This is a genomic window from Campylobacter concisus (genome assembly GCF_002914005.1).
GTDB lineage: Bacteria > Campylobacterota > Campylobacteria > Campylobacterales > Campylobacteraceae > Campylobacter_A > Campylobacter_A concisus_N.
The window spans coordinates 1-57,671 of the sequence record NZ_POZU01000010.1 but is presented as its reverse complement, the minus strand read 5'-3'; the positions used below and the strand labels follow the sequence as shown (position 1 = coordinate 57,671).

Annotated in this window: 54 protein-coding genes, 3 tRNA genes and 6 pseudogenes (1 of these 63 running past the window's edge); 25 read left to right on the top strand and 38 right to left on the bottom strand. The window is 37.4% G+C overall.

Going from position 1 to position 57,671, the window contains the following annotated elements; all coding sequences use genetic code 11:
- The 3 genes in view from rfaE1 to gmhB are tightly spaced (each overlapping or abutting the next) and all read right to left on the bottom strand, a layout consistent with a single transcriptional unit that may run on beyond the window.
- Positions 1–256, bottom strand: the 5' end (the start) of a protein-coding gene (rfaE1, locus tag CYP54_RS01235) for a D-glycero-beta-D-manno-heptose-7-phosphate kinase (protein WP_103603876.1). 1,163 nt of this gene lie to the left of the window's left edge; only the first 256 of its 1,419 coding nucleotides appear in the window; the start codon lies at positions 254–256; its stop codon lies beyond the left edge, outside the window.
- The gene (rfaD, locus tag CYP54_RS01230; RefSeq protein ID WP_103603875.1) at positions 249–1,238 is read right to left on the bottom strand and encodes an ADP-glyceromanno-heptose 6-epimerase; all 990 of its coding nucleotides are present in this window, start codon (positions 1,236–1,238) and stop codon (positions 249–251) included. Before rfaD ends, rfaE1 begins: the two co-directional genes overlap by 8 nt.
- Positions 1,235–1,750 (bottom strand): D-glycero-beta-D-manno-heptose 1,7-bisphosphate 7-phosphatase, encoded by a 516-nt coding sequence (gene gmhB, locus CYP54_RS01225; protein WP_103603874.1) that lies wholly within the window; start codon positions 1,748–1,750, stop codon positions 1,235–1,237. Before gmhB ends, rfaD begins: the two co-directional genes overlap by 4 nt.
- A 91-nt stretch (positions 1,751–1,841) precedes the next feature.
- Here gmhB and CYP54_RS01220 point away from each other — a divergent pair, with 91 nt between their 5' ends.
- Both CYP54_RS01220 and CYP54_RS10255 read left to right on the top strand, forming a co-directional pair.
- Positions 1,842–2,144 carry a c-type cytochrome gene (locus CYP54_RS01220; protein WP_103603873.1) on the top strand — a complete coding sequence of 101 codons (303 nt, stop codon included), beginning with the start codon at positions 1,842–1,844 and terminating at the stop codon, positions 2,142–2,144.
- A gap of 294 nt (positions 2,145–2,438) precedes the next feature.
- Entirely contained in the window at positions 2,439–2,723 is a 285-nt protein-coding gene (locus CYP54_RS10255; protein WP_430732699.1) for a tyrosine-type recombinase/integrase, read from the top strand.
- Between the two features lie 28 nt (positions 2,724–2,751).
- Here CYP54_RS10255 and CYP54_RS01210 read toward each other — a convergent pair.
- The 5 genes and pseudogenes from CYP54_RS01210 to CYP54_RS01195 form a co-directional block, all read right to left on the bottom strand.
- Positions 2,752–2,826, bottom strand: a tRNA-Met gene (locus tag CYP54_RS01210).
- A gap of 26 nt (positions 2,827–2,852) precedes the next feature.
- Positions 2,853–2,927 (bottom strand) — tRNA-Gln (locus CYP54_RS01205).
- A 107-nt stretch (positions 2,928–3,034) separates the two neighbouring features.
- Positions 3,035–4,495, bottom strand: a pseudogene (locus tag CYP54_RS01200) (DNA translocase FtsK); the annotation flags it as partial.
- Positions 4,496–4,756: 261 nt separating this feature from the next.
- Positions 4,757–5,113 (bottom strand): annotated as a pseudogene (locus CYP54_RS10250) (DNA translocase FtsK 4TM domain-containing protein); the annotation flags it as partial.
- 142 nt (positions 5,114–5,255) lie between these two features.
- Complete coding sequence (locus CYP54_RS01195; RefSeq protein ID WP_103603870.1) at positions 5,256–7,571, bottom strand: flagellin N-terminal helical domain-containing protein; 2,316 nt, start codon at positions 7,569–7,571, stop codon at positions 5,256–5,258.
- A gap of 140 nt (positions 7,572–7,711) precedes the next feature.
- Between CYP54_RS01195 and CYP54_RS01190 the strand changes: the two genes are divergently transcribed.
- From CYP54_RS01190 to CYP54_RS01140, 11 genes are all read left to right on the top strand, one after another.
- Positions 7,712–8,458: a YaaA family protein gene (locus tag CYP54_RS01190; protein WP_103603869.1), complete on the top strand. Its 747-nt coding sequence runs from the start codon at positions 7,712–7,714 to the stop codon at positions 8,456–8,458.
- Between the two features lie 124 nt (positions 8,459–8,582).
- A complete protein-coding gene (locus CYP54_RS01185) occupies positions 8,583–8,885 on the top strand; it encodes an HU family DNA-binding protein (protein WP_012001719.1) in 303 nt (100 codons plus the stop codon).
- 73 nt (positions 8,886–8,958) lie between these two features.
- Positions 8,959–9,045, top strand: a tRNA-Leu gene (locus CYP54_RS01180).
- Positions 9,046–9,111: 66 nt separating this feature from the next.
- Positions 9,112–10,881, top strand: coding sequence for a response regulator (locus CYP54_RS01175; protein ID WP_103603868.1), 1,770 nt, complete (start codon positions 9,112–9,114; stop codon positions 10,879–10,881).
- A gap of 96 nt (positions 10,882–10,977) precedes the next feature.
- Positions 10,978–11,883, top strand: a complete 906-nt coding sequence (locus tag CYP54_RS01170; RefSeq protein WP_103603867.1) for an AEC family transporter — start codon at positions 10,978–10,980, stop codon at positions 11,881–11,883.
- A gap of 62 nt (positions 11,884–11,945) precedes the next feature.
- Complete coding sequence (locus tag CYP54_RS01165; protein WP_054196512.1) at positions 11,946–12,200, top strand: pyruvate kinase; 255 nt, start codon at positions 11,946–11,948, stop codon at positions 12,198–12,200.
- A gap of 9 nt (positions 12,201–12,209) precedes the next feature.
- Entirely contained in the window at positions 12,210–12,872 is a 663-nt protein-coding gene (locus CYP54_RS01160; protein ID WP_084108128.1) for a response regulator transcription factor, read from the top strand.
- On the top strand, positions 12,865–14,034 hold the full coding sequence (locus CYP54_RS01155; RefSeq protein ID WP_103603866.1) for a sensor histidine kinase: 1,170 nt from the start codon (positions 12,865–12,867) through the stop codon (positions 14,032–14,034). The genes CYP54_RS01160 and CYP54_RS01155 overlap by 8 nt, the downstream gene beginning before the upstream one ends.
- Positions 14,035–14,161: 127 nt before the next feature.
- Positions 14,162–15,637, top strand: coding sequence for an aldehyde dehydrogenase family protein (locus CYP54_RS01150; protein WP_103603865.1), 1,476 nt, complete (start codon positions 14,162–14,164; stop codon positions 15,635–15,637).
- 178 nt (positions 15,638–15,815) lie between these two features.
- The gene (locus CYP54_RS01145; RefSeq protein WP_103603864.1) at positions 15,816–16,532 is read left to right on the top strand and encodes a metallophosphoesterase; all 717 of its coding nucleotides are present in this window, start codon (positions 15,816–15,818) and stop codon (positions 16,530–16,532) included.
- Positions 16,519–17,544: a hypothetical protein gene (locus CYP54_RS01140; protein ID WP_103603863.1), complete on the top strand. Its 1,026-nt coding sequence runs from the start codon at positions 16,519–16,521 to the stop codon at positions 17,542–17,544. The genes CYP54_RS01145 and CYP54_RS01140 overlap by 14 nt, the downstream gene beginning before the upstream one ends.
- A 90-nt stretch (positions 17,545–17,634) precedes the next feature.
- On the opposite strand, the gene CYP54_RS01135 is transcribed toward CYP54_RS01140, so the two are convergent.
- Together CYP54_RS01135 and CYP54_RS01130 are read right to left on the bottom strand one after the other, a co-directional pair.
- Positions 17,635–18,456 (bottom strand): YihY family inner membrane protein, encoded by an 822-nt coding sequence (locus tag CYP54_RS01135; RefSeq protein WP_103603862.1) that lies wholly within the window; start codon positions 18,454–18,456, stop codon positions 17,635–17,637.
- Positions 18,457–18,459: 3 nt separating this feature from the next.
- Entirely contained in the window at positions 18,460–19,182 is a 723-nt protein-coding gene (locus CYP54_RS01130; RefSeq protein ID WP_021090557.1) for a plasminogen-binding N-terminal domain-containing protein, read from the bottom strand.
- A gap of 113 nt (positions 19,183–19,295) precedes the next feature.
- Here CYP54_RS01130 and CYP54_RS01125 point away from each other — a divergent pair, with 113 nt between their 5' ends.
- The 4 genes and pseudogenes from CYP54_RS01125 to CYP54_RS01110 all read left to right on the top strand — a co-directional run.
- Positions 19,296–20,465, top strand: coding sequence for a peptidoglycan DD-metalloendopeptidase family protein (locus CYP54_RS01125; RefSeq protein WP_103603861.1), 1,170 nt, complete (start codon positions 19,296–19,298; stop codon positions 20,463–20,465).
- 9 nt (positions 20,466–20,474) lie between these two features.
- On the top strand, positions 20,475–21,842 hold the full coding sequence (gene mgtE / locus CYP54_RS01120) for a magnesium transporter (RefSeq protein ID WP_103603860.1): 1,368 nt from the start codon (positions 20,475–20,477) through the stop codon (positions 21,840–21,842).
- Positions 21,827–22,411 (top strand): NUDIX domain-containing protein, encoded by a 585-nt coding sequence (locus CYP54_RS01115; RefSeq protein ID WP_103603859.1) that lies wholly within the window; start codon positions 21,827–21,829, stop codon positions 22,409–22,411. Before mgtE ends, CYP54_RS01115 begins: the two co-directional genes overlap by 16 nt.
- Positions 22,412–22,589: 178 nt before the next feature.
- A pseudogene (locus tag CYP54_RS01110) lies at positions 22,590–24,695 on the top strand (RNA degradosome polyphosphate kinase); the annotation flags it as partial.
- Positions 24,696–24,839: 144 nt separating this feature from the next.
- Here the strand turns inward: CYP54_RS01110 and CYP54_RS01105 are convergent.
- Positions 24,840–26,648 carry a menaquinone biosynthesis decarboxylase gene (locus tag CYP54_RS01105; protein ID WP_103603857.1) on the bottom strand — a complete coding sequence of 603 codons (1,809 nt, stop codon included), beginning with the start codon at positions 26,646–26,648 and terminating at the stop codon, positions 24,840–24,842.
- A 49-nt stretch (positions 26,649–26,697) separates the two neighbouring features.
- Here CYP54_RS01105 and CYP54_RS10045 point away from each other — a divergent pair, with 49 nt between their 5' ends.
- Positions 26,698–26,820 carry a hypothetical protein gene (locus CYP54_RS10045; protein ID WP_258033576.1) on the top strand — a complete coding sequence of 41 codons (123 nt, stop codon included), beginning with the start codon at positions 26,698–26,700 and terminating at the stop codon, positions 26,818–26,820.
- Positions 26,821–26,979: 159 nt separating this feature from the next.
- Here CYP54_RS10045 and CYP54_RS01100 read toward each other — a convergent pair whose 3' ends face one another.
- Genes CYP54_RS01100 through CYP54_RS01055 form a run of 10 tightly spaced genes read right to left on the bottom strand, consistent with a single transcriptional unit; the run spans position 26,980 to position 34,270 of the window.
- Positions 26,980–27,345 carry an Imm10 family immunity protein gene (locus CYP54_RS01100; RefSeq protein ID WP_103603856.1) on the bottom strand — a complete coding sequence of 122 codons (366 nt, stop codon included), beginning with the start codon at positions 27,343–27,345 and terminating at the stop codon, positions 26,980–26,982.
- A 2-nt stretch (positions 27,346–27,347) separates the two neighbouring features.
- Positions 27,348–28,277 carry a hydroxymethylbilane synthase gene (gene hemC / locus CYP54_RS01095; RefSeq protein ID WP_103603855.1) on the bottom strand — a complete coding sequence of 310 codons (930 nt, stop codon included), beginning with the start codon at positions 28,275–28,277 and terminating at the stop codon, positions 27,348–27,350.
- Positions 28,278–28,285: 8 nt separating this feature from the next.
- The gene (locus tag CYP54_RS01090; RefSeq protein WP_103603854.1) at positions 28,286–28,717 is read right to left on the bottom strand and encodes an FxsA family protein; all 432 of its coding nucleotides are present in this window, start codon (positions 28,715–28,717) and stop codon (positions 28,286–28,288) included.
- The gene (locus CYP54_RS01085) at positions 28,714–30,414 is read right to left on the bottom strand and encodes a proline--tRNA ligase (protein ID WP_103603853.1); all 1,701 of its coding nucleotides are present in this window, start codon (positions 30,412–30,414) and stop codon (positions 28,714–28,716) included. Before CYP54_RS01085 ends, CYP54_RS01090 begins: the two co-directional genes overlap by 4 nt.
- On the bottom strand, positions 30,404–31,687 hold the full coding sequence (gene hemA / locus CYP54_RS01080) for a glutamyl-tRNA reductase (protein WP_021090656.1): 1,284 nt from the start codon (positions 31,685–31,687) through the stop codon (positions 30,404–30,406). The genes CYP54_RS01085 and hemA overlap by 11 nt, the downstream gene beginning before the upstream one ends.
- On the bottom strand, positions 31,687–32,580 hold the full coding sequence (locus CYP54_RS01075) for a polyprenyl synthetase family protein (protein WP_103603852.1): 894 nt from the start codon (positions 32,578–32,580) through the stop codon (positions 31,687–31,689). The genes hemA and CYP54_RS01075 overlap by 1 nt, the downstream gene beginning before the upstream one ends.
- 10 nt (positions 32,581–32,590) lie before the next feature.
- Positions 32,591–33,022 (bottom strand): hypothetical protein, encoded by a 432-nt coding sequence (locus CYP54_RS01070; RefSeq protein ID WP_087584352.1) that lies wholly within the window; start codon positions 33,020–33,022, stop codon positions 32,591–32,593.
- Positions 33,015–33,269 carry a DUF2018 family protein gene (locus CYP54_RS01065; protein ID WP_103603851.1) on the bottom strand — a complete coding sequence of 85 codons (255 nt, stop codon included), beginning with the start codon at positions 33,267–33,269 and terminating at the stop codon, positions 33,015–33,017. The genes CYP54_RS01070 and CYP54_RS01065 overlap by 8 nt, the downstream gene beginning before the upstream one ends.
- 48 nt (positions 33,270–33,317) lie before the next feature.
- On the bottom strand, positions 33,318–33,941 hold the full coding sequence (locus CYP54_RS01060; RefSeq protein WP_103603850.1) for an HAD family hydrolase: 624 nt from the start codon (positions 33,939–33,941) through the stop codon (positions 33,318–33,320).
- Entirely contained in the window at positions 33,938–34,270 is a 333-nt protein-coding gene (locus CYP54_RS01055; RefSeq protein WP_103603849.1) for a hypothetical protein, read from the bottom strand. Before CYP54_RS01055 ends, CYP54_RS01060 begins: the two co-directional genes overlap by 4 nt.
- 106 nt (positions 34,271–34,376) lie before the next feature.
- On the opposite strand from CYP54_RS01055, the gene CYP54_RS01050 reads away from it, so the two are divergent.
- Positions 34,377–35,648: an O-acetylhomoserine aminocarboxypropyltransferase/cysteine synthase family protein gene (locus CYP54_RS01050; RefSeq protein WP_103603848.1), complete on the top strand. Its 1,272-nt coding sequence runs from the start codon at positions 34,377–34,379 to the stop codon at positions 35,646–35,648.
- Between the two features lie 38 nt (positions 35,649–35,686).
- On the opposite strand, the gene CYP54_RS01045 is transcribed toward CYP54_RS01050, so the two are convergent.
- The 6 genes and pseudogenes from CYP54_RS01045 to CYP54_RS01020 form a co-directional block, all read right to left on the bottom strand.
- Positions 35,687–35,866, bottom strand: coding sequence for a transformation system protein (locus CYP54_RS01045; protein ID WP_103603847.1), 180 nt, complete (start codon positions 35,864–35,866; stop codon positions 35,687–35,689).
- 589 nt (positions 35,867–36,455) lie between these two features.
- A pseudogene (locus CYP54_RS01040) lies at positions 36,456–37,897 on the bottom strand (potassium/proton antiporter).
- A 20-nt stretch (positions 37,898–37,917) separates the two neighbouring features.
- The gene (locus CYP54_RS01035) at positions 37,918–38,355 is read right to left on the bottom strand and encodes a hypothetical protein (protein WP_021090991.1); all 438 of its coding nucleotides are present in this window, start codon (positions 38,353–38,355) and stop codon (positions 37,918–37,920) included.
- A 31-nt stretch (positions 38,356–38,386) separates the two neighbouring features.
- On the bottom strand, positions 38,387–39,628 hold the full coding sequence (locus tag CYP54_RS01030) for an ArsS family sensor histidine kinase (RefSeq protein ID WP_103603846.1): 1,242 nt from the start codon (positions 39,626–39,628) through the stop codon (positions 38,387–38,389).
- Positions 39,628–40,305 (bottom strand): response regulator transcription factor, encoded by a 678-nt coding sequence (locus CYP54_RS01025; protein WP_021090796.1) that lies wholly within the window; start codon positions 40,303–40,305, stop codon positions 39,628–39,630. Before CYP54_RS01025 ends, CYP54_RS01030 begins: the two co-directional genes overlap by 1 nt.
- A 97-nt stretch (positions 40,306–40,402) precedes the next feature.
- Positions 40,403–41,806 carry a Do family serine endopeptidase gene (locus CYP54_RS01020; protein WP_103603845.1) on the bottom strand — a complete coding sequence of 468 codons (1,404 nt, stop codon included), beginning with the start codon at positions 41,804–41,806 and terminating at the stop codon, positions 40,403–40,405.
- Between the two features lie 155 nt (positions 41,807–41,961).
- Between CYP54_RS01020 and CYP54_RS01015 the strand changes: the two genes are divergently transcribed.
- Genes CYP54_RS01015 through CYP54_RS01005 form a run of 3 tightly spaced genes read left to right on the top strand, consistent with a single transcriptional unit; the run spans position 41,962 to position 44,865 of the window.
- The gene (locus CYP54_RS01015) at positions 41,962–42,858 is read left to right on the top strand and encodes a DnaJ C-terminal domain-containing protein (RefSeq protein WP_103603844.1); all 897 of its coding nucleotides are present in this window, start codon (positions 41,962–41,964) and stop codon (positions 42,856–42,858) included.
- A 3-nt stretch (positions 42,859–42,861) separates the two neighbouring features.
- Entirely contained in the window at positions 42,862–43,236 is a 375-nt protein-coding gene (locus tag CYP54_RS01010; protein WP_072594938.1) for a heat shock protein transcriptional repressor HspR, read from the top strand.
- A gap of 3 nt (positions 43,237–43,239) precedes the next feature.
- A complete protein-coding gene (locus CYP54_RS01005; RefSeq protein WP_103603843.1) occupies positions 43,240–44,865 on the top strand; it encodes a cation:proton antiporter in 1,626 nt (541 codons plus the stop codon).
- A 102-nt stretch (positions 44,866–44,967) separates the two neighbouring features.
- Here CYP54_RS01005 and CYP54_RS01000 read toward each other — a convergent pair whose 3' ends face one another.
- From CYP54_RS01000 to secA, 3 genes and pseudogenes are all read right to left on the bottom strand, one after another.
- The gene (locus CYP54_RS01000; protein WP_103603842.1) at positions 44,968–46,167 is read right to left on the bottom strand and encodes an ABC transporter permease; all 1,200 of its coding nucleotides are present in this window, start codon (positions 46,165–46,167) and stop codon (positions 44,968–44,970) included.
- A gap of 52 nt (positions 46,168–46,219) precedes the next feature.
- A pseudogene (locus tag CYP54_RS10245) lies at positions 46,220–46,321 on the bottom strand (SEC-C metal-binding domain-containing protein); the annotation flags it as partial.
- Between the two features lie 108 nt (positions 46,322–46,429).
- Positions 46,430–48,826 (bottom strand): annotated as a pseudogene (gene secA, locus CYP54_RS00995) (preprotein translocase subunit SecA); the annotation flags it as partial.
- A 97-nt stretch (positions 48,827–48,923) separates the two neighbouring features.
- Here secA and lolA point away from each other — a divergent pair.
- Positions 48,924–49,436, top strand: a complete 513-nt coding sequence (lolA, locus tag CYP54_RS00990; RefSeq protein ID WP_054196481.1) for a LolA-like outer membrane lipoprotein chaperone — start codon at positions 48,924–48,926, stop codon at positions 49,434–49,436.
- A 26-nt stretch (positions 49,437–49,462) separates the two neighbouring features.
- On the opposite strand, the gene CYP54_RS00985 is transcribed toward lolA, so the two are convergent.
- The 6 genes from CYP54_RS00985 to CYP54_RS00960 are packed head-to-tail and all read right to left on the bottom strand — an operon-like array spanning position 49,463 to position 55,121.
- The gene (locus CYP54_RS00985) at positions 49,463–50,002 is read right to left on the bottom strand and encodes a hypothetical protein (protein WP_054196480.1); all 540 of its coding nucleotides are present in this window, start codon (positions 50,000–50,002) and stop codon (positions 49,463–49,465) included.
- Positions 49,999–51,318: an ATP-dependent DNA helicase gene (locus tag CYP54_RS00980; RefSeq protein WP_103603840.1), complete on the bottom strand. Its 1,320-nt coding sequence runs from the start codon at positions 51,316–51,318 to the stop codon at positions 49,999–50,001. Before CYP54_RS00980 ends, CYP54_RS00985 begins: the two co-directional genes overlap by 4 nt.
- Positions 51,319–53,328 (bottom strand): bifunctional C40 family peptidase/M15 family metallopeptidase, encoded by a 2,010-nt coding sequence (locus CYP54_RS00975; protein ID WP_103603839.1) that lies wholly within the window; start codon positions 53,326–53,328, stop codon positions 51,319–51,321.
- Entirely contained in the window at positions 53,325–53,819 is a 495-nt protein-coding gene (locus tag CYP54_RS00970; RefSeq protein ID WP_103603838.1) for a chemotaxis protein, read from the bottom strand. Before CYP54_RS00970 ends, CYP54_RS00975 begins: the two co-directional genes overlap by 4 nt.
- Complete coding sequence (locus tag CYP54_RS00965; RefSeq protein ID WP_103603837.1) at positions 53,812–54,258, bottom strand: 2-thiouracil desulfurase family protein; 447 nt, start codon at positions 54,256–54,258, stop codon at positions 53,812–53,814. The genes CYP54_RS00970 and CYP54_RS00965 overlap by 8 nt, the downstream gene beginning before the upstream one ends.
- Positions 54,255–55,121 (bottom strand): D-amino acid aminotransferase, encoded by an 867-nt coding sequence (locus CYP54_RS00960; RefSeq protein WP_103603836.1) that lies wholly within the window; start codon positions 55,119–55,121, stop codon positions 54,255–54,257. The genes CYP54_RS00965 and CYP54_RS00960 overlap by 4 nt, the downstream gene beginning before the upstream one ends.
- A 104-nt stretch (positions 55,122–55,225) precedes the next feature.
- Here CYP54_RS00960 and CYP54_RS00955 point away from each other — a divergent pair, with 104 nt between their 5' ends.
- Entirely contained in the window at positions 55,226–55,729 is a 504-nt protein-coding gene (locus CYP54_RS00955; RefSeq protein ID WP_021090515.1) for a hypothetical protein, read from the top strand.
- Positions 55,730–55,863: 134 nt separating this feature from the next.
- Here the strand turns inward: CYP54_RS00955 and CYP54_RS00950 are convergent, their stop codons facing one another.
- Together CYP54_RS00950 and rsmH are read right to left on the bottom strand one after the other, a co-directional pair.
- Positions 55,864–56,157 (bottom strand): hypothetical protein, encoded by a 294-nt coding sequence (locus CYP54_RS00950; protein ID WP_021090986.1) that lies wholly within the window; start codon positions 56,155–56,157, stop codon positions 55,864–55,866.
- A gap of 2 nt (positions 56,158–56,159) precedes the next feature.
- Positions 56,160–57,083 carry a 16S rRNA (cytosine(1402)-N(4))-methyltransferase RsmH gene (gene rsmH / locus CYP54_RS00945; RefSeq protein ID WP_103603835.1) on the bottom strand — a complete coding sequence of 308 codons (924 nt, stop codon included), beginning with the start codon at positions 57,081–57,083 and terminating at the stop codon, positions 56,160–56,162.
- Positions 57,084–57,210: 127 nt separating this feature from the next.
- Here rsmH and CYP54_RS00940 point away from each other — a divergent pair.
- The coding region (locus tag CYP54_RS00940; protein WP_103603897.1) for a class II aldolase and adducin N-terminal domain-containing protein at positions 57,211–57,671 on the top strand (461 nt) is incomplete at its 3' end.

Sequence of the window (57,671 nt, the reverse complement as noted above, 5' to 3'; positions counted from 1 at the left end):
TTACGTTTAGCTCAGCAAGTCTTTCTTTTATCTTTTTACCAGCCTCATCATCGCCTAAAACGCTAGCCACACTCACATTTGCGCCAAGGGAAAGCAAATTTCTCACCACATTGCCAGCACCACCAAGCGTGTAGGTTTCGTCATTTATCTTTACTACTTGCACTGGCGCTTCGGGCGAGATGCGCTCGCAGCTGCCCCATATGTAGTGATCTAACATGAGATCGCCGACGACTAAAATTTTAACTATCTTAGCCATTTATCTCTTCCTTATAAATTCTCTTTATCTCTGGCAAGTAGTCTTTTATCGCCTCTTCTAAGCTCCACGTAGCACTAAAGCCAAATGCCTCTCTAGCTGGGGCCACGTCAGCCTCGGTGTGAAACTGATATGAGCCGATAAATGGGTTTTTTATGTATTCGTTGCCTAAATTTACGCCGATCTCACGCTGCAAGATGTCAGCGATATCTTGAAAACTTCTAGCCTTGCCAGTAGCTGCGTTATAGACGCCACTTGGCGCATCAAGTGCTTTTATGTTTGCGTCAATGATATCTTTTATATAGACGAAATCTCTTTTGATCTGGTCGCTGCCTTCAAAGAGTCTTGGAGTCTTGCCAGCTAAAATTTGTAAGCCAAACTGAAGTACCATTGAGGCGGTTTTGTTTTTGAAAAACTCGCCCTTACCAAAGACGTTAAAATACCTCAGTCCAACCACGCTCACACCGCGCTTTGCGTAAATTTTATTGATATTATCCATGCTTAGCTTACTAAAGCCATAGACGTTATTTGGTGCTTCGCACTCGCCAACGGTTTGTGGGCTCTTTGCGTTGCCGTAAGTGGCACCTGAGCTTGCGTAGATCATCTTTGCGCCCAAACTTTCGCAGATATCGAGCAAATTTACAAAAGCGTTTACATTTGTTTTTATTAGCTCGTCTTGCTCTTTTACGGTCGTATCTGAGATCGCTGCCTCGTGGTAGATAACGCCTGGACGAAAGCTCTTTATCTTTTCAAGTGTGCTAGGATCGTTGATGTCGCCGGCGTAAATTTCACCCTTAAAGCCTAGTAAATTTTTAAAATGTCCAAAGCTTTTTAAGTTGCCATTGCTAAATGTCTCATCGTTTCTAAATTTATCCACGACAAGCACGTGAGCATCTTTGTAATTTTCATCAAAATAATGCGCCAAGGCTGAGCCTATAAAGCCAGCGCCGCCAGTTATAACTATATTTTTTCCATTTAAATTCATAGTGATTTTTCCTTTTTTAGCTTATTTAAAACATCTCTTACATTTTTAAAATTTATACCATCAAGCAAGAAATTTCTACCAACACCTGCTCTTTTGCCAGCCTCAACGTCGCTTGGCTTATCGCCTATCATGAGCGAGTTTCCAAGGTCTATGTCAAACTCTTTGCAGGCATCAAGTATCATCTTTGGATTTGGTTTTCTACAAGCGCAATCCGCCTCTGGGGCATGTGGGCAAAAATAGACTTTGGTGATAAAAATTTGCTCTTTTTTGAAAATTTCAAGCATAAATTTAGTTAGAGCGTCAAACTGCTCCTGCGTGTAGTAGCCTCTGCCGATACCTGATTGATTTGTTACGATAAAGAGCTTGTAGCCAGCCCCAGCAAATTCCCTTAACGCATCAAAAATGCCATCGATAAATTTAAAATCTTTTATCTCGTAAACATATCCAGCATCTTCGTTTATTACGCCGTCTCTATCCAGAAAAAGTGCTTTAATAGGCTCATTTTTATTCATTTTGTGATTATAGCCAAAATATTTTAACTAGCTTCTTGCGAATTTACCTTTTTGTACTATAATGCATAAACTTTTTTACAAAGGATGAAAAATGAAAAAATTACTAATTGTTTCTAGCGTTGCGGCTCTACTTTCAACTGCTGCCTTTGCTACAGATGGTGCTGCTATCTACAAAAAATGCATCGCCTGTCATGGTGCAAAAGCTGAAAAAATGTTCAATAATAAAGTTCCAGCTTTAACATCTCTTGATGCAGCAGCTATCGAAGAGGCACTAAAGGGTTATAAAACAGGAGCAAATAAATTTGGTCTTGGCGCTATGATGAAACCGATCGCTACTCCAATGAGCGACGAAGATGCAAAAGCAGTAGCTGAATACATCCAAACTTTAAAATAATAATTAGGGGCATTCGCCCCTTCTGCATTTTTAAATTTATACTAATAATCCATAAAACAATACTAGGTGGGAATTTCTCTTTTTATATTTAAAAGTTATGAAACCTATTTTTACTAATCTTTCTTTTTACATATTAAAACAAAACTATTCTAGTCTTCAAAGCCATAAAACAACGCTTAGAAATAGCTAAGAGCGTAAGTAAAATAGAGGCTCTCGCAAACTCTTTACTGAAACAAGAGACGACCAAGTGCTTCGTATGGCTTACTACTGGATATCTCAAGGGGCTTATGATAACTGCAAAGATCTACCTTAAATAAATGCCCTATAACTCATCTAAACCACGATACAGCAAATCGTATGTGGTGGGCCGTAAGAAACCATTTAGGATATGCAGGGAGTAACACTACTCACGGATTATACGTATTACGCCATACAGTGGCTTCTAGGTTAGTGAGTTTGAAGGGATTTAATGCTCATAAACTGATAAAATTTATGGGTCATACTGATATTAAGAGTAGCCTACACTATGTCCATCTAGGTGTAGAGGATATACGTGATGGTGTGGGGGTTGGTGCTTAGTTTTTAGATGATAAAGATATGGGGCATTTGGTTGCGGAGGACGGATTTGAACCGCCGACCTTCGGGTTATGAGCCCGACGAGCTACCACTGCTCTACTCCGCGATAAGTGTTATTTTGGATTTAAAAAGTGGATGGGGTAAGAGGATTCGAACCTCTGAATGACTGGACCAAAACCAGTTGCCTTACCGCTTGGCGATACCCCAATGTTTTTAAGAGTTGTAATTATATAGATTTTAATGTGCTTTGTCAAGACTTTTTAGAATTTTAATAAAAATTAAAATTCTAAAATTAAAATAATTTATGACTTTAGCTATAAAATTTCTCTTTGTCCTTTTGCATTCACTGGACTTAAAACACCCATTTTCTCCATTTGCTCTATTATATTTGCAGCTTTGTTGTAACCTATTTTTAGACGTCTTTGCAGATAACTTATCGACGTTTTTTGCTCACTTAAAATGATCTCTTTGGCCTCTTCATAAAGCTCATCAAGTTCATCTTCTCCTAGAGTACCAGCAGCTACACTTCCGCTTGTGCCTTCTTCTATTAAAAATTTTTCATCATAAACTACATCTTGTTGCTCTTTTAAGAAATTTACAACCGTTTCTATCTCTTTTTCGCTGGCAAATGGTGCATGTAATCTTATCACACCAGGGCTTCCTGGAGGTGTAAATAACATATCTCCGCGTCCGAGCAAGCTCTCAGCTCCCATTTGATCTAAGATGACCTTGCTATCGATCCTCTGCCCTACCCTATAGCTTATCCTGCTTGGTAAATTTGCCTTTATAAGACCAGTCACGACATCGACACTTGGGCGCTGGGTTGCCACTATCAAGTGTATACCGCTAGCTCTTGCCATCTGTGCTAGGCGGCCGATATAAAGCTCCACATCCTTCCCGCTAGTCATCATGAGATCAGCAAGCTCGTCTATGATCACAACGATGTACGGGAACTGCTCGCCGCCTTCCTCTTTCATCTTTTCGTTGTAGCTCTCTATATTTTTCGTACGAGTTTGGCTCATTATCTTATATCTTCGCTCCATTTCAGCGACCATATTGGCAAGTGCAGTGATCGCCTTTTTAGCCTCTGTGATAACTGGAGTTAGAAGATGTGGGATATCGTTATATATGCTAAATTCAAGCATTTTTGGATCGATCATCATTAGACGCAAAGTTTGCGGGCTATTTCTATAAAGCAAGCTCAAAAGCATCGCGTTTATACCCACACTTTTGCCAGATCCTGTAGTTCCAGCGATTAGCAAATGAGGTAGTTTTTTAAGGTCTGTCACAAAAGGCGCACCAACAATATCTTTGCCAAGAGCCATAGTTAGCGGGCTACTTGCATTTTTAAAGACTTCGCTCTCTAAAATTTCTTTTAGATAGATTGTTTCCAAATTTTGATTTGGCACCTCGATACCTACCACATCTTTACCAGGGATCGGCGCTTGGATACGGATCGTTTGAGCCTTTAGTGCCATCGCTAGGTCATCTTGAAGTGTTAAAATTTTACTTACCTTGATATGTGGGGCTGGACGAAACTCAAATGTCGTGACTATAGGTCCAGTATAAGTTCTAACCACATCGCCGTCTATTTTAAACTTACGGAGTTTATCAAGTAAATTAGAAATTTGCTGGTCGATTTCAGTTTCATTGACACTGTGCGAGCGTTTTGGCGGATCGTTTAAAAATTTAAGCGGTGGTAAGACAAAATTCTTTGGTTTTTCTACATTTCCTCGCTCTATTTGATCAAGCAACTTCTTGTTCTCAGCCACTTCGTTTAAAATTTCAACTCCGTTTATAGTTGAGGCTATGCTCTCTTTTTCTAGCTCAGGCTCTAGCTCTTCATCTAAATTCTGTTCACCATCATTTAGCACCTGAGCTTCTATAAGCTCTTCTTCTTTTATATCATTATTCTTTTGTCTTTTGCGTTCGATTTTTGGAAGTTGTTTTTGTTTTATCTCTTTTAAATTTCTCTCTTCATGGACTTTTATCTCTTTATCCACAAACGCCTTTCTTAAAACAATGATAAAATTTTCCCTAAAAGCAAGCCCAAGTGAGATAATAAACATCATAAGTATAGCAACCACAGTACCGATAGAGCCGATTACCTCTTTTAAGGAACTAACTATAAAATTTCCAATTATACCGCCATTTACACTTGAAGCACTCAAGGCTTGAAACATCAAAAAAGCTACAAAAAAGAGAAAAATTCCTACTAAAAACTGAGCAAAATCAAAGTCAAATTTCTTAAAATTTTTATAGACAAAATAGCCTAAAATGATCAATAAAAATGGATAAACATACGCTATAAGTCCAAAATATTTGATATTTAAAACACCAAGGCTTTGTCCAAGCGAACCAACAAAATCAGCAGTTGGAGCAGCTGTGGCTATACCAAAATATATAAAAATGCAAACAAAAATTGTAAATAAGATATGTCGTAAAATTTTAGATCCTTTATAAAAAGGCTTATTATAGCACGCTAGAGTTTAATTTTAAAAAATCAGCAAGCTCGGCGGCCTGCTGATTTAAATTTTAATTTAAATAATTTAGCAAGCTTAGTTGATTTATCTTCGCACTTGCTTGTAGGGTTGCTTGATAAGATAGTGAAAGTTGCGTAAATTTCAAATATGACTCCGCATAGTCTGCGTCAATTACATCATTTTTAACAGTTTGCACATTCACTTTCATTACTTCGGCTCGCTCTTTTGTAGCGGTTAAAAGTCTTGATTGGGAACCGATCTTTGTAAGCTCTTTATTTGCATGATCTATTAGGTGATCTAGCCTCTTCAAAGCACCTTGCATGCCGGTATTTCGTGGATCATTGCTATTTGCATCAGCTCTATAATATCCCTTTCTAACAGCTTCGATCATATTATCAAGGTCTTGAAAAACGCTCGTACTTGGCTCATCAATAGTTAAAGCATTATTTTCGTTAAAGCTAAAGACAGAACCCTTTCCTTGAGGGTGGCCAGCATTACCAGCCGTATCTCTACCAGTGCTATCGCCATCAAATTTATCGCTATTTTTTGCATCATGCATAGTTACTTCTATGTTTGTTACTGATTTTGTCTTATCGGTTAAAACCATTCTGCCTTTATCATCTAAAGTTGTCTCTACTGCACCCTTAGTTTTTGATAAAGCCTCTTTATAGGCATTATAGTTTTGATCTCTTTTTACCTTTTCAATATCTGTATCAAAATTTGCGTTTTCTGCATGTGGAGGGTTTGGGATATTATCACTTGCTGCCATAGCAACGATATCCATGAGCTGCCTATAAGTAAAATCACTAGCATAAGTTCTGTAACTTCCAAACTCATCTGAGTTATAAACAGTTAAAGTCCTAGGTGCAGAAGGCGTGCCACCTGGTGGTGTAGATGTTATGTCAAATTGCACTGGAGTATTTGTACCCCCTGCTGTGCCCATTTTTACCTTTATGTCATATTTTGTACCAGTAATTGACTTTACTTGTAAATTTATCTCTTGGTTGTCGATATTAAAAAGCTCTCTCTTTCTAGCGTCAACATCTTTTGGATATAAATTTCTATCATAGCTCTCTTTTGTACCAGAGACTTCGCTTAGCTTTGTCTGATCTGTTGCATATTCGCCCGTTCTTCTGGCTACTTGAGGTAAATTTGCGATTAGCTCATTATCCTTTCTTTCAAATCTAACCTTATCATAGTCAAATGCATTTGTCGCATTTCCATCTTTATCGGTATATTTGCTCTTTATAAACTCGGTGATATGAACTGTTTTTGGAACGTTATTTGCCATTGTTTCAAGATCTTCAAGAGAATTTACCGCATCAAGCGCATTGTTTTGAGTAATTGCACCGCGATTTGGTGCTACTGATGTGGCTGCAACCATATGAAAGTCAATAGTTTGATTACCTTTAGTAAGATCTTTTATATTAAATTGTCCATCATTATTTATGCTTACATCAACAACTTTTGTTGTTTTTGTATTGCCAAATTCCATGCCGATTTTTTCCATAAGTCCAGCCATTGTTGTATTTGCACTCATCTTAAATTTGCTAGTAAATGTCGTGCCGTCTGGCTTTTTGCCTTGCATAAAAAAATACGTGTCCGGAAAATTTACATTTGAATTATCTAAAAAATCATAATCTGGATTTATTGTGCCATTGTAAGAGCCATCACTTCTAACCACTGAATCACTAGCGTAATTTAGCCCGATCATATTTTTTATCTTGCTGTTATCGTTTAGAAATTTTGGCGCATAAGAGATGTCGGTTCTAGTTTGATCAGCTAAACGAACATTTGTTGTCAAAATTTTACTGTAATCGCCATCTTTTCCTAAAAATAGATCATATCCTGGGATATTGTAAGGAAGCTCAACCTGAGCACCGGCTGATGTTTTCATATAATCACGGTTACCTTGATACTTTCCTGCACCATCTATTGGCTTTGTATCAACAGCGCTTCCAGAAAACAAAAACTGCCCATTGACCGAAGTGTTTGCAATATTTACAAGGTGATTTTTTATACCTTGAAGGTCATTTGCCAAAGCCTCTAGCGATGTCTTACTATGCACACTGCTAGCTGCCTGGACTACTTTTGTCTTAAAATTTTCAAGCTGTTTTTCAAACTCTTGCAACGCATTATCTGTATTTTTTGAGAAATTTACAGATTTACCAGTGGCATCAACTACTTGAGTGAGAGTAGTCGCTTCATAATCAAGCCTCATTGCATCATTATAAGTCGCAGCACCATCGTATGGATCTTGAATTTTCAAACCATTTGAGAGCTGCTTATAGCTTTTATTTACACCAGTCATATTTTTTTGGTAGTCATGCAAAGTCTGACTAAAACGTAGTTGGTTTGTTATTCTCATAATTTTTTCCTAAATTTTTATTCACTCTAAGCAAAAATGATTCCGCTTGTTTTTATATCGGTAAAAATTTGATTTTTTTTAGCACAAAAAGTTTATTGTATAATCCAACAAAAATTTACACATAAAAATAGGTAAGAACAATGGCATTAAAAATTCTCTTTTCTCCAAGCGAAAGTAAAATTTCTCTAAATACGAATAATAAATTTAATGGTAAGGATTTGATATTTCCAGAACTTTTTGACAAAAGAGTTGAAATTTTAAATAGATACGATGAGTTTTTAAAAAATGCAAATTTAAACGAGATAAAAAAGCTTTTTGGGCTAAAAGAGCTTGAAGAGAGTAAGCAGCTGCGAGAAAGCCTATCTCAAAAAGGCAGCATAAAAGCTATCTTAAGGTATGATGGCGTGGCTTATAAACATCTAAACTATCGTGGTTTAGACAATGAGGCACAAAAATATATAGATAATAATGTTTTAATATTTTCAAATTTATTTGGGCCTATCTTAGCAAAAAATGAGATACCAGAATACAAACTAAAGCAAGGTGAAAAGCTAGGTGGCTTTGAAATTTCAAAATTTTATGAAAAAAATTTTAGTAAAGCGGTTGATGATTTTTTGCAAAATGATGAAATTTTAGACCTTAGAGCTAAGTTTTATGAAAAATTTTACACTATAAAAAAAGAATACATAGCTTTTTGCTTTATAAAAAATAAAAAAATAGTGAGTCATCACGCAAAAGCATATAGAGGCGAAGTCTTGCGCCAGATAGCAAATAAGCTTGTAAAAAATAAAGATGAACTAATGAGCTTAAATTTTAAAAATTTAAGGCTTATTGATATGAAAAAGATTGGTCTAAAGACCGAGCTTATGTTTGAAATTTGCGAGTAAATTTTTAAAAAAATTGCATTTTTTGTTAAAAAAACGTAAAAAAGAGCTAAATTTAGGGAAAAAGTATTGTATTTTTTTTTAAAAGAGTGTAATATAGCCACATAACTTCTTAAAAGGATGGTTCATGAAAAAAGCTGAATTTATTCAAGCTGTTGCCGATAAGGCTGGTCTTTCAAAAAAAGATACTCTAAAAGTTGTTGATGCTACTTTGGAGACAATCCAAGCAGTTCTTGAAAAAGGCGATACAATTAGCTTTATAGGCTTTGGTACTTTCGGTACTGCTGACAGAGCTGCAAGAAAAGCTAGAGTTCCTGGAACTAAAAAAGTTATCGACGTTCCTGCTAGCAAAGCAGTTAAATTCAAAGTTGGCAAAAAACTTAAAGAAGCAGTTGCTGCTGGTGCTGCTAAAAAAGGTAAAAAGAAATAATTTTCTTTTTAGGGGAGCAAGTCTCCCCTTTTTTCTTTTTTTCTCACAAATCTAAAATTTCAATCTTAACTTAGCCCGAGTGGTGAAACTGGTAGACGCGCCAGACTCAAAATCTGGTAAGGGCAACCTTGTGTCGGTTCGAGTCCGACCTCGGGCACCATTATACGCCTAAATACTTTCTAAATTTATCCGATATTATCTGCAACATCTTTAAAAAGGATTTTAGATGAATATCACATCATTAAAATATAACTTTATAAATTTAAAAGATTTAAAAAATCCTACAGATATGCTCCATGCCTTTAAGGATAAACAAGGTTTAGAGATAAATAACGAACAAATTTCAAATTTAAAAGAAAGTATCAAAGTAAGCAAAGTTATAAATATCACTGATGCTGAGATAAAAGAGCAAAATAGACACAAAATCCTACAAAAAGTAGAAGAAATTTTAAACAACTACTCAAAAAATCTCATCTACAGCAACAATAAAATTCACTCCGATGAACTTTCTAGAGGCTATCATTTTAGTGAAAATGCCTACTTTAAAAATATAAAAGCTTCAGATAGTAGCAGCATGCTATCTACACTAAAAAGTGGATACTTAGAAAATACAAAATTTAAAAATTTAAACGATTACGCTTATTCAAACACTCTAAAAACAAAATATGGAGAAGTAGAAGTATTTTTAGATATTTACGGCGATAACGATAAACTTGGCACTACAAAATTAGAAAATAATAGCTATCTTTTTAGCTTTGATAGCAACAATGACGGCGTGCTAGATCAAAAAGATATACTCTTTGATAAGCTAAAAGTAAAGGGTTACGACAAAGATGGAAATGAAAAAATAGCAAATTTAAGCGATGTGATGCCAAGGGTTGACCTTAGGCAGTTTATCAGCACAAATGTCATAAATCACAACCAAATAAAAAGAGAAGAGCTAAATCGTAAAGCAACAATCACAAATAATCCCGATCTTTACGTGGATACAAAAGATATTGATTATAGGCACTCTTACTACGCCTCAGATCCAAATACTTTGTTCGCTGCAGAAAACAGATATGAAAAGATAGAGAAAAATGATATAAATAATTTCTTTAAAAAATATGCCCAAAAAGATGGCTGGGTCGACCTAAGACACAATAATATCTTTGGCAAAGATAGCTCTTTTAAAAATTTTGCCTATCTTAAAGTGGGTTTTGATGATACTGCAAGGCTAAGCGAGTTTAATCCGATCATTGAGCCAGACAAAGATTATAAAAAAGATGAAAATTTCTCATATACAAAATTTCAAAAAGATAGTTTTATGAAATTTTACAAAGATTATAACGCTGAGTTTGACGCATACAACAAGATGATAGAAAATCTTGGCGATAGTTTAAAGGAATTTGATGAAAATGCGGACGCTTATATATCAAAGTTTGAGAAGACAAAATCAGCCAAAATGATCTTGATGGAAAATGAATTTAAACAAGCAACTGGACTTGAGTTTAGTATCTCGAATTTAAAAAAGGTAAAAAAGGCTTTTATAACAAATGAAGCCACAGCTGCCGCATCTTTGCAAGATAGCGATAGCGTCATATCTATGAAGCTAAACAAAGATGGCACCATAAGGCTAAAATTTGATAGTGGTAGAGAGATAGACGTAAAAGAGCTTTATAACGATACTGGCAAGCTAAATACATCAAGCGAGCTAAAAACTAGCATAAATTTAGAGGCAAAAGAGATGAATAATGTGCAGCTAAATAGCTTGGATTTTAAAGATATTGGCTTCATGCAAGGTGATAAAATCGTAAGCCTAAAAGATGCTGGAGCGATCGCTATTGCCAATCTATCTAATAAATTTGAGAGTAAATTTTTAATCAGTCTAAATAATGGCAAAAGCATATCTACAAGAGAAATTTATAATATCAGCTATCTTGAGAATGATTTAAAGAGCAAAGAAAAGATAGATGAGAGAGATAAATTTTATAAAAAGGTTGATATTAAGGCATAAATTTTGAGAGCAAATTTTAAAAAAGGTTTATTGTAATTTAATCTTATGGGTCCTATAATCAATCTTCCGTAAAATTTAGATTTAAAAGAGAATGCTATGAATTTCACTCCACTTTTTGCAATATTTTTCATAATCGCAACTGGTTTTTTTGCTAAAAAAGTCGGCATTGTTGAGCAAAAGCACTCGATCCCTTTTGTGGATTTTGTCCTTTGTTTTGCAATGCCTGCGCTAATCTTTGACAAAATTTATCACGTAAACGTCGATGTTTCGCTTATAAATACAATTTTAATTGGCTTTGGCTCAACAGCTATCAGTGCTGTCATGGCATTGGTGCTTGGTAAGATCTTTAAATTTACTAAAGTAACAACTGTTAGTATGGTCATGCTAAGCCTTTTTGGTAATACCCTATTTGTCGGTATGCCTGTCATTCAAGGCTTCTTTGGCGATGCGATGGTAAATGAAGTCATCTTTTACGATCAAATAGCCACTGGTATCCCACTTTCGATCCTTGGGCCACTTATCCTCTCTTTTGCTGCACCAGAAAAGGTTTCGCTATTTCAAAATACGATGAAAATTTTAAAATTTCCGCCATTTATCGCTCTTATTATGGCTCTTATCTTAAAAGAAGTCCCTTTGTCTGAGTTTATCTTTGCTCCACTTAGGATGTTTGAAGGTAGCGTTACTCCGGTGGCACTTTTTGCGATTGGTGTTGGTCTTAACTTTAGCAGTATCACAAGCACATACAAAGGTGTTAGCGTCGTGCTTTTATGTAAGATGATCTTGCCAGCTATCATATTTTTCATCATATTAAAATTTTCAGGTATCCAAATGGATAGAACATGGGTAGTTGGTCTTTTTCAATGTGCAATGCCAACATCAGCCCTTGCAAGCGCAATGATCATAAAAGCTGGCCTTGATAGCTCTCTAGCCATATCCTCAGTGGCTATCGGCGTGCTGTTTTCATTTATCACGCTTCCAGTTATCTATTTTGTATTTGCGTAAATTCACACTTACTTAACACTAAAGAGATAGTATTTCATCATATTTCATTTAAAGGAGACGTTATGAAGAAATTACTACTAGTTGCACTTGGTGCTATGTTTATGCTTGGTGGTCTTGCAAATGCTACTGAAATGATGAAAAAAGACGACATGGGCAAAGACGAGATGATGAAGAAAGAGCAGATGATGAAAGATGACATGGGCAAAAAACCCATGATAAAAAAAGATGAAATGAAAAAAGATGACATGGGCATGAAAGACGAAATGAAAAAAGACGACATGGGTATGAAAAAAGACGAAATGAAAAAAGGCATGTAAAGGTGCTTAATGGTTAGAATTTTGCTCGTTGAAGATGATGAAATTTTACTTGATCTCATCAGTGAATATCTAGTTGAAAATGGCTATGAAGTAACCACTTCAGATAACGCCAAAGAAGCGCTTGATCTCGCCTACGAGCAAAATTTCGACCTGCTTATACTTGATGTCAAACTCCCACAAGGAGATGGCTTTTCACTTCTTTCTTCCTTAAGAGAGCTAGGTGTTAGCGCACCTAGCATCTTTACCACCTCACTAAATACCATAGACGATCTTGAAAAAGGCTACAAAAGTGGCTGCGACGACTATCTAAAAAAGCCATTTGAGCTAAAAGAACTACTCATACGTATACAAGCACTTCTAAAGAGAAATTTCTCTCATCACAGTGGCGATGCGATCAAAATTTCAAGCGAATTTAGCTTTCATCCGCAGAGCAAGACACTAAGCAAAGATGGCAAAAATGTAAATATCTCAAGTAAAGAGAGCGACCTACTCGCGCTATTTTTGCAAAACAAAGGCAAAATTTTAACCAAAGATGAAATTTTTAATAAAATTTGGAAATTTGACGAGGAGCCAAGCGAGCTTAGCCTTCGTGTCTATATCAAAAATTTACGCCAAATTTTAGGCAAAGATGCCATTTTAAACAGGCGTGGAGACGGCTATGTCTATGTCTGAAAAGACGCAAATTTTATTTAAAATTTTATCCCTTTATCTTGTTAGCTCTGTGATATTTTTAGGATATTTTTTCATACACGACTATAAAAACAAAAAAGAAACGCTCATTTTAAACGAGGTAAAGTCTTTAAAAGAGATAAAAATGGGCATTTACATGAAAGCTAGAATGAATGGACTTGACTCAATTTCAAGTCTAACAAAAGAAAAAGGCGTGCATGCTTGCATCGTGTTAAAAAATGGCGAGAAAATTTATAAAGACTTTGACTGCCAAAAGATCGATAAAAGCAAAAATGTAAATTTGATCGGCGGTAAGGTCGCGATATTTGAAAAGATCCAGTACATGGACGACAACACCACAGATGAGCTCTCACACGCAGATATTTTTCTAGTTGGCAAAGATATCAAGGCTGAAATTTTATCTTTACAAATCTCAACCACGCTAAAGGCACTCTTTTTCTTTTTTGCCCTGCTCTTTGTCGCCTTTTACCTAGCAAAACTAAGCCTAAGACCGCTTTATGAGAAGATAGATACGCTAAACCGCTTTATAAAAGACTCAACACACGAGATAAACACACCCCTAAGCGTCATCTCGATGAGTATAGAAACGGCCGATCTTGACAACCTAAATGAGCGAAATTTAAAGCGTTTTAAAAATATCAGCCTTGCTGCAAAGAGCCTAAATAACATCTATGACGCGCTCGTTCATTTAAGCTTTAACCTAGATAAGCCTGGCAAAAAAGAGCTCATAGACCTAAATTTGCTAACCACACAAAGACTGAACTATTTCTCGCCATTTTTTGCCAAACGCGGGCTTGAGATAGATACTAGCCTAAAGCCAAGCTTTATAAATGCAGATCTTGGGGATGTGAGCAAAATTTTAGACAACCTTCTTAGCAACGCCTCCAAATATGCAGCGCCAAATTCAAAAGTACGCATTACTTTAGAGCCAAATTTCTTTAGCATAAGTAACACCGGTCGAGGCATCAGCAAAGAGGATCAGATGAAAATTTTTGATCGTTACACGAGATTTAACGACGATCAAGGCGGCTTTGGCATAGGGCTAAATTTAGTTAAAGAGTGCTGCAAGAAAAATGATATCGTCGTAAAATGCCAAAGCGAACTTGATGGCGAGACTACGTTTTTACTCTCTTGGCAGAGTTAAATTTTAAAACAATCCTACTCTAAACAATAAAATTTATTAAAAAAGATAATTTATGTCCAAAATTTATTTTTGATAAATTTTATTAATATTATAATCCTTTTACAAAATCTTAATCAAGGAGAAAAGTATGAAACTACTAGAAAAATATGGGCTTTTCATAAATGGTGAGTGGCGCGACGCAAAAGACGGCGCTACACTTGATGCAAAAAATCCAGCAAACGGCGAGCACCTTGCAAAGATCGCAGATGCGACTGAAGAAGATGTAAATGACGCAGTTCGTGCTGCACGTGAGGCTTTTAAGAAATTTAAACACACCACAGTTAGCGAGCGTGCAAAGCTTTTAAACAAGATCGCTGACATCATCGATGAAAACAAAGAGCACTTGGCAAAAGTTGAGAGCATGGATAACGGCAAGCCAATCCGCGAAACGCTAAATGTTGATATCCCTTTTGCAGCCGAGCATTTTAGGTACTTTGCTGGCGTCATCATGGGTGAAGAAGGCAGTGCAAACGTACTTGATGAGAAACAGCTCTCTATCGTTTTACGCGAGCCAATAGGCGTTGTGGGTCAGATCGTGCCTTGGAATTTCCCATTTTTAATGGCAGCTTGGAAGCTAGCTCCAGTGATCGCAGCAGGCGATGCAAGCGTGTTTAAGCCTTCAAGCGAGACAAGCCTAAGCGTGCTTGAGCTATTTAGGCTGATAGATAAAATTTTGCCAAAAGGTTTAATAAACATCATAACTGGTAAAGGCAGCAAGAGTGGTGAGTGGATCAAAAACCATCCAGGCCTTGATAAGCTAGCATTTACTGGCTCAACCGAGATCGGCCGTGATATCGCCATAGCAGCGGCTCGCCGTATCATCCCAGCCACACTTGAGCTTGGTGGCAAGAGCGCAAATATCTTCTTTAGCGACGCAAATTTAGATAAAGCGCTTGATGGCCTTCAGCTTGGCATTTTGTTTAACCAAGGTCAAGTTTGCTGCGCAGGTTCAAGAATTTTCGTAGAAGAGAGCTTTTACGACAAATTTATAGAGGCTGCAGTTAAGAAATTTAGCACCATAAAAGTTGGCGATCCGCTAGATCCTAGTACTCAAATGGGCTCACAAATCAATAAAAAACAAGCTGAGCAAATTCTAAACTACGTCGAGATCGGCAAAAAAGAAGGCGCAAAAGTGGCAGTCGGTGGCAAAGCCTACACAGCAAATGGTTGCGACAAGGGCGCATTTGTCGAGCCAACGTTGCTAGTTGATGTGACAAATGATATGAGAGTAGCTCAAGAAGAAATTTTTGGACCAGTTGGCGTTGTCATCAAATTTAAAGATGAAGCTGAGCTTATCAAAATGGTAAATGATAGCGAATACGGCCTTGGTGGCGGAATTTTCACGCAAGACATCACAAAAGCACTTAGCGTTGCAAGGTCTATGGAGACTGGCAGAGTTTGGATCAACACTTACAACCAAATCCCAGCAGGAAGCCCATTTGGCGGATATAAAAACTCAGGTATCGGCCGCGAGACACATAAGATCATACTTGAGCACTACACTCAGATGAAAAACATCATGATCGACCTAACCGGTAAGGTTAGCGGCTTTTACGCACAATGATTTTAGGGAGCTTAGGCTCCCTTCTGCTTTAAATTCCTTAAATTTTAAATATCTTTTACTAGGTTTTAACTTTATATACCGCTAGCATTACGCCAATATAGTACAGCTATACAAAAGTGTTTTCTTAACACTACATTTTTAAGCTTAATAGACTAAAATTTGGCACAAAGGAGAAAGATTGAGCGAGCAAATTTATATAATAGGCGATGTGCACGGCTGTTTTAACACACTTTTAGAGCTTATCAAGCAGTTTCCAGACAAAGAAAAATCACAAATTTGCTTTGTCGGAGATGTGATAGATCGGGGGCTTTTTAGTTGCGATGTGGTCGAGCTTATCATGCAAAATAACTATAAAATGGTAATGGGAAATCACGAAAGAAGGTTACTAAGCAATAAATATGAATTTTTAAACAACCAAGCACCATTTGACACGAGTTGGTTTTTCAACAATGGTGGCGTGGCGACATATGGATCATACCTTGGCCAAAGCGTGGGGTTCAAGCAAAGGCACATAGAATTTTTAGAAAGCATTCCAGTATATTTAGAGTTTAAAGACCACAAAAACCAAAATGGCGAGCATTTGGTCGTTTCGCACTCGGCTGTTGGTAAATTTTGGGGCTTAAGAGATGATAACAGCTCAAGAGATGAGTTTAGAAGGCATGTACTATCAGGCAGAGGCGATATGATACAAGTTGAAGGCATATTTAATGTCTACGGACATACGCCAGTTCGTGAGGCTAAGCTCTATACAAATAGCGCCAATATAGATACGGGATGTGTTTTTAACGAAGAAGGATATGACAAACTAAGCGCCTTAGAATTTCCATCGATGAAAATTTATACGCAAAAAAATATTGAAAATTTTAACAAAAAGGATAAAAATGTGGTTTTCTAAAAAGAGCTCTAGCTTTGCAAGCAGAGTTGATAAATTTTGGAGCGAGTTTGGCAAAAATTTAGACGCCATCAAACAAAATTTAGAAGATAAAAACTTTGAAGCCGCAAGCAAAATGACCGAAGAAGCGCTAAATTTATGTTTAGTTGATCCAACTTTTATGATAGGCCTTATTGATGGAAAGATCGATCTAGTACTCACTCCAGAAGGACTTAAGCATAGGCTTTTGTGGCTTAAATTTATCAAATTGCGCATGCCAAAAGGGTATGAGGCAAAGCTTACTTGCACACTTGGCAAACCACGTGCACCACGAAATGTCGCTACTATACAGATGTATGGCGTAAGCATTGATGCAAATGAGGTCATGGTCTATGCAAATTTTAACGACAAAAGCGTAGATATGTGCCTATATAACGAAACTCTAAGCAAGCTCAAAAGCGAAGATGAAAATAAGGCTTATACATTATCGCTCATACTTTGTGACAACGTAGTTGGCGAGATGATCATGATAAATATGCTTGGAGAGTTTGAGATAATAGACGAGCCAAGAGAAAAAGGCGTGCCACTGATCGACTTTGCCGATCTTATAGATGATAAATTTGGCAAAGAAGCCTCAAACGAGCCGCTTAAGAATTTTATGATCTATGAGCTAGAGCCTCGTTCAAACAAGCTACGTGACGACGTTTTTACAGGATTTACATCTCTTAGCGAGTTACTAAATGAGTACTACGACGGCGCAAGCGATACTTATAACGAAGCTTTTGAGCTTGGCATAAATTTTTGCTTTTTAGCCATATCTCACAGTGGCGACATACAGTTTGGCGTTGATAGCAAAAACAAAATTTCAGATGCGCTAAAAGAGAGTGAAATTTGCGAGATCATAGGTGAAGCAAATGGTGAGATGCGATCTTACATAGATCTTATCTGCTTTGATAAAGATGAGCTTGAAAAGGTCGCTAGTAAATTTAGCAAAGAGCTTGGAGTAAAGATAGAAATTTGCGAGTTTAAACGCTGATTTTACATAATATTCTACATAAAATAATACAAATCAAACTAGCTGGTAAATTTATAAAAATATATTGCCAGCTGGTACTAACCATTAAATTTATCTTTTAAATTTTGAGCTGTTTGAGAGATAAGCACAAAGCTTTAGCCCATATAAAAAGATGATCCACGAAATGTAGATCCAGACAAAAAAGAAAAGCACGGCTGAAAACGAGCCATAAACGCTTAGATAGGTCTTGTTGTAAAGGACATAATAGACAAAGGCCGACTTGCCAATATACCAAACAAGCGAAGCGGCAAATGAGCTAAAAAATGCGCTTTTAAACTTTATCTCGTCATTTACTGAGATGAGATATGTGATGCAAAATATCGCCCAAATGATGAGATATGGGAATATGCTCAAAAAATTTATCGAGTTTGTGATCACGTTTGAGTTTAGCATCTCTTGAATGAGGCTTGAGAGATAAAAACTAGCAGCAAGACCAAGTGGCGCGAGCGTGATAAGCGTCCAATACGAGCTAAGTGCTGACCAAAATCCTCTAGCCTTACTTGCACGTGTCACTTTTAAAACTACATACTCGTAGTCACTAAAAAACATAGCCGATGTAAATATCATCGCTACAAAGCCAACTATGCCTAAATTTCCGCTATTTTGTAAAAAATTTTGCAAGTAGTTTGAGATGGTCTCTTGATTACTTGGCAAAAGAGCCGAGAAGATAAAGTCTTGAATTTTGGCGTAATAATCCTCAAAACTAGGCAGTTTTGTAAAGATAGAAAACGATATAAGAAGTATCGGAATGATCGATAAAATCGTATGAAAACTAAGGCTTGAAGCGTAGTGAAAGAGCTCTTTGTCCTTAAGCGTTGGGAGTAAATTTAAAAACTCTTTTAATCTTTGCTTACTTAAGGACAAACGGCTCATTTATCAGTTATCTTCTTCGAAAAGTTTTTCGTAGTGAGCGTCGTAGTTGTTGATGTGCTCGCTATTTAGCTTCCAAAAGACGGTGTCTATGTCGCTAACCCTTGTATAAAATGGTAGCTGATAGTACTCAACCTCGCCACTTTTAAATTCTTTTAACACTTTAAAGCTTTGGCAATCAGCAAAAACGCTTCTGCCATCCATTGCTACGAAAATTAAACCAGCTGCACTTTGAGCGCACATTTTTCTAAAGTCATCTCTGCTTGGATTTGGCTTGTACTCGTAGCTTAGATACGCTCCTATAATATCTGGGTGGATAAATATCATATTTGGAAACGCAGATGTGATCTCTTCGTAAATTTCTTTATTTGGCACGATGATTAATGAGCGGTTATAAAGATAGTTTAGCACGACCATATCGCCATTTGCAGGTGCAATGCCTGGAAGCGGGAGCGCCTTTTGCTCAAGTAGATCAAACACCTCAAATCTAATCTTAGCAAAGCCAGAATTTTTTGAGATAACGCTAACTCTTGCGATGATAGAGCTATCAGTGTCAAATTTATGAAGTACGACACCACTTGAGCCGATTAAAATTTCTGGACTATCAACTATCGTCGCTGTGCCATCACTATCGACGCTAATTATAGGAGTTCTATACTCATTTAAAGAAAAATCAGCCCCAAAAGCAAAGCCAAAAACTAGCGATAAAATCACAAATATACGTTTCAAAAATATCTCCTAAGTTTAAATTTTTAGAGCGATTATAGCCTAAAATGCTTTATCTTTTGCAAAATTAAAGCAAGTTTTAGTTAAAATCCCACCAGCTTTTTAAAAGGACATTAATGCCTCGTATTTTTATAATTTTTGCAATATTATCTATAAATTTATACGCTATAAAGCCAAGCATCGATGAGCTTAGCTGGCCAAATGGAAGTAACTTCTTAAATTTCTTAGAGACAAACAAAATCCCACTTTCACTTTACTATAACTTAGCAACCGAAGATCAAGAACTAACAGAAGAGATCATCGCTGGTACAAAGTATCAAATTTATAAAGACGACAGTGGCAATACCAAACAAGTACTAATCCCTGTTAGTGACGAGCTTCAAATGCATATTTTTAGAGATGATAATGATAAATTTAAGCTCGAATTTCTTCCCATCTCTTATCAAAGCGAAGATAAATTTTTAGCCTTAAAGGTGGACAAATCAGTCTCTGAAGACATTTTTGACTACACTGGCTCTGGCACGCTAGCTCTTGGCTTTAAAGAAATTTTTAAAGGAAGTGGTATTGATTTTAAGAAGATAAACAAAGGCGATACGATCGCTATCGTTTATAATCAAAAAATACGCATGGGCCGCTCTTTTGGCACTCCAGAAATTTATGCTGCGATGATAGAAACGAAAAATAAACGATATGTTATGTATAAATTTGAAGATAAATTTTATGATAAAAATGGTAAAAAAAATGATAAATTTTTACTTGTTCGCCCTCTTACAAACGCCAGAATCACATCGGCTTTTACTCTAAAAAGATGGCACCCTATTCTCCAAAGATATAGAGCGCACCTTGGCGTTGACTACGGTGCTCCAAAAGGAACACCAATCAAAGCTGCAGGCGATGGCACGGTTAAATTTGTCGGACAAAAAAGTGGATATGGCAGAACCGTTATCATCTCTCATGCTGGTGGCTATGAGACACTTTATGCTCACCTAAATGGCTTTGCTAAAGGCATAAAAGGTGGTTTAAAAGTCAAGCAAGGCACGCTCATAGCCTACGTTGGAACAAGTGGTATGAGCACAGGACCGCACCTTCACTTTGGTCTTTATAGAGACAATAAACCTATCAATCCAGAAAGTGCAATAAAGGTCGTTAAAAGCCTAGAGGATAAGAAAGAATCAGCTAAATTTAAAGCAGTTGTTAGCAAAAATGACGAGCTAATAAAAAATGCCTTAAGTAATGAAAAAGGGTATCACAAAGTGGAATTTTTTCCTAATGTAATAGATTTTTAAAGGTAAAACTTGAGCCAAGAACTAGAAGAAGCAAAAGAGCTGATAGATCAGCACTTAGATGAAAATTTAGAAGATAACGAACTCTCACCTTATGAGCTAGCCCAACACCTAAAAACACTTAAAAAGCACGATGAAGAGCTTTTTGCTCACTATCTTGAGAAGCTAGACCCTGAAATTTTAGGCGACGTTGCTATCGAGCTACCTGATCACATGCTAAAAGATGTGATCGAACAACTTCCAGCTGAAAAGATCGTAGAAGCACTTGAAGAGCTAGAGAGTGATGATGCGACTGATTTGCTTCAATACATCGAGGATATCGACGAGGATAAAGCTAGAGAGCTCTTTAACGAGCTTGACAGAGAAAACCAAAATGAAATTTTAAGACTCAGAAGTTACGAAGAAGATAGAGCTGGTGCTCACATGCAAACAGAGCTTTTTTCGGCTCATCTTGAAGAAAAGCTTGGCAATGCAGTAGCAAGACTTAGACGAGAAAAGCAAGAAGGCAAGCTAGAAAATATCTCACAGCTTTTTATTATCGATAAAAATGGCGTTTTACAATACGCTATCCCACTTGAAGATCTTATACTTTTTGATTTTACAAAGACGCTAAAGCAAAATATCGAGTCAGCACAGATCGATCACTACAAGCCACACGTTGCAAATGATATGGATCTTATGCAAAATGTCGCTGATATGTTTCAAGAGTACGATTTAAATGTTATCGCAGTTACTAGTAGTACTGGAATCTTACTTGGTCGTATCACCTCTGATGACATCCACGACTACATTCAAGAGAGTGCAACTGAGCAAATTTATAACCTAGCCGGCGTTGATGACGAGTCAGAAGAGGATGATACGCTTTTTAAGGCTGGTCGTGGTCGTGCGGTTTGGCTTGGTGTAAATTTACTAACAGCTCTTTTTAGCTCATCTATAATCGGACTTTTTGACGAGACAATAGCAGCCTATGTCGCTCTTGCTGTTTTAATGCCAATAGTTGCATCAATGGGTGGAAATACCGGCACACAAGCGCTTGCCGTTACGGTTCGCCGTTTGGCACTTGGCGAGATAGAGTTTAAAGATGCCAAAAATGTCTTAAAACGCGAGGTTAGTATTTCACTCATAAATGGACTAATCTTTGGTGTGGTAATGGGCATAATCGCCTCTGTTTGGTTTGACAAAGGTATGCTTGGCGTTGTTATTGGGCTTAGCATGGTTACAAATTTATTCTTTGCTGGCTTTTTTGGCACGATCATACCTTTAATGCTAAGGCGCTTTAACATAGATCCTGCAGTCGGCTCAGCCGTCATTCTTACTACTTTTACAGATGCGATAGGATTTTTTAGCTTTTTAGGACTTGCAAAATGGATACTACTATAACTAATTTAGAAATTCTGCCTCTTGATGAGTCAAAATACCTAAAGCCATTTAAGATGAAATTTATGCAAAATGGTGTTCAAAGAGATTGGGACTGCGTAAAAGTGATGAATAGCGTTAGTATTTTTTTATATCACGAGCAAAAAGATGCCTTTTTATTTGTAAAGCAGTTTCGTCCTGCTGTTTGGTACTCGCAAGAGAAAGAAAGCATCAAAACAAATGAGCAAGGCTTTACTTACGAGCTTTGCGCAGGGCTTATGGATAAAGGACTAAGCGAAGAGCAAACAGCCAGAGAAGAAGCGATCGAAGAAGTGGGCTATGAGCTAAAAGAGATAGAGCGTATCACAATGACATACGGTGCTTTTGGCTTTGGAGGCAACACACAAACGATGTTTTACGCAAAGATCGATGAGAGTATGAAGGTAAATTCTGGCGGTGGCGTCGATGGCGAAGATATCGAGCTTGTTTTTATAAAACGAGAAGATATGATGAAATTTGCCTTTGACGAGAGCAAAGTCAAGGGCTTTGGGCTCATATTTGCTTATTTGTGGTGGGAGAAATTTAAAAGCTAAAACGATATCTTTTTAATAAGTGCAAAAACAACGACTGCCACTAAAAAGATACCAACTAATATCACATAATCAGACATAACAAGCCTTTAAATTTAAGTTTTGGCTTATTGTAACCAAAAATTTAAATAAAGTAAGAACTTTATAACCGCATATATCATAAAATAACTCAAAAACACACAAGGAGAAGATGATGAGCGAAAATGGAACTCTTTTTATAAACCGAGAATTAAGCTGGCTACGATTTAATTCAAGGGTGCTCGCTCAGTGTGAAAAGGAAATTCCTTTACTTGAAAAGCTAAAATTTATAGCCATTTATATGACAAATCTAGACGAGTTTTATATGATCAGAGTCGCTGGCTTAAAGCAGCTTTTCGCAGCTGGAGCTACTACAAGCAGTGGCGATGGCATGAGCCCACTTGATCAGCTAAGAGAGATTAGAAAATATCTACAAAATGAGCAAAATTTAGTAGAAGATCACTATAAAAAAACAGTAAATGCTCTTAGCAAAGAGGGACTTTTTATAAAAAATTATGATGAGCTTGATGATAGCTTGAAGCAAAAGTGCGACGAATACTTTTTCTCAAATATCTTGCCAGTCATAGTTCCTATCGCTGTCGATGCGACTCATCCATTTCCGCATCTAAACAACCTTAGCTTTTCTCTTGCCGTTAAGCTTGCTGATATAGAGCATCCAGAAATTTTAAAATACGGCATGATAAGAATTTCAAGAGTCTTGCCACGTTTTACACAGCCAAGTAGCAATGTTTTTGTGCCGATTGAAACGATCGTACATCGCCACGCAGAAGAAATTTTCCCAGGGTATAAGCTGCTTAGCTCGGCTGCTTTTAGAGTGACAAGAAACGCTGATATCGTCATCGAAGAAGAAGAAGCGGATGATTTTATGATGATACTTGAGCAAGGGCTAAAGCTTCGCAGAAAAGGGGCTTTTGTTCGTATGCAAATCGATAAAAACGTAGACGCTGATATCTTGGACTTCTTAAATTTTCATATGAAAATTTTTCATAAAGATGTCTATTTTTCAAGCATTCCACTCACTCTTAGCTCACTTTGGGAGATAGCTGGAAGTAAAAATTTTACCCATCTGGCAAATGCGCCTTACGTTCCAAAAACGCTACCACCATTTGGCAATGGCATATCTGTGTTTGACGCCATAGATAAAGAAGATGTGCTCTTAGTGCATCCATTTGAGAGCTTTGATCCAGTTGTAAGCTTTATAAAAGAAGCTAGCAAAGATCCAAAAGTCATATCTATTCGAATGACACTTTATAGAGTCGATAAGAGCTCGCCAATAATTCAAAGTCTAATAGACGCCGCAAGTGATGGCAAACAAGTAACTGTGATGGTTGAGCTAAAGGCAAGGTTTGATGAAGAAAATAACCTGCACTGGGCAAAGGCGCTTGAAGACGCTGGAGCGCACGTGATATACGGCATTACAGGCTTTAAGGTGCATGCAAAAGTTAGCCAGGTCATCCGCCAAATCGGCGATAAGCTTAAATTTTATATGCACTTTGGCACAGGCAACTACAACGGCAGTTCGGCAAAAATTTATACTGACGTGAGTCTATTTACGAGCAAAGAAGAATTTAGCCAAGATACGACTTCATTTTTTCACATCCTCTCAGGATATAATAAAAATCGCCGTCTAAACGCTCTTAGCATGTCGCCTTTTCAGATAAAAGAGCGCATCATCGAAAAGATAAGAGTGGAAGCTAGCAAAGGTAGCGAGGGCAGGATCATTGCCAAAATGAATGCGCTAATCGACGAAGATGTGATAAATGAGCTTAGCCGCGCATCAAACGCAGGCGTGAAGATCGATCTTATAGTTCGTGGTGTGTGCGGACTAAGGCCTGGCATAAAAGGTAAAAGTGAAAACATAAAAGTTCGCTCAATAATCGGCAAATACTTAGAGCACGCTAGAATTTTATACTTTAAACATGCTCAGCCAAAAATTTATATCTCAAGTGCTGACTGGATGCCAAGAAATCTAGAACGTCGCTTGGAGCTTATGACGCCTATTTTTGAGCCAAGACTTCAAGAGAGACTACTTGAAATTTTAGAGCTTCAGCTAAGCGATAACGACCTAGCTTTTGAGCTACAAAATAGCGGCGAATACGTAAAAGTAGCAAGAAGTGAAAATGAAAAAGTAATATCTTGCCACGAAGTTTTGGAAAATTATATATCTAAAATTTACAAATCCGTAAAAAAAGATACAGATAAAGCAAAAGCCGATATGCTCGCAAGCAAGCTCTTAAAAGAGAGCTAAAAACAAATTAAGCTTTTAGACCCAGTCTAAAAGCTATTTTTAAATTAGCATAAAAACACTAGCGTTTGATTAAGCAAGTCTTATTAAAAATTTCAAATCCGCAGCAAAAAGCAAAATTTATAAATTTACTTGAGTACCTCAAAGCTAGCCAAATATTTCAAATTTTTTAAATAACTCTGGCTCATCTTTTACAATACCGCGCTTAATTAGATCAGCAACTACTTCGCGGTCACAATCCGTTTGTAACGGCCAGCCACGCGTATATCCCTCTAGCTCGTCCTTGCTCGTCGCATCCACGCAGAAATTTTCACCCTCAATGTAGATATCACGCAAAGCATCGATATTATTTGTCACACGCCAAAGTAGCATATATGGGTTTTCAAGGTGATTTTGCATATCCACAACGATAAGGAGTTTGAAAAATTCTCTGAATGTCAAAAGCTTGTCAAAAAGCTCTTTTACCACACAATCTTTTTCAAATTTCACCACGCAAATAGGCGTTTTGGTATCCGTTTTAAACTGCTTAAGCTCTTTTACATTTGGTGCAACGCTTTGAAATTTAGCCAACAGCTCATCATCGTTTAAAAGCTTTGGTATAAATTTACAAAAATCCTGCGTTGCATCTACGCCGAGTTTGCCACCAAAACACGAATTTGGACTAGCATGATCAAGTTGATCGCACACACCTTGGCTTATTAGCACACTCTGACTACCAAAATAATTTAAAACAAAGCTAGTAAATTCATCATAATTTTTAAGTTCAGGCGCATCGGCTCCAACAAAAATGGCATGTTTTACAAAACTCATCTGCCCAACGCCCCAAAATGCGTGCATAGCCTGCTTTGCATGAGCTGGATAGAGCGTATTTATCTTGGCTAAGATTAGATTGTGAAAAACGCCATTTTCAGGCATATTGTAGTCCAGTAGTTCAGGCACGGTTGTTCGCAAAAGTGGCAAAAAAATCCGCTCAGTCGCCCAGCCCATATACTTATCCTCAAGTGGCGGCTTTCCAACCACAGTCGCATGAAATACTGGCTCACGCTTGCTAGTTATCGCCGTTACATCCATCACTGGGAAAGGCTCAATAGGCGTATAAAAGCCAGTATGATCGCCAAATGGCCCCTCAAGCTCGTACTTAGCCGTATCCACGAAACCTTCTATCACGTAGTCCGCATCGTGCGGAACGTAAATTTCATTCGTTAAGGATTTTACAAGTTTGGCTGGCTCTTTACGGATAAAACCATAAAGCAAAAGTTCAAAAATTCCCTTTGGAAGCGGTGCTTGCCCGCACCAAATATAAAGCGGATCGCCACCTATTGCCACGGATACGGGCATCTTGCGGCCCGCGCGCTTGTATTCGTTAAAGAAATTCGCGCCGTCTTTATGGATCTGCCAGTGCATGCCGAGGCGATTTTTGTCATAAATTTGCAAGCGATACATGCCTAAATTTTGTAAATTTCCGTCCAAGCTTTGCGTATAGACCTGTCCCATCGTAATAAAGGCACCGCCATCATGCGGCCATGTCTTTAGCGCAGGTAGGCTCAAAAGGTCAGCATCTTCGCCTATAAATTTGACCTGCTGGCACTCGCCCTCGCCTTTTAGCCTTTTGGTAAAAATTTTTCTCATACTAAAAAGATAGGCTAAAAAATCAAGCTTTTCTTTAAAATTTTCAGGTTTTCTGGGCTTTAAAAGCTTTTCTATCTCGGCTGCGATCTCATCAGGATTTAGCCCAAAGATAAGCTCAAGCGCCCTTTTTGAGCCGTAGATATTTGTAAGCACAGGGGCAAATTTACGCCCAGTTTTTTTACAAACTGGGTTTTTAAAAAGTAGCGCTTGCGAGCCCTCACGCTTGACCTCGATGTAGCTAGCGTGCGCGATCTCAAGATCAATATCTGTTGGCTCGTCGATAACACGAAGTAGATTATTTTCTTTTAAAAGCTTGATGTAGTCCATATTTCGCCTTTTTGATTTTTGGGCGATTTTAGCCAAAAATAGCTGAAAAATGCGAAGCAAAGCGGGTATTTATTATTTGCCGCACTCACAGATAGCTATCAGAGTATCGATCGCTGTTTTGGACGCATTCTTTGCGATATTGCCTCGCCGCTTAAATAGACACAAGCACTAAATTTATACTCCATTGTCGAATGTGCGCAAACTAGTGTTCAACGCACAGCCACACATGGCTAGCATACTTACGTCTTTTCAAAGTAATTCATCACAATTTTTTTGTTAGATTAAACACTAGATAGCATCGCAGTTTTGAAAACGGTAGTAAATTTTTTAATTACTCCGATATGTTACATTTTAGCAGTTTGCCAAATATCTCTTTGCTATATTTCATAAAGCGCTCGTTAAGCTTTACATCCTCAATATCAATGCAAATGCGGCTATCTTGCACCTCAAAAATAATAGTTTTATCAGTGATCTTCACCTTTTTGCAAGAGTTGTAGCAAATATCGCCGTTGCACTCTGCGTATAGGCCGCTTATGTCGGCGTTTTCGTCGTCATCTTTTTTGAGTTTGATCGGTCTTTGAAAGATTATGTAGTTTTTGTAGTCGTATTTGTCGTCTGCAAGACCGATCATATAGTAGTTGTCTTTGCTATTTTTGGTAGCATTTATGGCTTTTGCTTTAAAATTTAGCTCAAACACGCTTACGCCATCTCTTCAGCCCGTTTTAAAAGCTCTCTAGCACCTTTTTCTATAAATTTATGCGCTAGCTCCTTGCCGACACTTTGAAATTTATCTTTGCTAGTCTTTAAGCTATCTTTTATAAACTCACTTCCATCAGGCAGACCAACGATCGCATCGATAGAAATTTCATCGCCTTTTAGTCTTGCACTTATGCCTATTGGCACTTGACAGCCGCCCTCTAAAACGCTTACAAAATCACGCTCTATGGTCGTTTCAATGACCGCATTTTCGTCGTTTAGAAAATCAATCTGATCTAAAATTTGCTTCTCATCTCTAGCTTCTATACCAAGAGCACCCTGACCCATCGCAGGTATCATCTCATCAAAGCCAAATGTGTAGATGTGTGCCACTTCAGCCTTGATATTTAGGCGGTTTATGCCAGCCATCGCCAAAATGATCGCGTCAAATTCGCCCTCTTTTAGCTTTCTAAGTCTAGTTTGCACGTTTCCACGAAGCGAAATGATCTCAAGATCAGGCCTCATGATAAGTAGCTGCATCTTTCGGCGTAGGCTCGTTGTGCCAACTTTTGCGCCGCGCGGTAGGTCGCTAAATTTAGCAAATTTCTCACTTATCATAGCATCTCTGGTGTCCTCGCGTGAGCAGATTGCTGCGAGCTTTAATCCATCTGGAAATACGACAGGCACGTCTTTTAGGCTATGCACGGCGATATCAGTCTCGCCTTTTAGCATGCTATCTTCAAGCTCTTTTGTAAAAAGCCCCTTTCCGCCGATCTTTGCAAGTGGCGTATCAAGTATCACGTCGCCCTTTGTCTTCATGCCCTCAAGCACGACCTTCATGCCCTTGTGCTGCGCCTCGATCCTAGCCTTGATATGCTCGCTTTGCCAAAGCGCTAAGATGCTCTTTCTAGTTGCTATTTTTATCTCTTTCATCATCTCTCCTAATTTACTCTTTTTGGCTCTTCGATAACCTCAACGTCGATGATCTCGCCATCATCTTTTTTAGTACTTTGTTCGCTAAAATTTTGAAATTTAAACTCTTGATAACTCTCATTTTTTGCTATATTTTTCTTAAATATCAAAGAAAAAACGACTACAGCTATGCCAAAAATATCTGTTAAAATTCCTGGCAAAAATAAAAGCATTCCGCCAAAGCTAAGCCCTAACTGACTAAATAAATTTCCGCCAAGAAAGCTTTTAAGCGCCACTTGAGGCGAATTTAGACTAGAAAATCCAGCATTTAAAAGAAGCGCAATGCCTACAAATCCAGAGACCAGCACCTCAAGAAAGTAGTTTAAAAAGCCAAATTTATCAACAAAAAGATAGATAAATATCGCTTCTATCAAAAAAAATAAAAATGCGAAAAATCTCATAAGCTTTCTTTTATCTTTTTAAAGGCTTTGTTTGCGTCGATCGTTTCTTTGCTTAAACCATCTCTTGTTATAAACTCAACCTTGCCATTTGCAAATTCTTTACCCACAAGCAGCGCATAAGGGAAGCCGATGAGTTCAAAGTCATTCATCTTAACGCCAAATCTCTCGTTTCTATCATCGATGATGACGCTAACGCCAGCTTTTTTAAGGCTCTCATAAAGCTCAAATGCAAATTCCACGCCCGCCTCATCTTTTAAATTTGAGATGATGATCTCGACGTCAAACGGCGCGCACTCTTTTTTCCAGATGCAGCCCTTCTCGTCGTGGCTAGCCTCTATCATCACAGCGATCAGCCTGCTTATGCCGATGCCGTAGCAGCCCATCAAAAATGGCTTTGCTTTGCCATTTTCATCAAGATATGTCGCGTTCATCGCAGCTGAATATTTATCGCCTAGCTGAAAGATATGACCTACCTCGATACCCTTGCTAAGTTTTAAATTTCCGCCGCAAACTGGGCATTTATCACCCTCTTTTACCTTTACAAGGTCTTTAAATCTCTCTTCGTTAAATCCGCTAACGCTAACGCCAACAAAGTGATAGTCCGTCTCGTTAGCGCCGCATATCATGTTATTTGCGCCCCTTAGCTCGTTATCTATGAAAAATTTCACATCTTTTAGTCCAACCGGCCCACAAAATCCAGCAGATAGTCCAGCTTTCGCTACGTCAGCCTCGCTAGCATCTACAAGCTCAAGCGCCTTGCAAGCGTTTTGCGCCTTTGTCTCTTGAAGCTCATCATCGCCCCTTACAAAAAAGACCACAACCTCTTCTTTGTCTTCATAAATAGCTTTTTTAATAACAGCTTTTATGCAGTAAAACTCACTAACTTTGAAAAATTCCGCTACATCTTTTATCGTTTTTGCATTTGGCGTTTTAAATTTAGCCGCGTCAGCCTCTGGCGCTTCAGCATCGGTTGTTCTAGATTTTCTTCTAGCAGCCTCTATATTTGCAGCGTATTTGCAAGCCTCACAGCAAAGGATGTCATCTTCGCCGTTACTTGCAAGCACCATAAATTCTTTACTACCACTGCCACCGATAGCTCCACTATCAGCTTCAACGGCTCTAAAATTTAGCCCCAGACGGGTAAAAATTTTACTATAAGTTGCCTCCATAAGGTCAAACTCACGCTTTAGATCCTCTTTGCTTGAGTGAAAGCTATAAGCATCTTTCATTGTAAATTCTCGTCCTCTTAGCAAGCCAAAGCGTGGTCTTGCTTCGTCACGAAATTTAGTATTTATCTGGTATAAATTTAGCGGTAGCTGCTTGTAGCTAGTCACCTTGCCACGTACCAAAGCAACGGCTGCCTCTTCGTTTGTAGGGCTTATAACAAAGTCATTTTCTTTTCTATCTTTAAAGCGTAAAAGCTCCTTGCCAAAGACGTTGTAGCGGCCACTTTGTTTCCAAAGCTCGCTTGAAGTAACCACGCTAAAACTCACCTCTAGCGCTCCGGCCTCGTCCATCTCCTCTTTTACTACACGTGAAATTTTATCGTGCATGATCTTTCCAAGCGGCAGATAGTTGTAAAGTCCAGAGCCAAATTGCTCGACAAATCCACCCCTAATCAAAAACTGATGACTTGGCAAAGAGGCATCCTTTGGTGCTTCTTTGGTTGTTGGGGCGTAAAATTTACTAAATTTCATCTATATCTCCTGCTTGAAAAATTTGCTCTTCTTTTATGTCAAATAGATATCTAACTCCGCTTGAAAGCTCTCTTGCTCCTTCTTTGTCCGCAAGCTCTTTTAGCTTCATCGTTGGCTGGTGCAAAAAGGCTTTAAAAACTTGATGAATGAGCTTTTGTGCCTCCTCATAATCACTATGCTTTAAATATCCTTTTTTTATCGCTTTTTCTAGCTCGTTTTTAGCACAAATTTCAGCTTGTTTGCGGATCGATTTTATGAGTGGCACACTCATATCTTCTTTTAAAATTTTTAAAAATTCGCTTGTGCCTTGACCTACGATCGAATAAGCTTTTTGTGCTTGCTCCTCTCTTAGAGCTAAATTTTTCCTTACTATCTCCTCTAAACTATCGACCGTATAGACACTAATAAATTCTGTATTTATAAGGTCAATATCCCTTGGTACGGCAATATCAAAAAAGTATCTATGAAATTCTCTTGGTTCGATTATGGCGTTTGTGATGATAGCGTGCGGGGCTGCGGTGCTTGAAAATATTAGGTCGTAATTATTTACATATTCTTTTAATTTTAAAATGCTATCCCAGCTAGCGTTGTCACCAAGGCTATCAACTAGCTGCTCAACACGCTCGGAGCTTCTGTTTATAATGATCACCTCTGCGCCACTTGAGATTAGGTGTTTTGCTGCTAGCTCGCCCATTTCACCAGCTCCTACGACGATAGCAGTTTTACCTTCAAGCGTGCCAAAAATTTCTTTTGCCTTTGCTACGGCGACACTTGAAACGGAGATCGGGTTTTTAGAAATTTGAGTTTCGTTTCTAACTTTAGCAGCGCATTTACATGCATAATGGATGATTTTACTGATTTGTTCGCCGCAAGCTGAGCTATCGTAAGCAAATTTAAAGGCATTTTTTAGCTGTCCAACGATCTGTGTTTCGCCGACGACTAGGCTATCAAGCGAGCTTGCCACGGCAAAGAGGTGATGCACGGCTCCGCTATCTTCATAAATGTCAGCCCTTTCATAAAGCTCATCTTCAAAAACACCTGAAAATACAGACATGCATCTAAACGCATGCGTCGTTGCACTTTCTAGATCACTAACGCTTGCAATTATCTCAACGCGGTTGCATGTATTTAAGACCATACATTCGTTTATACTTTTGTTTGATCTTAGTAGTTTTAAAATTTGCTCTTTTTTCTCATCGCTGTCAAATGCAAGCTTTTCTCTAACTGAAATATCAGTATTTTTATATGTAAAACTTATATCTAAATAGTGCATTAAAATTCCCTATCTATCATGCTTTTTATAATCCCTTCAAGCTCGGCGTTTTTATACTCTTTTATCGCTTCTATCGCTTCAGTCCCAAGCCTTTTTGCTTCATTTACTGCTTTTTGAAGAGAATTTGTCTTAATAAATTCCTCTTTTAGCCACAAAATTTCACCCTCATCAAACCTCTTCATCCAAAGTGATCTAAGCTTTGCTTTGCCAGCTTCGTCTAAGCTTTTATAAAGATAAATGTAAGGAAGCGTTGTTTTGCCCTCGACAAAGTCGTTGAGCGCTGGTTTGCCAAGCGTTTTTTCATCTTGAGTTATGTCTAATATATCATCAACGATCTGAAATGCAAGGCCTAAATTTTTGCCGTAAATTCCAAATTTCTCACTATCTTTGCCAGCTAGCTTCGCCCCACAAATTGCCGTGGCTTCTATCAAAACGGCTGTTTTATAGTAGATCATTTTTAAATATTCTTGCTCATTTTCATTAAAATTTTCAGCCATTTTCACATCCATCATCTCGCCGATACTTAGCTTGCTGACTGCGTCTGAGATGATAGCTGCGATGCTTGGATCAAATTTTGTAAGCTCAAAATAAGCTTTTGAGTAGAGGATGTCGCCTAGCATGACCGAGTTTTTACTGCGAAAAAGTGCGTTTATGCTTGGCTTGCCGCGTCTTATATTCGCTTCATCTATGACGTCGTCGTGCAGTAAGCTTGCAAGATGGATGAGCTCGATAATAGCGCAAAGTTTGAGCGAAATTTCACTCTCGCCTGCGATCTTTAAAAGAAGTTTTGAGCGAAGCTTTTTGCCAGAGCTTATCTTTAAAAACATCTCAAACGCCTCTTTGTAGCCAAGCTCGCTTATAAATTTGCCCATTATTTCATCGATTTTATCCATACTTTTCCTTTTATTTAGCTTCGTCTGGATCTCTAAAACCCACATCCACACGCTTGCTCTCATCTAGCAGAGCCACCCTAAAATGCGCCTTTTTATCCTTAAAATCAATAAATGATATATAAAGGCTTACGCTCTCATTTGGCGGCATCGTAAAATCAGGCAAAACTCGCTGCATATAGGTGTTTTGTCCTTGTCTTAGCGAAAAGACCATCTGCCTTGGATAGCGCCTAAAAAAGCTTTGCACGGTGATATTTGTGCTATCAAATAGCGTCCAACGAAAGTCAAACGTTTCAACCCTTTGGGTTCGCTTTTCAGTTATAAAGACCCTAGCCCACTCATCTTTTTTAAGCTCAAATGTATGCACCGAACTTGGGTCAAAATTTGGCTCTTTTGCAAAAGCAATGGAGGCAAGCAAAGCAATGAGCGCGAAAATCTTACTCATTTTGGCTTAAAATTTCTCCGCTAAGCTCGATATATAGGTCATTTACCCCGTTATAAACTTTATCTTGCACTGAGACTATAAAATTTCTAATCTCATCCTCGCTAATGCCATACTTTTCGCAAAGCTCGCTCATAGCCACAAATTTTTCAAAAATTTTATCTATCTCGTTTTTAACCAAAACGGCATTTGCGTTAAACAAAATATCATAAAATTTATCTCTCGCACTGCCCTCAAATATATCTATCATCGCTGTTTCTTTGAAAATTTCTTAAGATTATAGCCAATTAAAACTAAGTTAAAAATTTAATATTATCTCCCAAGCCTCGCTAACGTTTTTGGCATTATACGTGGCAGTTTTGCTCTCCTCGCCAAATCCCCAGCTAACTTGCAAGAAAGGCATATTTGCATTTTTGGCTGCTAGCTCGTCTTTTAGGCTATCTCCAACAAAGATCGCCTTACTAGCTTTAGTTTTACTAACAGCTAGGTGAAGCATCGCAGGATCAGGCTTTTGTGGTATCTCCTTGCTAGCGCCTATGACCTCATCAAATAGCTCGTAAATTTCATTTTTCTTTAAAATTTTCTCTAGCGTATCGTGTGGTGCATTGCTTGCCAAAACGACTTTGTAATGAGCCTCTTTGCACTTTTGTAAAAGCTCTTTTACGCCCTCATATGTAGTCGCACACTCATCGTAAAATTTCTTAAATTTCTCTTCAAAGCCCTCTTTTAAGCTCCTACTTGGCGTGTCGATGCCGTAAAACTCAAGGGGCAAATTTCTACCTGGCTCATTGATCGCTTTTATGATAAATTCTTTTTCAAGTGGCGGCAAATTTAGCTCATCTCTTACTTCATTCACTGTTTTATATATCGCCTCGCCACTATCGATTACAGTGCCATCCATATCGAAAATAACTGCTTTCAATCCTCATCCTTAAATTTATTTTTATGTTTTTCTTTTTTATATGTCTTTTGATTTTTGAGCTTATCAAGCAGGTTTGCCACCTTTAAAAGCTCCTCTTTTGGGGCGTTTTTGATAAGCAAATTTATAAAATTTTCTAGCGCCTTTGAGTATGGCTGATCAAGATAGACAGCCTCGACTTTTTCGATGACTTTCGCGTTTTTCTCCACTCTTTGGCGAAATTCAGCCTCGTCAAAGTCATCTCTTTTTAGCCCATTTATCGCTGATTTTGCAAATTTTTCTAGCGCACGAAGATATTTTACACGTTTAAATTTGTCCGTAACTTGGTTCAAATTTTTCCTTTTTTTTGGCAAATTATATCAAAAATTGATTTTATCCCCTAAATTTTGGCTTTGCTAATGTATAATTTACGCCAAAATTACCTTAAAAGGAGCAAAAATGAGGCAAGAAACCGCTGCGATCCACGTAGGCTACGATACACATGAAGGCTTTGGCACGATGGCTGTGCCTATTTTCCAAAGCACGGCTTACGACTTTGGAAGCGCCGAGACTGCGGCTGCTAGGTTCGATCTAAAAGATGGCGGCCACATCTACACAAGACTTGGCAATCCAACGACAGATATCTTTGAAAAAAGGGTCGCTGCACTTGAGGGCGGAGCCGCTGCGATAGCGACTGCAAGCGGTCAGTCAGCTTTGTTTTACAGCATTATAAATTTAGCCCAAGCAGGCGATAATATCATCATCGCCAAAAAAATTTATGGCGGCACGACAGTACTTTTTACGCACACACTAAAAAGATTTGGCATAGAGGCCAGAGTCTTTGACAGCGACACTGCTGATGATCTGGAGGCTTTGATAGATGATAAAACGAGGGCTATATTTTTTGAAACGCTTTCAAATCCGCAAATTTCTATCCCAAATATCGAAAAAATCGTAGAAATCGCAAACAAATATGGCATCATCAGCATCACCGATAACACCGTACCAACGCCTATCATCTTTCAGCCACTTCGCCACGGCGTCGATGTTTGCGTGCATAGTGCGAGCAAGTATATGAGCGGTCAGGGCCTTAGCCTAGCAGGTGTGGTCGTAAGCGCAAATCACCTAAACGAAAAGCTAAAAGGCAACAAACGATATGAGCATTTTAACGTGCCAGATGCGAGCTATCACGACATCGTCTATGCTGATATGACGGATCGTTTTGACATCTACACGCTAAGAACGAGGCTTGCTATCGTGCGTGACATCGGCGCCGTGATCTCTCCATTTAACTCTTGGCAGCTCATACAAGGGCTTGAAACGCTTGCTGTTAGAGTTGAAAGACACTCGCAAAACGCGCTAAAAGTGGCTAAATTTCTAAACTCTCACAAGCATATAAAAAGCGTGGCATACCCAGGGCTTGCTGACAACATAGATCACGCAAAGGCGCAAAAATACTTTAAAGATGGCATGGTAAATGGGCTATTTTGTTTTGAAACTGATAGCTTTGAGCGTGCAAAAAAGATGCTAGAGCGCGTAAAACTCTTTAAGATCGTAGTAAATATCGGCGATACAAAGTCGCTCATCACGCACCCGGCTTCAACTACGCACCAACAGCTAAGCAGTGAAGAGCTAATCAAAGCTGGCATCACAAAAGAGCTGATAAGAGTTAGCATAGGCCTTGAAAATGCTGAGGATCTGATAGCTGATCTGGCTCAAGCCCTAGAATAAAGAAATTTCTAGCTCATTTTGGGCTAGAAATTTAAATTTTACTCAAGCTTGCCATGTATCCTCTCGCACTCTTTTGCTTGCCTTATAAATTTTATAACGATGTAGATGACAAATAGCGGCACGCTTATATACCAAAAGGCAAAAAAGGCGAGCAGAAAAAACATAAATAAGAATGTTGCAAAATATACCAGGACTGCAAGGATGATACTATCAAGCATTTTGTCTCCCATTTTGCTAGTGTTTTAGTGATTTTATAAAAAGCAAAATAAAATGAGACTGAACGGATTTGTTTTGGCCTTAAAATTTGAGCTAAGCGATAAGCGAAGCTAAATTTTAGTAGGTAATTTTGCATATATGAAGCTCAGGCAAATTTTAAAATTTCATGAACGAGCAATTTCGGCTCTGATTTTAGTGGCAAGCTTTGCGAGGCCTAAAATCAGTAGTCAATTCTTGTGAGTGAATGAAAGTTTTAAAATTTGCTTTGAGGTGTAAATTTATCAAAAGGGAGACAAAAGGGGACTTGAATTACGGTCTGCTTGCAGTTGCGAGCTAGCGGATCAAAGCCGTCCCCTTATCCCCCTTTGATCCCTCAATCACCTCGCACGTCAGAAGTAGCACACAAAGATGCCAACGCACCGCATGCTATTAAAAACTCTGGCAAATTTTAAAATTTATGAGCGAGCATATCACGGCTCTAAATTTAGTGCTAAACGAAGTGTAGCCTAAATTTAGTAGTCTGCTAAGGCGAGTGAGTAAAGTTTTAAAATTTACAAAGAGAAATAAAATGTGGCAATTTTTATCAAAATTTTAATATGTCAAATACTTAATCGTATCTTGATAAAGCACTTGATTTTCACATTGTATCAGCAGCAAGTCATTTTCTTCAAAGATTGTTGAGCCAGTCGGCTTTTGATACTCGTTTTTACGCTTTATTAGGATTATTAAAAACTCAGTTGGAAGCTCAAGCTGAGCCAAATCTTTGCCAATTAGTTTTGAACCATAGTGAATGGTGTGCTGACGAAGTGTGTAGCTTAGGATCGGAGAGTTTTCTACTGGCTTAACATCATCTTGCTCGCTCTCTTTGATTTTAAATTTATCAGCCGCAAAGCCAAGTGACATACCCTGTATCAAAATCGAAATCAAAACCATAAAAAATATAATGTTAAAAATCATATCCGCATCACGCACGCCATCTACATAAACATAGGTAGCTAGCACCACTGGCACAACACCTCTTAGTCCAACCCAAGAGATAAAAATTTGCTCATTTATCTTAAATTTTGAAAATGCAAGCGATGCAAAAACACCAAGTGGTCTTGCAAAAAACATAAGCCATAATGCCAAAACAAGCGCCATTAGCGCCGTTGCTGGAAGCTGAGAAGGATTTACCAAAAGACCAAGTGTTAAAAAGACAACTATTTGCATCGTCCAAGCGATACCATCGTGAAAACCGACTAAATTTTTCTTATGAGAAAACTCTTTTTTATTTATAAAAATTCCAGCAATATAAACAGCCAGGTAGCCGTTGCCGCCAACCTTAAAGCAAAGTGTGTATAAAAGCAATATCCAAGCGATAGAAAAAACTGGATAAAGGCCCCAGCTTTTTAGGCGAAGTCTATTAAAGATAGCTGGCAAAGTTACGCCAAACAAATAGCCCATAGCGATACTATACCAAACTGCTTAACTAGCGTAATAGCCCACTCAGATGCTGTCGGTGTGCTATTTAGCGAGATCATTTGAATGATGGTCATAGTTAAAAATATCGCCATTGGATCGTTTGAGCCAGATTCAAGTTCAAGCAATGGCGCAATGCTATTTTTAAGTGAAATTTTCTTAGCTCTTAGTATGGCAAAAACAGCTGCTGCATCTGTCGAAGAGATGATAGAACCTAGCAAAAACGCCTCTGCCCAGGTAAAATCAAGCAAATATTTTGCTGCTGGAGCGATAGCTAGCGCGGTTAAGAAAACGCCAAGTGTTGCGAGCGCTAAACCTCTGCCAAAAATAGGCTTAATCGCTGCAAAATCAGTGTCTAGCCCACCAGCATAAAGTATAAATATGAGTGCTAGCATGCCGACATTTTGAGCGATTACTTGATCATCAAAATTTACGCCAAGCAGCCCATCTGAGCCAGCCAGCATACCAACGCCTAAAAATATTATTAAAGATGGAATTCCAAATTTATCAGAGATCTTACTTAAAAGAATGCTAGTTATAAGCAAAACTGCAAAAAATAGTAGTAAATTCTCCAAACAAACTCCACAAAATTATATTAAATCATGCTTTCAAAAGCTTCAAATTTTTCTTGATTTGAAAGCATTTCAAGCAATACACCATAATTATCTTTTATCTCATCTTGAAGCTTAGTAGTAAGCTCTTTAGCGTTTCTTCCATCTTTTGGATAGCTTACTATCAAATCAATTGGCTCAGCGTTTAAAAACTCTTGAATACCAGATAATAGTTCGCTAGCTCCTCTTTCATTTGTTCCATGAAGCACGACCACATAATGTTCATTCTCTCTTACAACAACATCAGTTTGTCTTAAAAATTTTTCAAATAGTTCACTATACTCTTTAGTGCTTGGCAAAGAAAAATATATCAAAGATAAATTTTTTGCATAATCTTTTACATTTTTATAACGATTTATAAAAGCTATTTCAAGATCTATTATTGATAAGATATCAACTGGTGAGAAAATTTTTGCTGCCATTTTTAGCCCTCTTTTGTTTATTATGTTTTATTTAAGTCACTATTATATCTTGTAAATTTTCAAAAACAAAGACATTCATTCCGTTTTTATATTCGTATCTAAATTTGAGTCCATGAGCATCAAGTATATTGCTAACTATATATAAACCTAGTCCAAAACTCTTTTGAGTATCCTCTCCTTTGATAAATGGCTGGACATAAAAGTCAAGATCATTTTTTAGCTTCTCACCTTGAGTTATAAATTTCATATGGTCCTTGCTAACAACGATATTTACATGCTTATCAGTTGAATATTTTATGCCATTATCTATCATGTTTTTTATAGCGACTGAAAATAGCTTGAAATCAACAAGCACCCTAACCTCATCAAGCTCACTGACACCAACACACTCTTTTTCTACCATGGCTATATCTATGGCCTCATCGATGAGATCCCTCATAAAACATGGCGTTTTATTGCTAAGCCCTATTTTTGATGTTATCTGCTCTATCGCTGCAAGTTCGTTTATTAAATTTTCAAGCTTATGAAAGACAGAGATCAGCCTCTCTTGATTTTTACTTTTTTCTATCATTTGAGCGGCGATTAGCCCTTTTGTGATAGGGGTTTTTAACTCATGCATTATGTTTCTTAAGAAAAGATGCCTTGAGTCATTAAGTGCCTTTATCTGACAAACTGCCTCATAAAATGCTTCAGAAACTTCAGAAATTTCATCCTTGCCGTTGCCAACATTTTGCACGCCATCAAGCTCACCATTTGCAAATTTTACGATCTGACGCTTTAGCTTTCTAAGCGGCTTTATCTTATATATGACAAAAATGTAAGCACCTAGCAAAATGACCGCAACCACCAGAAAAACAGCCTTTATCACCTCGTATCTATAAGGCTGAAATTCCTTATCCATTAAAAGTTTTAGCTCGTCTAAATGCTCAATCCTTAAATAGTGGTGCTTATCATAAAGCAAGATCGCACTTGAGCCTAAATCGCTTGAAATTTCTTCTAAAACGGTTGCTTGTTTTAAAATTTCATCTTTTTTTTTCTCGTCTTTGATCTCTGGCATATCGATGTTTGAAAGCTGGCGGTCGTACTGAGCTTTATTTATGATGCCGCCCATGTAAAACAAATTTGTCCTAGCGACGTTTGAGTATTTGTTATTTAGCTCTCTTGTATAGTTTTGCTTGTCAAAACCCATGAGCCACAAAAAAGCTAGAAATATCGAAACGAGCGCAAGAGCAAAGATAAAAGTTATGGTTATAAAAATAGACGATCTTGGCATCAAAGAACCAATTTATAGCCGATACCACGGATAGCGTGAATGTATTTTGGCTCTTTTGGATTTTCATTTAGTTTTTGGCGAATTCTGCCGATGATGACGTCTATACTTTTGTTTGAGCTATCTTCATTTATGCTTTCGCAGTTATAGATAAGCTCCTCTCTAGTAACCGCTCCGCCCTCTTTTAAAAGTAGATATTTTAAGATGTCGTATTCTGCGGCAGTTAAATTTAGCACGTTTCCTTTAAATAAAATTTCATGTTCAAATTCTTTTAAAACCAGGTCTTTATTTAAATTTCTCGCCTCACTTGCAGGAGTGATACTCTGCCTTCTTAGATGACTTTTGATACGAGCCAAAAGCTCTTGTGGGTCATATGGCTTTGGTAAATAATCATCAGCGCCGTTATCAAGAGCATTTACCTTATCTGTTATATCATGCCTCGCACTTGATATGATAATAGGAATATTGTGATTTTTCCTGATCTCTTTACAAACTTCTAATCCATCCATTCCAGGCAGTGTAAGATCTAGTATAACTAGGTCAAATTTACTTGTATTTAGCGTAGATAGTCCGATATATGGCTCTTCGGCAGTCACTACTTCAATATCGTAGTTTTCTAGATATTCAGTTAAAATTTCAGCAAGCTCCATATCATCTTCTATCATTAAAATTCTAGTCATGATCTTTCCTGTTGTAAATTTATTTTTAAGGATTATAGCAGATTAAGATTTTAAAAATTTAAAAGGGTTAAGAGCTGAAATTTCAGCTCTTAGATGATTATTTTATAACAAGGCCTTGTATGATACCGCCGCGATTTATCCACACTAGCGTCTTTTTGCCTTTTGTATTTTTGACCGTATTTGCAAATGTTTGAAGATCTTTTATGCTCTCTTCGCCAACTTGCACGATCACGTCGCCTCTTTCAAAGCCGAAGTCTTCAGCTTTTGAGCCTGATTTCACATCAGTTACTAGCACGCCTTGAGTATCTGGGCTGATTTTGTATTTATATCTTATCTCATCGCTTAGATTACTGACGCTAAGTCCTTCGATGATAATGCTTTTTGCTATATCTTTTGAATTGTGATCAGCGTTTGCAAGCTTGATTTTTGCATTCATTATTTTATTTGATCGCTCGTAAGTTATATCAACACTACTATTTGGAGTTAGTGAACCGATGAAATTTTTAAGATCATTTGCATTTTTTATAGCTTTATCGTTAGCTGATATGACCAAATCGCCTCTTTTTAGCCCAGCCTCATCTGCTGGCATGCCTTGCTCTACGCCACTTATTAAAGCACCCTCTTTATTTGTGTAAAGCTCTTTTTGCTCATCTGTTAAATTTGCAATCGTAACACCGATAAAGCCACGCTCGATCTTGCCGTCAGTTATCAGCTTTTTAGCAATATCTTTTACCATATTTGATGGAATAGCAAAGCCAATGCCGTTATTGCCACCACTTTTTGAAAGTATGGCTGAGTTTATACCAACTAAATATCCTCTGCTATCAACTAAAGCGCCGCCTGAGTTGCCAGGATTTATCGAAGCGTCTGTTTGGATAAAATTTTCATATTGATTAAGGCCGATATTATCTTTATTTAGCCCTGAAATGATACCTTGAGTGATACTTTCACCAACGCCAAATGGATTGCCTATTGCAAATACGACGTCTGCATCAAGTAGCTTTGACGAGTCTGCAAAAGTGATTGCATTTAGTCCGTTTGCTTCTATCTTTACGACGGCTAGATCGGTTTTTGGATCACTTCCTATTAGTTTTGCTTTATACTCTTTGCCGCCATTTGCAAGAGTTACGACTATTTGATCGCTATCTTCTATAACGTGGTTATTTGTAACGATATATCCATCATTTGAGATAATAACGCCAGAACCAAGTGAAGTAGTTTTTTCTTTTTCTTTTGGTTTTGCAAAGTTAAATCCAAAAAATTCATTGAAGAAAGGGTCATTAAACATCTGCTCAATGCCAGCATTATTTATCGTTTTTGTAGTTGAGATATTTACAACTGAAAGCTTTGCCTGAGCGATCGAGTCATAATAAGAAAGTACGCTATTTTTATCGCTAAGTGGTGAGACTCTCGTGATATTAGAGTTAGCTTCATTAATTTTAATATCAGCCCCCACTAAAAAAGAAGCTGCTACTAATGAAATTAGCACAATCTTTTTCATTTTTTTCCTTTAAACTAAAAATTTTTGCAAATTATAAATATAGTGAAAAAATAAAATCTTAACACTTTTTCTTGTTATTAAACAAAAATAAACTTGACTTGCATAGACTAAAGCTTTGTGATATAATCCGTATCAAAAAAATATAAGGAGAATATATGAGTGAAAGCTTATATGAGACTTTAGGGGTTTCAAAGGGTGCCTCAAGCGACGAGATAAAAAAAGCTTATAGAAAACTTGCTAGAAAATATCACCCAGACATCAATAAAGACCCTGGAGCAGAAGATAAATTTAAAGAGATAAATGCTGCTTATGAAATTTTAAGCGACGATAAAAAACGAGCTCAATACGACCAGTACGGCGATACTATGTTTGGCGGTCAAAATTTCCACGACTTTGCTAGTAGTTCAGCCGATATGGGCGATCTAAATGAAATTTTAAAGAATATCTTCTCAGGTGGCTTTGGTGGCGGTGGAGCTAAATTTAGCAGCGGATTTGGTAGTAATTTTGGAGGCTTTGACGGATTTAGTAGTGGTGGATTTGGATTTGGCGGAGCTGATCTAGACGTAAATGCAAAAATTTCTATACCATTTGACGTAGCTGTAACTGGTGGCGAACATAAGATAAATTTTAATGGCGAAAGCATTAAGATAAAAATTCCAAGTGGCATAGAAGGCGGCGAGAAGCTTCGCGTAAAAGGCAAAGGTAAAAGCGCTGGTGGTCAAAAAGGAGATCTTATACTTGCTATTAGCGTTGAGCCAAGCGACGAATATGAAAGAGTCGGAGACGATCTTTATAAAGATATAGAAATTCCACTAAAAACTATGCTTTTTGGCGGAAAAGTCAATGTACATACTTACAAAAAAGATGTCACGATTAAAATCGCTGAGAACTCAAAAACAGGCACAAAGATCCGCTTAAAAGGATATGGCGTGCAAAATAGAAAGAGCGGAATTTATGGCGATCTTTACTTAAAAGCCAGGGTAAAACTTCCAAATATCAATGAGCTTGATGAAGGCTTAGTAAAAGAGTTAAAAGAAAAATTACCGGAGTAAAAAATGCAAAATTATGAAGAACCACTTTTTTTAATAAGCGTTGTTGCAAAGGTTTTAAGCATACATCCACAAACTTTAAGACAATATGAAAGAGAGGGACTTATCGAGCCATCAAGAACAGATGGCAAGATGAGGCTCTACTCACAAAAAGACGTTGATCGAGTAAAAACTATACTAAATTTAACCCGCGAACTAGGTGTAAATTTAGCCGGCGTTGATGTGATACTTCAGTTGAAAGAAAAAATTGACGATTTAGAATCAACTATTGATGAGCTAAATAAAAAATTGCACGAAGCTACCAGTCAAACTAGTACAAAAAGATCGCTTGTAAAGAGAAAAAATAGCTTTGATCTAGTCTTTTATGAAGGTAAAAAATAATTTATGGAACAAATTTTAGAAGGTTTCTTACTTGTTGCAGCGATCTCAGTCGCATTAAATGTCATTTTTAAAAAATTTCAGATACCAACCATTATCGGCTACATCGTAACAGGTACGCTTATATCAGAATTTTTTAACCTAAAAAGCAATGATGAAATTTCTCATATCGCGGAATTTGGTATCGCATTTTTGATGTTTACCATTGGGCTTGAGTTTAGCTTTAAACACTTAATGGGCATGAAAAAAGAGGTCTTTTTAAATGGCGGCTTACAGGTTTGTTTAAGCGGCTTTATAATGGGCGTTATGCTTTATTACGCCCTTCACTTAAAAGACGAAACAGCTCTCATTGCAGGTCTTGCACTTGCACTCTCATCAACTGCGATCGTACTAAAGACGCTAAATGATAGTGGCGATGTGAGTAAAATTTACGGCAGAAAAGCACTTGGAATTTTACTATTCCAAGATATTGCCGTCATTCCTATTTTGCTTATGATAGATATGTTTAGCTCGCAAGATGCTTCAATAAATGAGCTTTTACTAAAGACATTTACAAGTGCGATTATTCTTATCGTTGTGCTGTTTTTGCTTGGTAAATATGTCATAAACTGGATATTTTATAAAGTCATTCAAACAAATTCGCAAGAGGTTTTTATAGCTACGATTTTATTTATGGTCGTTGGCTCTAGCACTTTGGCTCACTTCTTTGGCTTCTCATACTCTTTGGGTGCATTTTTAGCCGGTATGATGATGGCAGAGACACAGTATAAACACCAAATCGAAGTTGATCTCATACCTTTTAGAGATTTGCTCTTAGGGCTATTTTTTATAACCGTTGGTATGCAGATAAATTTTGCTGTCGTCATCTCAAACATCTGGCTTGTTCTAGGCCTAGTATTTAGTGTCATGGTGATAAAAGCGGTTGTTGTTTTTGCTATCTTAAATATCTACTTAAAGCGAAGAGTTGCTGCAAAAACTGCACTTAGTGTTTGTCAAATAGGCGAATTTGCACTAGCCGTTTTTGGACTAATGACTACTAGAAATTTACTTGATATACAAACAGCTCAAATTTTTATCGCAGCCTCAGTTGTGTCGATGTTTGCTACGCCTTTTATACTTAAAAAACTTGACGTAATAGCAGACCTCATAGAACGTGAGATCGTTGTTGAACCAAATGAAACTCTAAAGCCGCAAAAAATCAAAAATCACATCGTAGTCTTTGGCTATGAGAGACTTGGACAAGAGGTCGTTTTAAGACTAAAAGAGACAAAGCTTTTGTACCTTGTGCTTGATAACGATATTAGTCTAGTTGAGCTTGGTAGGAGCCGCGGGGAAAATGTATTTTTAGGTAACGTTCTTCAAAGTCACACACTTGAAAATGCCTGCCTAAGCGATGCAGCTGCTGTTATTATAACTGTTAACAATGAGCAAAGAGTGGAGCTCATCGCGCAAAAGATAAAAGACTACGGCGTAAATACCCAAACTATAATAAAAATAAATGGTGAGGGTAATAAAGATATTTTTGGTGAGTTAGGTAAAAATTTCCACCTAATAAACGAAGAGCGTGTCATGGCAAAAACACTCGTACACGAGGCTCTTCAATGCAAAATCGATCATGATATAAGAGCGTAAAAGTATAAATTTATTTTAGAATTTTACGAGTTTATGCCGGTTTTAAAATAATCTTTTAAAAATAAATTTTACAAGCAATGAGCAAGCCTAAGCATCTAGGCTCTACTCATTTCTTAAAGTTTGAAGCACATTTACTTCTGTGGCTTTTTTAGCTGGGTAATAAGACGATATAGCCACGATAAAAATAGCTCCAACAATTATAAGCATAAAGTCAATCAAAGAAAGTTCTAATGGAAGTTTACTTGAGCCATAAACATCGGCCGGCAAGTCTATGATGTTGAAATTTCCAAGTAAAAATAGCCCTAAAAAGCCAAGTATCAAGCCAAATATAATGCCACCTCCGCCTATTACTAGCCCTTGATAGAAAAAGCTTCTTTTTATCTCACTTTTACTAGCACCAAGCGCAAGAAGCAAGGCAATCTCTTGCCTGCGGTTCATCACTGTCATTAGTAGCGAGCTTATGATATTTAACGACGCCACAAGGATAATAAGCATCAAAACGATAAAAAGTGCTCGTTTTTCAAGTGCGAGTGCTGAGAAAAAGTTGCCATTTTGCTCCCACCAGCCAATAGCAACCGTGCCTACTGGAAGCCCCTCACGCACTCTTTTTATATCATCAAATGGCTTACTTGAAAAGATATGAATTCCATCATAAACGCCTTTTGGATAGTCTAAAATTTTCCTCAAAGCATCAACTGAAGTATATGAAAATGCCTTGTCATAGGCGATTAGCCCAGATGTAAATGAGCCACCGATATCAAATCGCTTCATCTTTGGCGTTAGCGAAAAGCCAGCTGGATCGGCCTTTGTAAAGATAAGCGTTAATTTCTCATTGCTTCTTAGCCTAAACTCATTCGTTATACCACTTCCCACAAGTATCTCAAAACCATCTAGCTCTTTATCTTTTAAAGCTTCATTTACGACTGAGTTTATCTGTTTTTCATCTTTAAAATTTACGCCATAAACCAGTCCGCCCTCAAGCGCATTTGCCGAGCGGTAAATGACCTGTGTGCTTATAAATGGACTAAATTTTAAATCGCCAAATCTAGCCTTTAGCTCATCAACAAAGCCATCATCAATGGAGCCCTTAAAGGCGCTTTGAACGGTTATTGGATAATTCATCGTAAAAAGTTTACGCTCAAATTCTTTGTCAAATCCATTCATAATCGCCATCGCAACGATTAAGACCATAAGTCCGATGCTAACGCCAAGAAAGGCGAGCAAGGCACTTAGAGTGATAAATGGCTGAGTTTTATCAAATCTTAAATATTTAAAAAGTAGGTACTTTGGTAAGCTTGTCATCAAATAGCCTTTAAAAGATTAAGGCGCTTTTGGCGCCTTAAAAGTAGAAATTTTAAGCAAATATGCCTTTTTTAGGGCCACTTTTTCCGTGGCAATCTTTATATTTTTTACCGCTTCCACAAGGGCATGGAGCGTTTCTTGGTATCTTTTTTTCTGGTGTGAAATTTTCATCTCCGTCTTGGTTGTTATAGCTTAAATTTTCATTTTCAGCATTTTGACTAGCTTCAAGCATCATTTTAGCTTGTTCCTCTTGCTCCTCACGGCTCTTAAATCTTACAACCTGAAGCGTCTTAACACTCTCACTTTTTAGCCTGCTAACTAGCTCCATAAAGAGGTTATAGCTCTCTTTTTTGTATTCAACAAGCGGATCTTTTTGATTATACCCTCTAAGGCCGATACCAGTTTTTAGGATATCCATTTGATAGAGGTGCTCTCTCCACGCATTATCAAGCACTTGAAGGTATAAAATTTTCTCTATCTCTTTTCTTTGCTCTTCATTTAGCACGCTCATTTTCTCGTTATACCTTACTTCAAAAATTTGTGCAAGCTTATCTATTAGCTCATCATACTCTAGGCCTTTTAGCTCGCTCTCGTCTATCTCTTCGCCACAATCTGCAAGGATGATAGAGCATAAATTTTTAATATCAAAGTCATCTTTCAAGCCGCCATGGAAAATTTCAGCCGTATCAAGTAAATTTGCAGCGTACTCTTTTCTATTTTGAGCTATCTTTTCGCTCATATCATAGTTTTTATCAAGCAGCTCGTCGCGGTATTTGTAGATAGTTTTTCTTTGCTCATTTGCCACGTCGTCATACTCAAGCAAGTGCTTTCTAGCCTCAAAGTGTAAGCTCTCGACTTTCTTTTGGGCATTTTCAACAGCTCTTGTCACCATGCGGCTCTCGATACTCTCGCCCTCGTCGATACCAAGCCTATCCATAATCGCTTTTATGCGGTCGCTACCAAAAATTCTTAAAAGATTATCTTCAAGACTTAGGTAAAATCTACTCATGCCAGGATCGCCCTGACGTCCAGCACGGCCACGAAGCTGATTGTCTATCCTTCTACTCTCGTGCCTTTCAGTGCCGATGATATATAAACCGCCTAAATTTCTAACCTCATCATCGATCCTAATGTCAACACCGCGTCCAGCCATGTTTGTAGCGATAGTCACAGCGCCTTTTACGCCAGCTTGTGCGATGATCTCAGCCTCTTTTTCGTGGTTTTTAGCATTTAGCACAGAGTGTGGGATGCCAACTTTTTTAAGCATCTCGTGAAGTACCTCACTGCGCTCAATACTTGCAGTTCCCACAAGCACTGGCTGACCTTTTTCATGAGCTTTTTTAACCTCATCAATAACTGCTTTAAATTTCTCATTTTGGGTTTTATAGATAAGATCGTTTTGATCTATCCTTTTAACTGGTAAATTTGTAGGAATCGAGATAACTTCGAGGTTATAAATTTGAGAAAACTCAGTGGCCTCAGTCTGAGCCGTACCAGTCATACCAGCAAGCTTTTTATACATCCTAAAGTAGTTCTGATAGGTTGTATCGGCTAACGTTTGGCTCTCTTCTTGGATTTTTACGCCCTCTTTTGCCTCAAGCGCTTGATGAAGCCCCTCGCTAAAGCGTCTGCCCTCGCTTAGACGTCCTGTAAATTCATCAACGATGACGACTTCGCCATCTTTTACGACGTAGTGCACGTCTTTTTCAAAGAGATTGTGCGCTTTTAGAGCTTGATCTAGGTGGTGACTTAGTATGGCATTTTCAAGGTTATATAAATTTTCAACACCAAATAACTTTTCAGCCTTGCTTATACCAGCTTCCGTGATCATTATCGTTCTATTTTTTTCATCTACTATAAAGTCTCCCGTTGGCTTTGAGCCTGGCACATTTGGATCAGCTGGAGTGCCTCTAGTAAGCTGTTTTGCGACCTGATCAGCTCTTATGTAGCCATCAAGCGTACGGTTTGTTGGGCCAGAGATTATAAGCGGTGTTCTAGCCTCATCTATCAAGATACTATCGACCTCGTCTACAATAACGAAGTTGTGGCCTCTTTGCACCTTTTGACCAGCTTCAAATTTCATGTTGTCACGAAGATAGTCAAAGCCAAATTCTGAGTTTGTGCCGTATGTTATGTCCGCGTTATACGCAGCTTGTCTTACGTTATCATCGTATCCGCCACTTAGTATCACATCAACGCTTAAGCCTAAAAAGTTATAAAGCTCGCCCATTTGCGTCGCGTCACGCTTTGCAAGGTAGTCGTTTACGGTTACTACATGCACACCCTTGCCACTCATCGCATTTAAGATAACTGGTAAAGTCGCTACCAAGGTCTTACCCTCGCCCGTTTTCATCTCAGCGATCCTGCCCTCGTTTAGCACCATACCGCCAATTAGCTGTACGTCAAAATGGCGCATCTTAAGCACCCTTTTGCTAGCCTCTCTAACGATCGCAAAAACATCATTTAAAATTTCATCTAAAGTGACTTTTTCTTCTACTACTTGGGCTTTTAGCTCATTAAATTTGATCTTAAGCTCATCGTCGCTCATCTTTTCATAAGTTGGCTCAAGTGCATTTATCTGTGCAACACGTCTTATATACTTTTTGACTTCTCTATCGTTTTTTGTGCCAAAAATCTTTCTAAATACCGATGAAATCATTATTTTACCTTCCTAAATTTTTAAACTTTGGATCTTAGCATAGTTTAACTATTTATTTAATTAAACTGGGCTAGAATACGCCAAAAAAGGATAAAAAATGAGAAAATTTCTAGTTGCATCTCTCGTTGCAGTTTGCTCATTTGGCGCTGGCTTAAATTTCAAAAGCTTGCAAAGTGACTTTACGCAAACTGTATTTAGCGAAGGCAAAAGCATAAATTACAAAGGTAGATTTTACGCAAAAAACGACAATACTGCACTTTGGATATATGAAAGTCCAACGCCAAAGAGAATTTATTTTAACAAAGAGCGTGTGATCGTGATTGAGGATGAGCTTGAGCAAGCTATCATTTCAAAACTTGATGATACGCCAAATTTGACACAAATCTTAGCCCATGCGGAGCAAATCCAACCAACACTTTACAAAGCGATATACGACGGAGTTGAGTACTTTATAACTATTAAAAACACGCTTCCAACGACGATTGACTATAAAGATAAACTTTCAAATAAAATTAAAATAACTCTAAGCAATCCAGTAAAAGACGCACTCATACCACAAGAGACGCTAACTCCTGTCATTCCTCAAGGTTACGACATTGTAAATCAATAAATTTGGCTAGCTTTAGCCAAATTTACTCACTTCTCTCCAAAATCTTTTCCAAATTCTTGAACATTATTTAGATCAATGGGCTTTTGAACTACGTCATTTGGATCTGGCGAGATGATAATCTCATTGCCCTTTTTCTTCTTTTCTGGCTTTGTTACAATCTCTTCATTAACACTTGGATCGGAGCATAAATTTTGGCTTTTTATCGCTTTTATGATCTCGCTTAGCTCAAGATTATTTATCACTTTTATATTTAAGATAAGCACATCATCGATATCAAGAGAGTGTTTTTTGGCTGCGTATTTTATGAAAAGCTCTTTAAATTTCTCTTTTCCCATTGAGGTTAAAATATCTTCCACGTAAAAGCTACCAACTATTATGTTTAAAGCATCAAGCACATACGCTTCATTTTCTTCAACATCACGTCCGACGACTTCAAGGTTCATATTTATCTTTTTTGTTAAATTTTGTCCAGCTTTTGAGTAGATATCTGTTTGAAAATCTCTTACTTTTAGCACGTCTGCAAATGCAAAAATACAAAAAGTAAGGCTTAAAAATAGCTTTTTCATAAATTCTCCTTAATATGCAAAAATACGTTTTCTTGGTAAAATTTCTTAACTTCGTCGTCAATTTTAACCACTTTTCTTAAATGCTGCCTAAAATCACTTTTTTTATCATAAAAAAGTTTTAAATTTTTAGGACTTACTGCACGAGAAAGTGCGACGTAGAGTTGTCCTTTGGCAAAAATATGGTTGATATTGCAAATGAGCGAGTTTATGCTCATTCCTTGAGATTTGTGGATGGTTAGGGCATAGGCAAGCTTAAATGGAAACTGATGGAGCGATGCCTGTACATTTTCTTCGATCTCATCTTCGTTTAAATTTAACGAACTAAATATATAAGCAGCTTTTTCTATCTCACAAATTTCGCCGCTATCTTTTTGCACGATCACACTTGAAATGACGCCATTTTCTTTTAAAATTTGCATGATCTTGCCTTGCTCGCCGTTATAGTACTCGCCCCATTTATTTGACGTAAAGATGATCTTAGCGCCTATCTTCATCTCCAAATCCCTTGAGATATTTAGCGTATTTGCCCATTTTTCAAACTCTTTTTTATCTAAATTTTCATCCAAAATGCTCACATCTGAGTTTGAAATTTCAAGCGGCGCATTAAGTGCGAGAAGTCTTTTTTGATTTATCATCTCAGCCTCGGCGTTTCTGCCAAAAAGCACACTCGTATCATCATCTGGCTCTATCTTGGTCACTCTTAAACTCTCTATATAGCTCATTATTTCATCATCTAGCTCGCCAACTCTAAGACGAGAGAGAATTTCATAAAATTTAAGATCGTTTGTACGCTTTGAGACCAGTAGCTCGACATTTGTAAATTTCATATCCTCCCACGCACTGGAGTTAAAAGCGTATAAAAAATTAAAAAGCCTATTTTCGTTTTGCTCCTTTTGCACTGGTGGAAGCTGATAAAAATCGCCCACTATAAGCACCCTACCTTTAAATTTGGAAGTAAGTAGTCGGTATCTTATCATCTCCATGAGATTTGAGCTAACCATTGAAATTTCATCAATTACAAGCAGATCACATGCATCAAGCATATTTCTTAGCTTGCTTAGTTTGTCTTTTTGATGATAGTCAAAGCGCCTTAGCTCCTCGTAGTCCTTGCAGTAGCCAAATTTAAAAAAGCTATGTAAACTAACTCCTCCAAGGCTAACGGCACTTATACCAGTTGAGCCAAGGATTATGACGTTTTTAAAATTTTCTTTGTAGTGCCTGATGACAGAGGCTGTTAGATAGCTCTTGCCAACTCCACCACCGCCTGTTAAAAAGACGTTTGAGCGAGATAAAATTTCTAAAATTTGCTCTTTCATCTACTCAAACATCTCTGGGCGATACTCAAAGTGCATCGTATCAAAGTGCTTCCAGCGTCCGCCCCAGATAAATTTATGTTTTTCAAAAACACGCACTATCTTTTCAGGGATGAGGTTTTGATAGCCCTTGCTCCACTGCCAGTAGTGGCTCTTTTTTACATTTATATCGATCGCGATGCCGTAGCTGTGCGGACTCAAGCGGTTTGTGCCAGCGATGATGCGCCATTTAAATGTCCCACCTGGATCTTTTAAATATTCAAGTAAGCTCGCATCACTTTTTACCATATCGTTTAGCTCATTGCTTACGTCTTGCAAAGCAGTTGCGGCTCCATTTTTAGAGTTAAATGGTAATTTCATCGCAAGGCTATCTTTTAGCCAAACGACATCTACCAAATTTGCTTTTACCTCGCTCTCGCTTGAGCCATAAATTTTGCCTAAAAATTCATAATTTCTACATCTGCCAGCATCACTTAGTGCAGTGCTAAGCGGTGAAAATGCAGTGTAATCAAGCGCATTCATATCCTCTATATCGGCGCCACTGCTACACTCATCATCTTTTTGTTTAAAGTCATCATAGACAAATATTGTTCCATCACCAAATTTGACCAAATTATCCTCGACCTTAACATCATAAGCCCTTTGTAAAGCTGAAATTTTTCTAGCTTTATCGCTTATTACATTTTCGGGTTTTATCACATTTATAGAATCAACCTTTGAAATGAGCAAATTTGAGTTTTGTATATCGCTTCTGTTTTGTCCAATGTTTAGCGTAGTTACTGCCGTAGCACCGATTAACGCTCTGCCGTTATTTTCAGTTTTTAGTCCCCAAGCATCATGTACCACGTAGATATCATCGCCCTTGTATCCAGCATAAAGCATGATATGTCCTGGCAGATGCACAAGCGTAAGATATGGCACACCTTTTTCTTTTATCTCTTTTGTCTTAGCAGCGTTACTAAGCCCTTTTAGATCAAATTTTTGCCCCATATTTGCTTGAGCTCTTGAGTTTCTAGGTAGCCACACGCCAAAACTTGCTAGCAAATCTTTGGTAAAAAGCGAGCAATCCCTTAGCTTATCGACCCCACCCCAACCATAAGGCTGAGTAAGAAGGGAGTTAATAAGTGTTTTTAGATTTGAGTCGTTAAATTTAAGAGGAAAAAGAGCACCAAAAGACTTTGGCAACACAAATTCTCTCAAGAGATTTCTTACATAAATTTTGCCGTAGTAATTTTTACTATCCTGCGCCAAAACAGGTAGTATCGCTCCAACTCTTGAATAAAACAAGAAATTTCCGGCCTTGTCATAAACTGGCATTTTATCCGTTTTTATAGTCACAAAACTTGATTTTTGATAGGCATTTGCCTCATCATCGCTTATAAATTTTATATCCTCAACCTTTACCCAGCCCCAAACCGCATCATCGCTAACAAATGCCCATGCCCTGTCTTTAGAAAGATGTGAGACAAAAAGTGGATGAGCGATGCTTAGGGTTGATTCTTGTAGATAATCAAACGGATAGCCCTCGCCTGGAGTTTGCGGATTTAAAAATATCGGCTCATCGGTTGGGAAATTTCTTAAAGCTGTGTTTGCCGAAGTTAGGGCATAAGCAGAGATGCTTGAAAGAGCTGAAAAATTTGCATTGTCCTTTTGTGCGTCAAACCAGCTTTGAGGTATCTGTCTAAAATTTGAGCCAAAATACTTTCTCTTCTCGCTTGGTTTATATATATTAAATGCCCAAAAGACATCGTTTGGATTAAATTTTACGCCCCTTAATGTAAAAACCTTAAACCTTCTTTTTAAAATTTCTTCTTGGTCAAAGCTTGCACTTTGCATATTTTGCGGTAGCGACGAGGCATCTTGCTTCATTTCAAAATCAAGCAAACTAATGCGTTCATTTGGTTTATATACATTTTCATCTGGTAAAGAATTTTGCACACTTGGCTTTGGCTGGGTCTGCGAGCATCCCAAAAACAAAGCAACACTAAACGCTAAAAATATACCCTTTTTCAAATTTTTTCCTTATCCTTAAAAATAGCTTCTACAATCAGAACAAAAATATAAAACATCTTTTCATCGTTGTTTTTACAAATTTGCTTCATAGTCTCATTCTCGCTTTTTACTTTTATGTCATTTGACCTTAAAATTTCTACAATATCAGAGCCAAATTTTTTTGAAAGTTCGCCCACCTTTACATCATTTAGAGCATTTAAAAATCTAGTAGTGTTACAATCCATCTGTACTGGCTTGTGATTTAAGATATTTTTAAACTCAAGGCTTAGCTTCTTTAACTTTTTCTTCTTAACATAACTATGAACAATCGTCAAAACAACCAAACTAAAGCCAAAGAAAATGTGTAAATTCAGCGAATTTTCACTCATCTCTCCATTTAAGAAAAGAACGCCGCTCATAAAAAGACCGATCACACAGATAAAAAGCAGCAACAAGATGATGTACTTAAAAATCACCTCAAGCATAATGTTGTCTTTTAACCTATCAAACATCAAACCCTACTATCTCATCTTCGTTGTAAACTAAAATTTCATTTTCTTTTAGCAGTTTTGCCGTGATGCCATCGCCTAAAATAAGCCTCTTACTAAAGCTTCCGTCATAAATTTGCCCACTTCCACAACTTGGACTTTTTGATTTTAAAATAGCCTTTTTACAGCCATTTAGCTTAGCTATCTTTAGGCAAATTTCTGCTCCATTTTTGAAATTTTCACTCACATCTTTGCCTGAAAATTTACAAACAACCGCACCATTTTTCATCTCAGCCGGTTCCCTTGGTGTACTAAGCCCACCATAAACTTCAGGACAAACAAAAAGCAGATGAAATCTCTTTGAAATTTCATCTAAAACATCTTTATTTAAAAGATTATTTTCGCCGTTAAATTTGCAGTTTATGCCAGCTAGGCAAGCACTTATTAAGATTTTTTCTCTCAAAGCCTGGCTTCTTTTAAAAGTTCACCAGCATAAATTTCACGAAGTTTGCTTGAAATTTCTCCTACTTTTGCGCCATTTATCGCCTTGCCATCAGCATAAACGACTGGTAAGAGTATAAGCGTAGCAGCCGAGATAAAGACTTCATCAGCATTATAAACTTCATCCATGCTAAATTTTCGCTCCTCTATCTTAAGGCCAATATCTTTAGCGATCTTTAAAAGTCTCATACGGCGAATTCCTGGCAAAATTTCATTTGAAAGTGGTTTTGTAATTAAAGTTTTATTCTTGATAATAAAAGCACTTGAGCTACAGCCCTCTGTGACAAAGCCACTTTCTACCATAAAGCCCTCATCTGCACCTTTTTTGTGAGCTTCATTTTTAGCGTAGCACTGAGCCAGAAGTGAGATAGACTTGATGTCACGCCTTTTCCACCTGATATCCTCGACGCTCACGACTTTTATGCCAGTTTTTGCAGCAGGATTGTTTAAAATTTCACCCTCGTAACAGAAAATAAAGACACTTGGTGTTAAATTTTCTATGAAATAGAAATTTCTAAACGCCACGCCTCTTGTTACTTGCATGTAAATTCCGCCCTCTTTTAAGGCATTTTTGGAGATTATCTCGTTTAAGATCGCTTCAAATTTTTCCTTTTCATAGGGCAAGCTTATATCTATTTCATTTAAACTTCTTTCAAACCTCGCCCAAAATCCATCTTTATCAACCATTTTTGAATTTATCACAGGCACAACCTCATAAATTCCATCACCAAATATAAATCCTCTATCAAAAGCACTAACTTTTGCCTCATCTTTTTGCAAAAATTCTCCGTTTAAAAAAACGGTTTGTAAAGCTTGATCTGCCATTTTTAGCTCCTTAAATTTTGGGCAAATTGTATCTAATTTTGTTTGAATTTATAGATTCTTAGATATAATGAGACAAAATTTCAAAGGTAAAAAGTCTATAAAAAATGCAAGAAACTTTAAAAGATAGAATCATAAAAAACGTTTTTTTTGTTTCAAAACAGCCAGTTTTATTTAGGGATCTACTTGAAGCGAATGCCCTTTTTAACGAAGGTATGCTAATAGACGGAGCAAAGTTAAATTTTAGATTTAATCACATCAAGCTCTATCAGATTTACGCACTTATCTGTTTTGTCATTTTATTTCCATTGTTAATCATCACGCATCATTTTTTAGCAAAAACTGATGCGCACATATCGATAATAGCGACTGCTGTCGTCACTTCGGCCGTTTTCATTGGCTTTGATATGTTTAAAGTTTGGGCAAGAAGAGAGATAAGTCACGATCTTATCAAGAAAGCTTGGAGCGTGCATTTTCCATATTTTAGCTATGAAAAATACTCAAGCAAGGTCGAAGAAATTTATAATACTGCTATAAAAAATGACATATCAAAAAAAGATTTAGAACAATATATATATGAAAAGCTAATCTCTCAAAAAGAAAGTAATTAGTAAGCTAAAAATAGGCTTTGTTTATTGAGCTAATTTTATTTTTGTACAGTTATATACAAAATGGCTATATTATTTGCCAATATAATTGAACCGCAAAAATTTAGATGAGAATAAATAAAAATTTAAATGTTCAGTTATTTCCATTGACGCTCTTGCATATTATTTAAAATTTGATTTTTATAACGTAAATTTTCAAGCTTTATATTAAGAGCTCTATTTTCCTCTAAAAGCATATCTCGCTTACCGCTAATGTCCGCTATATCTCTACTTATATAATAAATTTGATTTGCTATGTAAATTTTTGGCAAAAATATAGCTAGAGCTATAAAAACAGCTAAATAGACCATCACTAATGTCTTAAAGCTTAAATTTACCTCACGTTTTTGCTCCTCGTCGTGAAGCGTTAGTAGCTCTTCTTTTTCTTGCATCTTTATCCTTTTATCTTAAAAACTCGAAGTTTTGCGCTCTTGCTTCGTGAATTTTGCGCTAGTTCATTTTGGCTTGCAGTTAGTGGCTTTTTGGTCAAAATTTCGCCTAGTTCGTGGTTGTTTCCGCATTCACATCTATAGACGCCAGGTAGGCAGATACAGCTATTTGCCCATTTTTTAAAACGCTCCTTTACGATCCTATCTTCAAGCGAGTGAAATGTAATAATCGCCACAAGACAATCTTTAAACCCACATTTTTCTATACTATCAAGCAAATTTGTTAGCTCATCTAGCTCACCATTTACCTCTATCCTGATGGCTTGAAAGGCAAGTATTGCAGGGCTAACTCCGCGCCCTTTTATCTGGGCTGTACCTATTAAATTTGCAAGCTCTTTTGCACTCGTTATCTTGCCTAAATTTCTAGCATTTATAATCTTGTTTGTAATCCCAACAGCATTTTTTAGCTCGCCATAATCTCTAAAAATTCTAACCAACTCATCAAAAGAGTATCCATTTACAACGTCATATGCGCTAAAATTTCGCTCTTTATCCATGCGCATATCAAGCGTGCTTGAGCCAAGACTAAAACCCCTATCATCTTTATCTATCTGAAGTGAGCTAACACCGATGTCAGCCAAAATTCCTCTAACATTTAAAATTTCTTCTTGACTTAGCTTGCTAGTCAATTCAGAGAAGTTACTTTTATAAATTTTAACCCTACTACCAAATGGCTCAAGTTTTTTTAGTGAAAAATTTATAGCTTCATTATCTCTATCACAGGCAATTAAATTTAAATTTTCATTTTGAGATAAAATGGCACTAGAATGTCCGGCATATCCAAGCGTGCAATCTATAAAATTTCCATTTAAATTTTTAAAAAAAGATAGAACTTCATCAAGTAAAACACTGATATGTGGACTTTGCAACACTGCCTCTTTATAGTAAATAGTGTGGAAAATTTATCGAAATTTTACTTAAAAAGCTATCATTACACAAAATTTTACATAAATTTTAAGATAGCTTAAATATAATCGCTTAAACGTAGGAGAAAAAATGGAGCTAGAACACTCAATAAATGAGATAAAAACAATATCACTTTCTATGTTTAGAAAGAATTTTTTTGGCGTCTTTCACGGCTCGATTTCGGCAAGAGTCGAAAAAAATCAATTTATAATCAATAAACAAAATGCCATTTTTGATAATTTAAAAGATGATGACTTGACGCTTCTTTCATCAAAAAAAGACTATCGTTGGAATGAAGCTAGTCTTGATGCTGATATACACTTAAATATTTATAAAAATATAAATGAGGCAAGATTTGTTTGCTACGCGATGCCACCATACGCAACTGCCTACGCAATGAAACATGAAAAAATTGTACCGAAAGATTATTTTGGGTATATGAGATTTGATAAAATTTCTGTTTATGATCCAAAACAATATGATGACTGGTATGAACGTGCAGAAACTGAAATTTATAGATATATGGTTGAAAAAAATACAAACATTATTAT

What these genes read in the sequence shown, in the direction of transcription:
- CYP54_RS01035 (WP_021090991.1), bottom strand. Translation starts at nt 38,355, where the DNA reads ATGGCAGCAAAAATTTTCTCACCAGTTGATATCTTATCAATAATAGAT.
- gmhB (WP_103603874.1), bottom strand. Translation starts at nt 1,750, where the DNA reads ATGAATAAAAATGAGCCTATTAAAGCACTTTTTCTGGATAGAGACGGC.
- lolA (WP_054196481.1), top strand. Translation starts at nt 48,924, where the DNA reads ATGAGAAAATTTCTAGTTGCATCTCTCGTTGCAGTTTGCTCATTTGGC.
- CYP54_RS01155 (WP_103603866.1), top strand. Translation starts at nt 12,865, where the DNA reads ATGTCTGAAAAGACGCAAATTTTATTTAAAATTTTATCCCTTTATCTT.
- hemC (WP_103603855.1), bottom strand. Translation starts at nt 28,277, where the DNA reads ATGAAAGAGATAAAAATAGCAACTAGAAAGAGCATCTTAGCGCTTTGG.
- CYP54_RS01050 (WP_103603848.1), top strand. Translation starts at nt 34,377, where the DNA reads ATGAGGCAAGAAACCGCTGCGATCCACGTAGGCTACGATACACATGAA.
- CYP54_RS01140 (WP_103603863.1), top strand. Translation starts at nt 16,519, where the DNA reads ATGTGGTTTTCTAAAAAGAGCTCTAGCTTTGCAAGCAGAGTTGATAAA.
- CYP54_RS01085 (WP_103603853.1), bottom strand. Translation starts at nt 30,414, where the DNA reads ATGAAATTTAGTAAATTTTACGCCCCAACAACCAAAGAAGCACCAAAG.
- CYP54_RS01175 (WP_103603868.1), top strand. Translation starts at nt 9,112, where the DNA reads ATGAATATCACATCATTAAAATATAACTTTATAAATTTAAAAGATTTA.
- CYP54_RS01025 (WP_021090796.1), bottom strand. Translation starts at nt 40,305, where the DNA reads ATGACTAGAATTTTAATGATAGAAGATGATATGGAGCTTGCTGAAATT.
- CYP54_RS00960 (WP_103603836.1), bottom strand. Translation starts at nt 55,121, where the DNA reads ATGGCAGATCAAGCTTTACAAACCGTTTTTTTAAACGGAGAATTTTTG.
- CYP54_RS01070 (WP_087584352.1), bottom strand. Translation starts at nt 33,022, where the DNA reads ATGAGTAAGATTTTCGCGCTCATTGCTTTGCTTGCCTCCATTGCTTTT.
- CYP54_RS01090 (WP_103603854.1), bottom strand. Translation starts at nt 28,717, where the DNA reads ATGAGATTTTTCGCATTTTTATTTTTTTTGATAGAAGCGATATTTATC.
- CYP54_RS00985 (WP_054196480.1), bottom strand. Translation starts at nt 50,002, where the DNA reads ATGAAAAAGCTATTTTTAAGCCTTACTTTTTGTATTTTTGCATTTGCA.
- CYP54_RS01220 (WP_103603873.1), top strand. Translation starts at nt 1,842, where the DNA reads ATGAAAAAATTACTAATTGTTTCTAGCGTTGCGGCTCTACTTTCAACT.
- CYP54_RS01135 (WP_103603862.1), bottom strand. Translation starts at nt 18,456, where the DNA reads ATGAGCCGTTTGTCCTTAAGTAAGCAAAGATTAAAAGAGTTTTTAAAT.
- CYP54_RS01010 (WP_072594938.1), top strand. Translation starts at nt 42,862, where the DNA reads ATGCAAAATTATGAAGAACCACTTTTTTTAATAAGCGTTGTTGCAAAG.
- CYP54_RS01105 (WP_103603857.1), bottom strand. Translation starts at nt 26,648, where the DNA reads ATGGACTACATCAAGCTTTTAAAAGAAAATAATCTACTTCGTGTTATC.
- CYP54_RS01170 (WP_103603867.1), top strand. Translation starts at nt 10,978, where the DNA reads ATGAATTTCACTCCACTTTTTGCAATATTTTTCATAATCGCAACTGGT.
- CYP54_RS01015 (WP_103603844.1), top strand. Translation starts at nt 41,962, where the DNA reads ATGAGTGAAAGCTTATATGAGACTTTAGGGGTTTCAAAGGGTGCCTCA.
- CYP54_RS01165 (WP_054196512.1), top strand. Translation starts at nt 11,946, where the DNA reads ATGAAGAAATTACTACTAGTTGCACTTGGTGCTATGTTTATGCTTGGT.
- CYP54_RS01150 (WP_103603865.1), top strand. Translation starts at nt 14,162, where the DNA reads ATGAAACTACTAGAAAAATATGGGCTTTTCATAAATGGTGAGTGGCGC.
- CYP54_RS01160 (WP_084108128.1), top strand. Translation starts at nt 12,210, where the DNA reads ATGGTTAGAATTTTGCTCGTTGAAGATGATGAAATTTTACTTGATCTC.
- CYP54_RS00955 (WP_021090515.1), top strand. Translation starts at nt 55,226, where the DNA reads ATGCAAGAAACTTTAAAAGATAGAATCATAAAAAACGTTTTTTTTGTT.
- CYP54_RS01045 (WP_103603847.1), bottom strand. Translation starts at nt 35,866, where the DNA reads ATGCTTGATAGTATCATCCTTGCAGTCCTGGTATATTTTGCAACATTC.
- CYP54_RS01115 (WP_103603859.1), top strand. Translation starts at nt 21,827, where the DNA reads ATGGATACTACTATAACTAATTTAGAAATTCTGCCTCTTGATGAGTCA.
- CYP54_RS10045 (WP_258033576.1), top strand. Translation starts at nt 26,698, where the DNA reads ATGCGAAGCAAAGCGGGTATTTATTATTTGCCGCACTCACAGATAGCT.
- CYP54_RS00950 (WP_021090986.1), bottom strand. Translation starts at nt 56,157, where the DNA reads ATGCAAGAAAAAGAAGAGCTACTAACGCTTCACGACGAGGAGCAAAAA.
- CYP54_RS01125 (WP_103603861.1), top strand. Translation starts at nt 19,296, where the DNA reads ATGCCTCGTATTTTTATAATTTTTGCAATATTATCTATAAATTTATAC.
- CYP54_RS01190 (WP_103603869.1), top strand. Translation starts at nt 7,712, where the DNA reads ATGGCATTAAAAATTCTCTTTTCTCCAAGCGAAAGTAAAATTTCTCTA.
- CYP54_RS01065 (WP_103603851.1), bottom strand. Translation starts at nt 33,269, where the DNA reads ATGATAGATATATTTGAGGGCAGTGCGAGAGATAAATTTTATGATATT.
- CYP54_RS01030 (WP_103603846.1), bottom strand. Translation starts at nt 39,628, where the DNA reads ATGCCAAGATCGTCTATTTTTATAACCATAACTTTTATCTTTGCTCTT.
- CYP54_RS01020 (WP_103603845.1), bottom strand. Translation starts at nt 41,806, where the DNA reads ATGAAAAAGATTGTGCTAATTTCATTAGTAGCAGCTTCTTTTTTAGTG.
- CYP54_RS01075 (WP_103603852.1), bottom strand. Translation starts at nt 32,580, where the DNA reads ATGGATAAAATCGATGAAATAATGGGCAAATTTATAAGCGAGCTTGGC.
- CYP54_RS00970 (WP_103603838.1), bottom strand. Translation starts at nt 53,819, where the DNA reads ATGTTTGATAGGTTAAAAGACAACATTATGCTTGAGGTGATTTTTAAG.
- hemA (WP_021090656.1), bottom strand. Translation starts at nt 31,687, where the DNA reads ATGCACTATTTAGATATAAGTTTTACATATAAAAATACTGATATTTCA.
- CYP54_RS01000 (WP_103603842.1), bottom strand. Translation starts at nt 46,167, where the DNA reads ATGACAAGCTTACCAAAGTACCTACTTTTTAAATATTTAAGATTTGAT.
- rfaD (WP_103603875.1), bottom strand. Translation starts at nt 1,238, where the DNA reads ATGAATTTAAATGGAAAAAATATAGTTATAACTGGCGGCGCTGGCTTT.
- CYP54_RS01185 (WP_012001719.1), top strand. Translation starts at nt 8,583, where the DNA reads ATGAAAAAAGCTGAATTTATTCAAGCTGTTGCCGATAAGGCTGGTCTT.
- CYP54_RS01195 (WP_103603870.1), bottom strand. Translation starts at nt 7,571, where the DNA reads ATGAGAATAACAAACCAACTACGTTTTAGTCAGACTTTGCATGACTAC.
- CYP54_RS01005 (WP_103603843.1), top strand. Translation starts at nt 43,240, where the DNA reads ATGGAACAAATTTTAGAAGGTTTCTTACTTGTTGCAGCGATCTCAGTC.
- CYP54_RS00980 (WP_103603840.1), bottom strand. Translation starts at nt 51,318, where the DNA reads ATGAAAGAGCAAATTTTAGAAATTTTATCTCGCTCAAACGTCTTTTTA.